We start from the raw sequence: 57671 nt of genomic DNA on the forward strand, positions 1-57671 counted from the left end.
CGCAGCCCGCTCACGCCTCGACCTCGCCGGCGTCGGCGTCGGCGCGGCCGGGACCGGCCGTGGCGGCCTCGACGAGCTGCGCCCGCACGGCGTCGATCGTCGCGACGACGGCGGCCTCGGCCGCCTCGGCGTCGGCCGCCCGGACCGCCGCGACGACCTCCTCGTGACCGGGGACGTCGCGGTGGTGCCGACGCTGCCCGCCGGACGGGAGCGTGCGGACGAGCGCGTGGTCGAGCCCGTCGTAGAGGTCGGCCAGCAGGGGGTTGCCCGCGGCGCGCACGACCTCGCCGTGGAAGGCGACGTCGGCGGCCTGGAAGGTCTGCTCGTCCCCGTCGCGGGCCGCGACCTGGGCCGCGAGCGCCGCGTCGAGTCGGTGGAGCGCGACGGCGTCGGCCCGCCCGGCGGCGGCACGCGCCGCGCCGCGCTCGAGGATCTCGCGCACCTCGAGCACGTGCAGCGCGTCCGTGGTGCGGGCCCGGCGGGTCAGGGCGGCGTCGAGCCCGTCGGCCGCGCGCACGTAGGTCCCGTCGCCGCGCCGCGGCTCGAGGATCCCGGCGTGCTCGAGCGCGCGCACGGCCTCGCGCACGGTGTTGCGCCCGACGCCGAGCTCCGCGACGAGCTCCGGCTCGGCCGGGATGCGCGTGCCGACGGGCCACTCCCCGCGCTCGACGCGCTGCATGAGCCGTTCGACGACGAGCTCCGACACCTTGCGGGGAGGACTGATCGGCTGGTTCACCGAAAGAACCTAACATCCCCTGTTTGCCTCGGGGGGTCGCGACGGCCGTACGGGATCCCGCGTACGGGGGTTGACCAGCGCGCTGGACCGCGAGGACCTTGCGACAGGACCGCTCCTTCGACGACGAAAGCGAGACCACCATGGACCCCACCCCGTCACGACGCCGACGACTGCGCAGCCTCCTCGCCCTGGTCGCCTCCGCCACGCTCGTCGGGACGCTCCTCACCGGCACCACGACCGCCGCGGCCGCGGACACCGAGCTCGCCGTCAACGGCGGGTTCGAGTCCGGGCTGTCCGGGTGGACCTGCTCCGGCTCCACGGGGCAGCAGGTCACGAGCCCGGTCCGCACCGGCAGCGGGGCGCTCCGGGCCACGCCCACCGGGACCGACACCGCGCGCTGCTCGCAGACCGTCGCCGTCCGGCCCTCCTCGACCTACACGCTCAGCGCGTGGGTCCAGGGCTCCTACGCGTACCTCGGGGCGAGCGGCGCGACGGCGCAGGACGTCACCACCTGGACGCCCTCGGCCGCGACCTGGCAGCGGCTCAGCGTGACCTTCACGACGACCGCGACGGCGACGTCCGCGACCGTCTTCGTGCACGGCTGGTACGGCCAGCCCGCCTACCTCGTCGACGACGTCAGCCTCGTGGGCCCGGGCGGCGGCGCGGCGCAGCCGCCCGCGACTCCCACCGGCCTCACGGCCGGGACGCCCACCGCCACCAGCGTGCCCCTCACCTGGGGCGCCGTCGCCGGCGCCACCGGCTACGCCGTCTACCGCGACGGCACCCGCGTCGCCACGACCACGGCCCCGTCCACCACCGTCTCCGGGCTCACCGCCGCCACCGCCTACTCCTTCCAGGTCACCGCGACCAACGGCGCGGGCGAGTCGCCCCGCTCCGCCGCCGTCGCCGTCACCACGGCGACCGGCGGCACCGGCGGCGGACCCGGCGCCGGGCTGCCGGCGCACGCGCTCGTCGGCTACCTGCACACGTCGTTCGCCAACGGCTCGGGCTACGTCCGGATGGCGGACGTCCCGGACTCGTGGGACGTCATCAACCTCGCGTTCGGCGAGCCGACGAGCGTCACGTCCGGCGACATCCGGTTCAGCCTCTGCCCGCGGACCGAGTGCCCGAACGTGGAGACGGTCGCGGAGTTCAGGGCCGCCGTCGCCGCCAAGCGCGCGGCCGGGAAGAAGGTGCTCCTGTCGATCGGCGGGCAGAACGGACAGGTCCAGCTCACGACGACCGCCGCGCGGGACGCGTTCGTCGCCTCCGTGAGCTCGATCATCGACACCTACGGGCTGGACGGGGTCGACATCGACTTCGAGGGGCACTCGCTGTACCTGAACCCGGGAGACACGGACTTCCGCTCCCCGACCACCCCCGTGATCGTCCACCTCATCTCCGCGCTCAAGACGCTCACGGCGCGGTACGGCGACGACTTCGTGCTGACGATGGCGCCGGAGACCTTCTTCGTCCAGAACGGCTACCAGTTCTACGGCTCGGGCCCGTGGGGCGGCCAGGACCCGCGCTGCGGCGCCTACCTGCCGGTGATCCACGCGCTGCGCGACGACCTGACGCTGCTCCACGTCCAGCACTACAACTCGGGACCGATCATGGGGCTCGACGACCAGTACCACTCGATGGGCGGCGCGGACTTCCACGTCGCGCTGACGGACATGCTGCTCACCGGCTTCCCGGTCGCGCGCGACACGACGAAGATGTTCCCCCCGCTGCGCCCCGAGCAGGTCGCGATCGGCCTGCCGGCCAGCACGCAGGCGGGGAACGGCCACACCCCGCCCGCGCAGGTCGCCCAGGCCCTGGACTGCCTCACGAAGGGCACGGGCTGCGGGTCGTACCGGACCCACGGGCGCTGGCCGGGGCTGCGCGGCCTCATGACGTGGTCGATCAACTGGGACCGCTTCAACGGCGGCGAGTTCTCCCGGAGCTTCGACGCGTACTGGCCCTGACGAGCGGGTCACCACCGCGCACGCGACCGGCGTCCGGGGGCCTCGCCCCTGGACGCCGGTCGCCTCCGACGGCGGGACGCGGGTCAGGCGGTCTGGACGAACTCGATCACGGCGTCGGCGACGAGCTGGACGGCGATGGCCGCGAGCAGCAGACCGGCGATCCGGGTCACGAGGATCGTGCCCGAGTCGCCGAGGACGCGGTTGATGACGTTCGCGAAGCGCATCGAGAGCCACAGGCACACGTGCACCGCGACGACGCCCGCCGCGATGGCGACCCACTCGGCGACGCCCCCGCCGCGCTCCCCCGCGCGCTGCACGAAGACCATCGTCGCGACGATCGCGCCCGGGCCGGCGAGCAGCGGCGTCCCGAGCGGCACGAGCGCGACGTTGACGCCCTTGTTGCCCGACGGCTGAGGCTCCTCCATCTTCCCGGTGAGCAGCTCCATCGCCACGAGGAGCAGCAGCAGGCCGCCCGCCGTCTGGAGCGCGGGCAGCGAGATGTGCATGTAGCTGAGGATCTGCTGGCCGAACACCGCGAACACGACGATCACGCCGAACGCCACGAGGATCGCGGTGCGCGCCGCCTGGTTGCGCTGCTTGGCGCCCATCGCGCTCGTCAGGCCCAGGAACACCGGCACCGTGCCGGGCGGGTCCATGATGACGAACAGGGTGACGAAGACCTCCGTGAAGAGCCGGACGTCGAAGAACTCGCTCATCGTCCGATCATCGGATCACGTCCAACTGTCCCAGCTCCTCGATCTGCTCCAGCACGGTCGGTGCTGTCGTGTTCTCCCCGAGCCGGTTCGGTTTGCCGGCCCCGTGGTAGTCGCTCGACCCGGTGACGAACAGGCCCAGGGTCCGGGCCAGGTCCTCGAGCCGTGCACGCTGACGCTCGTCGTGGTCGCGGTGGAACACCTCGAGCCCGGCGAGCCCCGCCTCGGCCATCTCCTCGATCACGGCGTCGGCCACGACGCGGCCGCGACCGTCCGCGCCGGGGTGGGCGAAGACGGGCACGCCGCCCGCGGCGCGGATCCCGCGCACGGCCACGACGGCGTCGGGCGCGTAGTGGGGCACGTAGTACGGGGTGTCCGTGGCGAGGATGGTCGCGAACGCGGCGGAGCGGTCGGGCGCGAGCCCGGCCGCGACGAGCGCGTCGGCGATGTGCGGTCGCCCGATCGTCGTCCCCGCGACGGTCTGGGCGAGCACATCCTCCCACGTGATCGGGTAGTCCTCGGCGATGAGGTCGACCATCCGCCGGGCCCGGCTCGTGCGCGCGTCGCGCGTGCGGTCCAGCTCGGCGAGGAGGGCGGCGTGCGCCGGGTCGTGCAGGTAGGACAGCACGTGCACGCTGATGCCGCCGGAGCGGGCCGAGATCTCCGCGCCGCGCACGAGCGCGACCCCGTGCGCGAGCGCCGCGTCCGTCGCCTGCGCCCAGCCCGCCGTCGTGTCGTGGTCGGTGAGCGCCACGACGTCGAGCCCGGCCGCGGCGGCCGCCTCGACGACCTCCCCCGGGGCGTCCGTGCCGTCGGACGCGGTCGAGTGGGTGTGGAGGTCGATGCGCACGGGGACCAGGATAGTGACGACCCACCGAGGCGGCGGCACGGGACCCCCACACGATGTCCACACGGGGCGCGGCCGCTCCCCACGGTCGTCCCAGGCTGGGGTGCCAGAGTCGGGAGCGATGACCCTCACGACGCCCCCCACGGCAGCCCTCGCGACGACCTCCCCCTCGACCCCCTCGACCCCCTCGATGCCGGCGTCGCCCGACCCCGCGCAGGCCCCGCCCGCGGTGGTCTTCGTCCACGGCATGCGCACCTCGGGCGCGATCTGGGACCACCAGGTCGAGCACGTGCGCGCCCTCGGCCACGACGCCGTCGCGGTCGACCTGCCCGCGCACGGCGCCCGCGCGCACGAGCGCTTCACGCTCGACCGCTCCTTCGAGGTGCTCGACGAGGCGGCCGCGTCGTTCGGCCCCGACCGCCGGGTCGCGCTCGTCGGCCTCTCGCTCGGCGGCTACACGTCGCTCGCCTGGGCGGCCCGACGTCCCGCGAACCTCGCGGGCGTGGTGGCCGCGGCCTGCACGTCCGACCCCAAGGGCAAGCCCGTCGCGCTGTACCGCGACGTCGCGCGCCTCGTCGTCGCCGGGGGCGGCGCCGTCGGTCGCGGCGCGCGCTGGGCCGCGCGCACGACCGCGACCGCGTGGGGCACGATCGCCCGCGGCGGGCGCGGCCTGCCGGGCGGTGCCGCGTCGTCGTACGCGCTGGCCGGGCCGGCCGACGCCGGGCCGCCGACGCCGGTCGCGCCCGGCTGGCACGTCGTCACCGACGCGCTCACCCAGCTCGCGGGCCGCTCGTGGCTCGCCCACGTGCGGGACGTCGACGTCCCCGTGTGGCTCGTCAACGGCGCGCGCGACCACATGCGCCTCGACGAGCAGCGCTACCTCGCCGCGGCCGCGGACGCGGCGCTCGTCGTCGTGCCGCGCGCCGGCCACGACGTCAACAGCGAGGCCCCCGAGGCCTTCAACCGCGTGCTCGGGCGCGCGCTCGCCGACTTCGGCCGCGTGCGCGGTGCGAGACTGGGGGCATGACCGACGCCACCCCCGTCACGCCCGCGCCCCTGTCCGAGACGCCCGACCAGGCCGCCGAGCACGCCGGCCCCGGCGAGGCCCAGGACCTGGCCGCGCGCGGGAGCAACCGCTCCCAGCGCCCGGACTCCGACGCGTTCAAGGCCTTCATCACGAGCGGCTGGGCGCCGCGCGCCGCGCTCGACGTCGAGCCGCTGCCGGCCGCGCCGTTCACCGTCGCGCGCCGCGCCGCGCTGTCGGCCCGGTTCCCGGGCGCGCGCCTCGTCGTGCCCGCCGGCCCGCTGAAGACGCGCTCGAACGACACGGACTACCGCTTCCGCCCGCACTCGGCGTTCGCGCACCTCACCGGCTACGGCACGGACCAGGAGCCCGACGCGGTGCTCGTGCTGCACCCCGTGGAGCCAGGCACCGGGGATGCCGGGTCCGACCACCACGCCGTGCTGTACGTCCGCCCGCTCGCCGCGCGCGACACGGAGGAGTTCTACGCGGACGCGCGGTACGGCGAGTTCTGGGTCGGCGCCCGCCCGTCGCTCGACGACGTCACGACCGCGACCGGCGTGGAGGCGCGGCACGTCGACGAGCTGCGCGACGCGCTCGCGAAGGACGTCGGCGCCGGCGGGGTCACGCTCCTCGTCGTCGCGGGCGCGGACGAGGCCGTGGAGGCGCTCGTCGAGGCGATCCGCGCGGAGGCGGGCGTCGACGACGTCGAGACGGCCGCGTCCGCCGAGGACCAGCAGCTCTCCGAGGCCGAGTGGCTCGCGCGCGCCGAGGCCGCGTACCGCCGCACGGACGCCGCGCTCGTCGAGGCCGTCTCCGAGCTGCGCCTGGTCAAGGACGCGCACGAGGTCGAGCAGATGCGCGAGGCCGTCGCGGCGACGATCGCGGGCTTCGAGGAGGTCGTCCGGAGCCTGCCGCGCGCCGTCGGGCACCGTCGCGGCGAGCGCGTCATCGAGACGACGTTCGACGCCCACGCGCGCCTCGAGGGGAACACCGTCGGGTACGAGACGATCGCCGCGGCCGGCGAGCACGCGACGACGCTGCACTGGATCCGCAACGACGGCGTCGTGCGGACCGGGGAGCTCGTGCTGCTCGACGCGGGCGTCGAGGTCGACTCGCTCTACACGGCCGACGTGACGCGCACGCTGCCCGTCGACGGCGAGTTCACCGAGGTCCAGCGCCGCGTGTACCAGGCCGTGCTCGACGCCGCGGACGCCGCGTTCGCGGTCGCGGTGCCGGGGGCGCGCTTCCGCGACGTGCACGCCGCCGCGATGGAGGTCATCGCCGCGCGCCTGGAGGAGTGGGGCCTGCTCCCGGTGAGCGCCGCCGAGTCGCTCTCGTCCGAGGGCCAGCAGCACCGCCGCTGGATGGTGCATGGCACGAGCCACCACCTCGGCCTCGACGTGCACGACTGCGCGCAGGCACGCCGCGAGCTCTACCTCGACGGGGTGCTCGAGCCGGGCATGGTCTTCACGATCGAGCCGGGCCTGTACTTCAAGGCGGACGACCTGGCCGTCCCGGCGGAGTACCGCGGCATCGGCGTCCGCATCGAGGACGACGTCCTCGTCACCGCCGACGGCAACGAGAACCTGTCGGCCGCGCTCCCCCGTCGGCCCGAGGACGTCGAGGCCTGGATGGCGCGGCTGCGCGGCTGAGCGGGCCCGGCTCACCGGCGGAGGAACTGGGCTATGGTGGCCCGTTCATCCACCGGTGAGGGGAGGTGAACTCACGTGGCGAAGAGCATCAAGAAGGAAGCGTCGATGTCCATCAAGGAGAAGCGCGCCCAGAAGCGCGAGAGGGCTGCCGAGACCGCAGTGAAGTCGCGGAAGCGCTAGCGGCGCTTCCGCGAGGGCCGGCCGACGGACGACGACGTCCGACGGCCGGCCCTCGTCGTCTCCTCCGAGAGACGTCCCGGTCGACCCGCGAGCGGTGCGTCAGGCGGGGCGCTCGGGCTGGTCGGGGTGCGCGCCGGGGGCGGGCGCCTGCCCGGGTGCGGCGTCGGGTGCCGGCGCGTCGGTCGGCTGGTCCGACGTCGGGCGCATCGCGCCGTAGCGCGGCTCGCCCGTCGGCGTCGTCCAGCGCGGGTCGGGCGTGCGGGTCGGGGGCGCCGCCGGAGGGGCCGGCGCGGGGACGCCCGCCGAGGGCTCCGGGGTCGGCGCGGGCGGCGCCGCGGGGGGCGTGGTGCCGGGCGTGCCCCAGCCGGGGTTGGCCGGCGCGGCGGGCCCGCGGACGCCGCCCGCCCCCTCGGGCATCCGGCCCAGGAGCTGGCGCGCCTCGCCCGCGCGCTCGGGCGCGCAGAGGATGCCGTAGGACGAGGCGACGATCTGGCTCTGCGACGTGAAGTCGCGCTTGCCCTGCGTCAGCGCGTACGACAGCACCGAGAAGAGCAGGCCGAACCCGGCACCGATCCCCACGGCGGTGAGCACGAACCCGCCCTGGCCGGAGAACATGAAGAGCAGCAGGCCGACGAAGAGGCCGAACCACGCGCCGGACGCGGCACCCGCGATCGCCACGCGGCCGTAGGTGAGGCGGCCCGTCACGCGCTCGACCATCTTGAGGTCGGTGCCGACGATCGTCACGAGCTCGACCGCGAACTTGTTGTCCGAGAGGAAGTCGACCGCCTTCTGCGCCTCGAGGTAGGTCGCGTACGACGCCACCTCCTCGCCGCGCGGCGGGGTGGGGACACGGGGGACGGCGCCCGGGCGTGACATGCTCATTCGCCCAGTCTGTCCTACCCGGGCGGAGCGCGCGAGGGCCGTCCCGGCGCCCGGCCCGCGACCGACGGCCGGGAGGCGACCGGTGACGCCCGCCACCTGCCGGGACGGAGCGCGGCGACGGGGGCGCGTGCGTAGGCTGGCGGCGTGAGTGCAGCCACCACCGTCTTCGTCGCGCGCCTGGCCGGGACCAGCGTGTTCGACCCCATCGGCGACCAGGTCGGGCGGGTGCGGGACGTCGTCGTGCTCATCCGGCCCAAGGGAGCCCCGCGCGCGGTGGGCCTGGTCGTCGAGGTGCCCGGCCGGCGTCGGGTCTTCCTGCCCCTGACGCGCGTGACGAGCATCGACGCGGGCCAGGTCATCTCCACCGGGCTCGTCAACATGCGCCGGTTCGAGCAGCGCGCGATGGAGACGCTCGCCGTGAGCGAGCTCCTGGAGCGCACGGTCCAGTTCGTCGACGGGTCGGGCTCGGCGACGGTCGAGGACCTCGCGATCGAGCGCCAGCGCACCGGCGACTGGCTCGTCACCAAGCTGTACGTGCGCCGGCAGGCGCAGCACAAGGGGACGCTCGGGCTGCGCCGACGGGGCGACGCGCTCGTCGTCGACGTCGACGCCGTGACCGGGCTCGCCGGGAGCACCGAGGCGCAGGGCGCCGCGATGCTCCTCGCCGCCTACGACGACCTCAAGCCCGCCGACCTCGCCGACGTCATCCACGACCTCGGCGACACGCGCCGGCTCGAGGTCGCGGGCGCGCTCGACAACGAGCGGCTCGCCGACGTCCTGGAGGAGCTGCCCGAGGACGACCAGGTCGCGATCCTCTCCGGGCTCGACACGGACCGCGCCGCCGACGTCCTCGAGGCGATGCAGCCCGACGACGCGGCCGACCTGCTGCACGAGCTCCCGGAGGCCCAGGCCGCCCAGCTCCTCGAGCTCATGGAGCCCGACGAGGCGCGCGACGTGCGCCGTCTCCTGTCATACGCCGAGGACACCGCGGGCGGGCTCATGACGTCCGACCCGGTCGTGCTCGGCCCGGAGACCACCATCGCGACCGCGCTCGCGCAGATCCGCCGCAAGGACCTCGCGCCCGCGCTCGCGTCGATGGTGTTCGTCGCGCGCCCGCCGCTCGAGACGCCCACGGGCCGGTTCCTCGGCGTCGCGCACTTCCAGCGCCTGCTGCGCGAGCCCCCGCACGCGGCCGTCGGCTCGGTGCTCGACTCCGACGTCGAGGGCGTCACGCCCGACGCGCCGCTCGGACGCGTGACCCGCATCCTCGCGACCTACGACCTGCTGTGCGTGCCGGTGCTCGACGCCGAGAAACGCCTGCTCGGCGCGATCAGCGTGGACGACGTGCTCGACCACATGCTGCCCGACGACTGGCGCGAGACCGACGACGAGGACACCGAGGCCGCGCGCCGGGCCGTCGCAGGCGGGCGCACGCCCACCGCGGGCACGCCCGGCCGTCCGGGCACCGCGGGGGTGGCCCGTGGCTGACCGTCTCGACACCCCGAAGACCGCGCGCCGCACGTTCTTCCCGCGCGTCAAGGTCGACCAGGACGCCGTCGGCCGCTCGACCGAGGGCATCGCGCGCTTCCTCGGCACCCCGCGGTTCCTCGTCTACCTCACCGTCTTCTGCGCGCTGTGGATCGCGTGGAACTCGTGGGGCCCGGAGGGGCTGCGGTTCGACTCCGCCGAGTTCGGGTTCACCGCGCTCACGCTCATGCTCTCGCTCCAGGCGTCGTACGCCGCGCCGCTCATCCTCCTCGCGCAGAACCGGCAGGACGACCGCGACCGCGTCACCGCCGAGCAGGACCGCCAGCGCGCGGAGCGCAACCTCGCGGACACCGAGTACCTCGCGCGCGAGATGGCCGCGCTGCGCATCGCGCTGAGCGAGGTCGCCACGCGCGACTTCGTGCGGTCCGAGATTCGCAACCTGCTCGAGGAGCTGGAGGAGAAGGCGGCGCGTCAGCCCGACGACGAGGTCGCCGACCGCTGACCCCGAGGCCCTACTGCGTGCCCTCCGCCGCGACCCGGCGCAGGCGCGCGGCGAGGGCGGGGTCGCCCGTGACGACGAGCCCGTCCGCCGGGCCGCGGCCCCAGAGCCACAGGTCGAGCGCCCAGGCCGGGCCGGACACCTGCGTGGTCGTCGAGCCGGGCAGGTCGACGAGCTGGGCGACGTCGAGGTCGTACGCCGTCCCCGACTCCGGACCGGTCCCCGTGAAGCGGCCGAACGCGAGCTCCCAGCTCCGCGGCCGCTCCCCCGGCCCGTCGACGACGACGGATACCGTCGCGCCGTCGGGCGTGAAGACGCCCCACCCGGGCACCCCGTCCACCATGACGGACAGCACCTCGTCGACGCCGTCCGCCGCGACGCCCGGGTCGGCGGGCGTGACGTCACGCCCGGCCGTGAGCTCCGCGTCGGCGCGGTGGACGAGCGCCTCGTGCGCCTGGCGTCGCAGCACCCAGCCGACGTGCCGGCCGTCGTCGTGCCACGACCAGCACGGCTCGTCGGGGTCGCGACCGGTGAGCGCCGCGACGAGCCGGCTCGTCGAGCGCTGGAGCAGCGCGGGCAGCTCGGCGTCGGACGCCGGCCGCGCGAGCGGCTCGACCTCGTCGCCGTCCATCCCCTCCCCGGGAGCCGGGCCGACGACGCGCGCCCAGAAGTCCTGCACCTCGGCGAGGTGGTAGAGCAGGTCGGCGCCCGTCCACTCGGGGCACGCGGGCACGCGCGCGTCGGGTGGGGCGCTGCGCACGGCGTCGCCGAACAGCTCGCTGTCCCGCGCGAGGGAGGCCAGGGCGTCCATCCGTGCACGGTAGCGCCGATCCGCGGCGCTCGTCGTGCGACGGGGCTCACGTCCGGTCCGGGACCTCCGACCCGGCCGACCGGGCTCCGGCCGCGCCTACGATGGGGGCATGCCCGACCCCGCCGCAGACCCGCTCGAGCACGCCGTCCGGCAGGCCCTCACCACGGTCCTGGACCCCGAGATCCGCCGCCCCGTCACGGACCTCGGCATGATCCGCTCGGTCGCCGTCGAGCCCGGCGCGCCGGGCGCCGTCGTGACGGTGGGCGTCGACCTCACGGTCGCCACGTGCCCGATGCGCGACACGCTCGCGCGCGACGTCGACGCCGCGGTGCGCGCGGTCGACGGCGTGGCGGACGTCCGGGTCGACCTCGGCGTCATGACCGCGGAGCAGCGCGCCGAGCTGCGCACGATGCTGCGCGGCGGCGTGGGCGAGCCCGAGATCCCCTTCGCCAAGCCCGGGTCGCTGACGAAGGTGTACGCGATCGCGTCGGGCAAGGGCGGGGTGGGCAAGTCGTCGGTCACGGCGAACCTCGCGGTCGCGCTCGCCGCACAGGGTCTCGAGGTCGGGGTCGTCGACGCCGACATCTACGGGTTCTCCATCCCGCGCATGCTCGGCGTCGACCGGCAGCCGACGCGCGTGGACAACATGCTCCTGCCGCCGATCGCGCACGGCGTGAAGGTCGTCTCGATCGGCATGTTCGTGCCCCCGGGCCAGCCCGTCGTGTGGCGCGGACCGATGCTGCACCGCGCGCTCCAGCAGTTCCTCGCGGACGTGTTCTGGGGCGACCTCGACGTGCTGCTCCTCGACCTCCCGCCCGGCACGGGCGACATCGCGATCTCGGTCGCGCAGCTCCTGCCCGGCAGCGAGATCGTCGTCGTCACGACGCCGCAGGTCGCCGCGGCGGAGGTCGCCGAGCGGGCCGGGTCGGTCGCGACGCAGACCCAGCAGGGCGTCGTCGGCGTGGTCGAGAACATGTCGTGGCTCGAGCAGCCCGACGGGTCGCGCCTCGAGGTGTTCGGCGCGGGCGGCGGCGAGCGCGTCGCGGCGAACCTGTCGCGCGCCACGGGGACCGCCGTCCCCCTCCTCGGCCAGGTGCCGCTCGACGTGTCGCTGCGCGAGGCGGGCGACGGCGGCACCCCGGTCGTGCTCTCCGACCCGGGCTCCCCCGCCGCGGCCGCGCTGCGCGACGTCGCCGCGGGTCTCGCGCGCCGGCCCCGCGGGCTCGCGGGGCGGTCGCTCGGGGTCACGGTCGTCTGACGCGACGACCTCCGGACGTCGGCCGGTCTTTCACCGTCCTTTTCCTGTCTTTTCCGCGCGCCACGGTATAGTCTCGCCCGCATCTCGTCCGGGGGGACGGCCGTCGGGCCGGTGAGGGGGATCGTGTCGTGGCATCGCCGCCGCTCCGCCCTGCCCTCGTCTCGCTCGCGATCCCCCTGACCTGGGACGCCGCTCCGGCTGCCCAGGGAGAGTGCTGCTGTCCCCCGGGCGCGCACGCCCACCTCACGTGGTCACGTCGACCTGACCGGTCGGTGACCCGTCAGTGACGAAGCCGCGACAGAACTCCTCCCCAGGGATGACGACGCCGTCCGCGTCTCCGCCCTAGCCTCGGGCCGGGCCGTCGTCGGCCCCGCCAGCAGCGCCCGTTCGCCGTCCCGCCACCGTCGTCCCAGGAGCCCGCACGTGGGTATCACCCGCCGGATCGTCTTCCCCGCCCTCCGCATCGTCATCTGGGCGGCGATCGCCGCCCTTCTCGCCGTGATCGCGTTCCGCTCGGCACCCGAGCCCGCGACCGACCCCGCGTTCCCCACGGCCGAGCTCGTGGAACCCCGCGTGGCCGTCTCCACGGGAGACGTCACCAACACCGTGAAGCTGACCGGGCAGGTCGTCGCCGACCCGGCCGCTCCGCAGAAGGTGACGCAGCGCGGGGTGGTCACGGCGGTGCTCGCCAAGCCCGGCGACGTGGTCGAGGCAGGCGCGCCCCTCCTCGAGGTGACCCTCGAGGAGCCCCGCGAGCCCCTCACCGAGACCGACCCGGAGACGGGCGAGGTCACGGTCACCGAGCGCCGACCGAAGGTCACGCGGGAGACCGTCGAGGCCACCATCGACGGGACGGTCGCCACGTTCACCGCGCTCAAGGACCAGGAGGTGGCGGTCGGCGAGGACTTCGCGACCGTCTCGCCCGGCACGCTCTCGGTCACGGCCAGCATGGTCGCCGAGCAGCAGTTCCGACTCCTCCAGATCCCCGGCGAGGCGACCGTCACGGTCACCGGCGGCCCCGCGCCGTTCGTGTGCACGAACCTCCGCATGGGCGCCGCCGCCGCCCCCGAGAACGCGCCCGAGGAGGGCGCACCCGACCCGGCGGGCGGTGCGTCGTCCGCGAGCGTGACGTGCGCCGTCCCGGGCGACGTCACCGTCTTCGCCGGGCTCGCCGCCGAGCTCGAGATCACCGCCGGCTCCGTCGAGGGCGCCCTCGTGGTGCCCGTGACGGCGGTCCTCGGACGCGTCGAGCAGGGCAAGGTGTGGGTCGTCGACGCAGAGGGCGAGCCCGAGGAGCGCGCCGTGACGCTCGGTCTCACCGACGGCTCGGTCGTCCAGGTGACCGAGGGCCTCGCCGAGGGCGACGAGGTCCTCGAGTTCGTGCCGGGCCAGGACGTCATGCCGGTCTTGGACGACACGATGGTGACGGACGACAGCGAGGCCTCGTACTGATGAGCCTCCTGGAGCTCAGCGGGGTCACCCGCTCGGTGCTGCTCCCCGACGACCGCGAGCTCGAGATCCTGCGCGGCATCGACCTCACGGTCGGCGCGGGCGAGCACGTCTCGATCGTGGGGCGCTCGGGGACGGGCAAGTCGACCCTGCTCAACATCCTCGGCCTCCTCGACAGCCCGACGAGCGGGGACTACCTGCTCGACGGCGTCCCGATCGGCCGGCTCTCGGGCCGCGCCCGGGCGAGGCGCCGCGGCACGGACTTCGGGTTCGTGTTCCAGCAGTTCAACCTGCTGCAGGGCCGCACCGCCCTCGAGAACGTCGTCGCCCCGCTGCTCTACGCGCGCGGGCGGCAGTTCTGGCAGCGGCGCACGCTGGCCGCCCAGATGCTCGAGCGGGTCGGCCTCGGCGACCGGCTCGACACGACCCCGGAGAAGCTCTCCGGCGGCGAGCAGCAGCGCGTCGCCATCGCGCGCGCGCTCGTGCGGGTCCCGCGCGTCATCCTCGCGGACGAGCCCACGGGCGCGCTCGACGTCGACACGGGCAGCGAGGTCATGGACCTGCTCGACACCATCGCCGGCGAGAACGGGTCCGCGCTCATCGCGATCACGCACGACCTCGCCGTCGCCTCGCGCGCCGCCCGCCAGTTCCGGCTCGCGGACGGCGTGCTCACCCCGATCTCCATCAGCGCGCGCAGCGCCGGGTCCCTCGGGGCGCTCGGCACCGCGCCGGGCACCGACCACGATCCCGGGACCGACCCCGGGACGAGCCACGACCACCAGGCCGAGCACGTGGCCCGCCCGCTCGTCGGGACCGGGCCGGTGCTCGCCGCCCGCACACCGGTCGGCGCGCCGGCCGGCAGCTCGTCCAGCGACTCCGCCCGCACCGCGCGCGGCACGGGAGAGACGGCATGACCGGCGTCGTCGGCGCCCTCATCGAGGCGTGGGACGAGCTGCGCGTCCACAAGGTCCGGGTGCTGCTCGCGCTCGTCGGCGTCGCGGTCGCGGTCTGCGCGATCACCACGATCTCGGCGGCCGGGGAGATGCTGCGCCAGGTGTCGTCCGAGCAGAGCGACCGGTGGAACGGGCGCGCCGCGACCCTCCAGGTGTCGGCGTGGCCCACGGGCGAGGGAGGGAGCGTCATGCCCGCGGCGGAGGAGTACGAGCAGGTCTTCGACGAGATCGTCGACCGCTACGGGATCGGCTACTCCTCGATGCTGCGCGACGCTCCCGCACCGGTGCGCTTCCCCGACGGCACGCAGGAGATCACCACGACGGGCGTGGAGCCCGACTGGGCCACGATGCACCGCTTCGAGGTGACGTCGGGCCGCTGGTTCACCGAGGCGGACGCGGACCGCCTCGCGCCCGCGCTCGTCGTCAACCAGGCGTTCCTCGACGCGCTCGGCGGCGTGACCGTGGCCGAGCACCCGACGGTGACGATCGGCGGGGACAACCCGGTCGTCGCGACCGTGGTCGGAGCCTTCCCCGACGACTGGCCGGACATGGCCCCGGTCGCGTACGCGCTGGTCGACGCGCAGTCGACGTGGGTCACGCCCGAGTCGATGGAGATGATGGGGCCGCCCCGGCTCGAGCTGTGGGTGCCCGACGACATGTCCGACGCGCTCGTCGAGACGGTGCGCCGCGACGTCGCGGGCGCGCTCGAGGGCGTCCAGGCCGACGTCTACCGGTCCGACTCGCCGTCGGCGTCGGTCGTCGACGGCGCCATCCGGTGGGTCGTGCTCGGCGTGAGCGCGATCGCGCTGCTGCTCGGCGGGCTCGGCCTCGTGAACATCGCGCTCGTCACGGTGCGGTACCGGATCCGCGAGATCGGGATCCGCCGCAGCTTCGGCGCGAGCTCCGGGCGCGTGTTCTTCTCCGTGATGATGGAGAGCGTCGTGGCGACCACCGTCGCGGGGCTGCTGGGCGTGACCGTCGCGATCGTCGTCCTGCACAACGTCCCGCTCGACGTGCTCATGGGGTCGGCCGTCCAGGACGCACCCGGGTTCCCGTTCTCCGCCGCGGTGACCGGCATGCTCGCCGCCGTCGGGATCGGCGCGCTCGCCGGGCTCCTCCCGGCGCTCGTCGCCGTGCGCGTCAAGGTGATCGACGCGATCCGCTACTGACCCGCTCGGCCCGGCCTCGTCGCCGGGCCGAGCGATGTTCGGTCATGTTTGATCGTGTTGGATTTCTCGACGATGTGGACAATACTGTCCGCATGCTCGCCTCACAGCGCCAGGAGCGCATCCTCGCGGAGATCCGGGACCACGGCGCGGTCCGCATCGGTGACCTGACCCGGGAGCTCGGGGTGTCGGACATGACGATCCGGCGCGACCTCGTGGAGCTCGCCGACCAGGGCCTGGTCCGCAAGGTGCACGGCGGCGCCGTCGCGCCCCACACGACCGCGCACGAGCCGGGGTTCGCCGCGAAGAGCTCGCGCGAGGCCGCGGAGAAGGAGGCCATCGCGACGGCCGCCGCCCGCCTCATCACCGCGAACGCGTCGGTCGCGCTGAGCGCCGGCACGACGACCCACCTGCTCGCCGCCCGCATCGCCGCGGACCCCGCGCTGCGCCCCCTGACGGTCGTGACGAACTCCCTCCCGGTCGCCGAGATCCTGCACCGGGCCAACGACCCGCGCCTGGAGACGATCCTCACCGGTGGCAGCCGCACGCCGTCGGACGCGCTCGTCGGCCCGCTCGCCGAGGCCGCGCTGTCGGGGCTGCGCGTCGACCTCGCGTTCGTCGGGGCGCACGGCGTCGACCCGGAGATCGGGCTCACGACGCCGAACCTCGACGAGGCCGCGACGAACCGCGCGCTCATCGAGTCCGCCGGGCGCACCGTCGTCCTCGCGGACCACACGAAGTGGCACACCACGGGCCTGCGCGTCTTCGCGACGTTCGCCGACGTGGACGTCCTCGTCACCGACGCCGGGCTCGCCGAGGACGAGCGCGCGCGCGTCCAGGACCTCGTCGAGCAGCTCGTCGTCGCCTGACCGGCGACCCCAGCGCCGACCCCCCGCACTCCCCCACCGCACCGCGATCGGAACACCGCACGCATGAACCCGCACCTGCGCCGCACCTCGACCCGGCTCGCCGACGGCCGCGAGCTCGTCTACTTCGACGACTCCCCCGCGTACGTCTCGGGCGAGCGCACGCGACGGCTCGACGACCCGCGCCCGCTGCCGGACCGCTTCGCCCCGGTCCCGGGCCCGGACGGGACCCCGCACCCGTACGTCGGCCCGGAGATGCGCCGGGACCCGCTCACCGGCGACTGGGTCCCGCTCGCCGCGCACCGGATGAACCGCACGTTCCTACCCGCCGCGGACTCGTGCCCGCTGTGCCCCGCGCGGCCCGGCAGCGCGTACTCGGACGGCGAGGTGCCCGACACGGACTACGACGTCGTCGTCTTCGAGAACCGCTTCCCGTCGCTCCAGCGCGTGCCGGGCGTCCCGGACGCCGTGGTCGAGGACGCGCCGCTCCAGCACCACGCCCCGGCGGCGGGCCGGTGCGAGGTCGTGTGCTTCTCGAGCGACCACCGCACGTCCTTCGGCGCGCTCCCGCCGCAGCGGGTGCGCACGATCATCGACGCGTGGGCGGACCGCACCGCCGCGCTCGGCGCCGAGCCCGGGGTCGAGCAGGTCTTCTGCTTCGAGAACCGCGGCCAGGAGATCGGCGTCACCCTGCACCACCCGCACGGCCAGATCTACGGCTACCCGTACGTGACGCCGCGCACGCGCACGCTGCTCGACCAGGCGCGCGAGCACCACCGCCGCACCGGCCGCAGCCTGCTGCGCGACGTGCTCGAGTCCGAGCTCGCGGACGGCCGCCGCGTGGTCCTCGAGACGGAGCACTGGGTCGCGTACGTGCCCTACGCGGCGCGCTGGCCCGTCGAGGTCCACCTCGCGCCGCGGCGCGACGTGCCCGACCTGCCCGCGCTCACGGACGCCGAGCGCGACGACCTGGCCACCGCCTACCTCGAGCTGCTGCGCCGCCTGGACCGGTTCTTCGAGACGGCCGACGGCGAGCCCATCCCCCTGCCGTACATCGCCGCGTGGCACCAGGCCCCGGCCCGCGAGGGCCGCTCGGTCGCCGACGGCGGCACCGACGACGTCACCCTCGCGCGGCTGCACCTGCAGGTGTTCTCCGTGCTCCGCGCGCCCGGCAAGCTCAAGTACCTCGCGGGCTCGGAGTCCGGCATGGGCGCGTGGATCAGCGACACGACGCCCGAGCGCATCGCCGCACGCCTCCAGGAGCTCGCCCCGACGAGCGCCGCCCGGGGCTGGGTGCCCGCGCTGGCGGACGACGACGGCGCCGCGCGCGCCCGTGCCGTGCTCGCCGAGGCGTTCGGCGCGGACGAGCCCGGCGAGGAGGTCCGCGTGTGGGCCGCGCCCGGGCGCGTCAACCTCATCGGGGAGCACACCGACTACAACGCGGGCCTGTGCCTGCCGGTCGCGCTGCCCCACCGCACCTACGTGGCGCTGCGGCCGCGCACCGACTCGCTCGTCCGCCTCGCGTCCGCGCAGGCGCCCGGCGAGACGTGGACGGCGCGCCTCGAGGACGTCGGCCCGGGCGAGGTCGCCGGCTGGGGCTCGTACGTCGCGGGCGTGGCGTGGGCGCTGCGCGAGCACCTCGTCGCCCAGGGCGCGGACCCCGCCGCCGTCCCCGGGTTCGACGCGGCCGTCGACTCGAGCGTCCCGTTCGGCGCCGGGCTCTCGTCGTCCGCGGCCCTCGAGTGCGCGGTCGCCGTCGCGCTCGACGACGTCGCCGGGCTCGGCCTCACGGCGACCGACGCGGGCCGCGCCGTCCTCGCCACCGCGAGCGTCCGCGCCGAGAACGAGATCGCGGGCGCGCCCACGGGCGGCATGGACCAGTCGGCGGCGCTGCGCGCGCAGGCCGGTCACGCGCTCCTCCTCGACTGCCGCCCCGGGCTCGACCCGGTCGAGTCCGCCACGCAGGTGCCGTTCGACCTCGACGCCGCGGGTCTCGCCCTGCTCGTCGTGGACACCCGTGCGGAGCACCGGCTCGTCGACGGCCAGTACGCGCAGCGCCGCGCCACGTGCGAGGACGCCGCCCGCACGCTCGGGATCGGCTCGCTGCGCGAGCTCGCCGACGCGGTGGACGCGAGCGACGACCCGGCGGCCGCGCTCGCCCGGGCGCTCGACGCGCTGCCCGACGACGTCGCGCGCCGCCGCGTGCGCCACGTCGTCACCGAGATCGGCCGCGTCCGCGCGTTCGTGGCGCTCCTGCGCGAGGGCCGGCCGGACGCCGTCGGGCCGCTGATGAACGCGTCGCACGCGTCGCTGCGCGACGACTACGAGGTGTCGAGCGTCGAGCTCGACGTCGCGGTCGACGCGGCGCGCGTCGCGGGCGCGCTCGGTGCGCGGATGACCGGCGGCGGGTTCGGCGGCTCCGCGATCGCGCTCGTGCGCGCCGACCAGGTCGAGACCGTCGCCGACGCCGTGCGCGCCGCGTTCGAGCGCGAAGGGCTCGGCGCCCCGGGCTTCCTGCTCGCGACGCCGTCCGCGCCCGCCGAGCGGGTCGCCTGACCGGTCCCGCTCAGACGTCGTAGGTGACGACGAGGGGCGCGTGGTCGCTCCAGCGCTCCTCGTGCGACGGCGCGCGGTCGACCTCGACCTTGACCGCGCGCTCCGCGAGGGAGGGCGTCGCGAGCTGGTAGTCGATGCGCCAGCCCGAGTCGTTGTCGAACGCGCGCCCGCGCCAGGACCACCAGGTGAACGGGCCCGGGCCCTCGCCGCCGTGGACGCGGCCCAGGTCCACGAGCCCGACCTGGTCCAGCCACACGTCGACGTAGGCGCGCTCCTCGGGGAGGAACCCCGCGCTCTTGAGGTTGCCCTTCCAGTTCTTGATGTCGACGTTGCGGTGGGCGATGTTGAGGTCGCCCGCGAGCACGACCTTCTCCCCCGTGGCCGCGAGCTCGCGCAGCCGCGCCGTGACCTTCTCGAGGTAGGCGTACTTCGCGACCATCGTCTCCGGCTGGCTCACGGTGCCCGAGTGGATGTACGCCGAGACCACGGTGAGACGGCCGCCGTCGGGCAGCTCCAGGTCGGCCTCGACCCAGCGACCGGTGTCGACCGGCGGCTCGGGCTCGCCGGCCCCGAGGCCGACGCGGACCGCAGACACCGGCAGGCGTGACGCGACCGCGACCCCGGCGCGTCCCTTGATGTCGCACGCCTGGTGGGCGACGTGCCAGCCCTCCAGCAGGTCGTTGACGACCGAGTCGGGCGCGCGCACCTCCTGGAGCAGCAGGACGTCGGGCGTCCGGGACGCGATCCAGGCGTCCATCCCCCGGCGGTAGGCGGCGCGGATTCCGTTGACGTTGGCGGTGGCGAGGGTCAGCACGCGGGCCATCCCATCACACGCCACCGACAACGACGGGCCCCGGCGTCAGGCGGGCGGCGTGGCCTCGCTCACGGGCGCCGCGACGACGCGGGCGGGCCGGAACGCGCTCGCGAGGACCGCCGAGACGGCGGCGAGCACGGCCAGCACCACGAAGCCGACCCGGAGGTGGTGGGCGGTCGCGAAGACGCCGGTGAGGACGCCGCCGAGCACGGCGCCCGCGTAGGTGAAGACGTTGAGCCGCGCGACCGCCCGGTCGGTGACCGTCGCCACGACCCCGGCGGCGGGATCCCCCGCCGCTCCCGCCCGGCCCGACGCGACCGCCTCCCGGGCGCGGTCCCCGACCGCCGAGAACGCGAGCGGCGCGACGACGCCGAGCCCGAGGCCGGTCACCGCGAGGCCGAGCACGGCGACGGGCCAGGCCGGGGCGGCCGCCACCGCGACGAACCCCAGGGCGCCGAGCGTGCCGCCCAGCCGCACGACCCGGACCCGGCCGAGGCGCTCGACGAGGCCGTCCCCGACGAGCCGCGACACGATGAGCGCCGCCTGGTACGCCGCGTACCCCAGCGGGGCGGCGGCCGCGCTCGCCGCGAGGACGTCGCGCAGGAACGTCGCGCTCCAGCTCGACACCGCGGAGTCGGCGACGGGGAACGCGAGCATCCCCGCGCCGAGCAGCGCGATCGTGCCCGCCGCGACCCACGTCACCGGTCCGGGCGCCGCCACGGCACCCGGGCCGGCCGGGGCGTCCTGCACGGCGTCCCGGACCACGGCATCGCTGACCACGGCATCCCGGACCACGGCGTCCGGGGCGACGGCCTCCGGGGCCGGGCGACCGCCGTCGGGCAGGCGCAGGGCGAGCCAGGCCGCCCCCACGGCGACGAGCAGCGCCGCGAGCGGGAGCGCGAGCGGCTGGCCGAGACCGGCCAGCGCGCCGCCCGACACCGCGAGCGCGCCGAGCACACCCCCGGCCGCGTTCGCGGCGTAGAACGACGCGAGCAGGCTGCGGCCGTGCGCGCGCTCGACGTCGATCCCGAGCATGTTCATCGCGGCGTCCACGGCGCCGAGCGCGAGCCCGTAGAGGCCGATCGCCCCGAAGAAGAGGGGCCACGACGGCGCGAGACCGATCCCCGCCACCGCCGCCGCGGCGAGCAGCAAGCCCCCGACGACCACCGTGCGCGCACCGCGGACGGCCGCCACGACGCCCGACAGCGCGCTGCCCAGGCCGGCGAGGACGCAGACGCCCAGCACGACGAGCGTGACGACGTCGTCGCCCATGCCGAGCCGGTCCTTGTATCCGGGGATGCTCGTGAGCACCACCGCGAACCCGAAGCCCTGCACGGCGTACGCCGCCGTCGTCGCGATGCGCTCCGTCACCCGCGCAGAGTAGCGTCTCGACGGCGCGCTGGAGCGTGCACCGCTCGCGCCGTACCGTCGGCGGTATGAGGGCGATGATCGTCAAGGAGCTCCGGGAGCTCGTCCGTGACCGGCGCACCCTGGGTCTGCTGATCGCGCTGCCCCTGCTCCTGCTCGTGATCTTCGGGTACGCCGCGAACTTCTACGTCTCGACGGTCGAGACCGCGGTGGTCGGCCCGCAGGCCGAGCAGGTGGCCGGCACCCTCCCGGACTTCTTCGACGTCACGACGACCGCGCCGACCGACGACGAGGCCGACGCGCGCGACATGCTCCGGGACAACGCCGTGGACGTCGCGATCGTCACCGGCGCCGGCACGCCGAAGGCGCTGGTGGACGGCTCCAACCTGTTCGCCGCGCAGTCCGCGCTCGCGGAGCTCGCGCGCGTGGGCGCCGGCTCCGGGACGCCCGTCACGACCGAGGTCCTCTACAACCCCGACCTGGAGACGTCGTGGGTCATGGTGCCCGCGATCATCGGGCTGATCCTCACGTTCATCGGCACGATCATCACGAGCATCGGCCTGGTGCGCGAGCGCGAGGCGGGCACCTTGGAACAGCTCGCCGTGATGCCCATCGCGCCGAGCACCGTGATCCTCGGCAAGATCGCGCCGTACTTCCTCCTCGCCGCCGCGGACATGATCGTCGTGACCGTGCTCGGGGTGCTGCTGTTCGACGTGCCGTTCACCGGCAACGTCCTCACGTTCGCCCTCGGGGCCGCGATCTTCCTCTTCGTCGTCCTGGGCATCGGCGTGTTCATCTCCACGATCTCGCAGACCGCCGGGCAGGCGATCCAGAGCGCGTTCTTCGTCCTCATGCCCCAGATCCTGCTGTCGGGCATGATCTTCCCCCTGGACGCCATGGCCGCCGGCGTGCGGTGGATCGGCTATCTCCTGCCCCTCACCTACTTCACGATCATCTCCCAGGGGGTCATGCTGCGCGGCGCCACGTTCGGGTCCCTGTGGTGGGCGTTCGCCGTGCTCGCCGTCATGGCCGTCGTCATCTTCTCGGCCGCGACCCTGCGGTTCCGTCGGGACCTCGCCCCCGAGCGGCGCGTCCGGGACGCCCCCGGCAGGGCAGCCGAGTCCGGGCGGGGCGCGGCATGAGCTACGGCGTCACGTCCGTCAGCGTGTCCTTCGGCGAGCGGCGCGCGCTCCAGCACGTCACGGTGGAGGTGCCCGCCGGCCAGGTCGTCGCGGTCGTCGGCGGCGACGGCGCCGGCAAGACGACGCTGCTGCGGACCCTCGTGCGGCAGGTCGTCCCCGACTCCGGGCACGTCAGCTCCCCGGAGAAGGCGCAGCTGGGGTTCCTCCCTGCCTCGTCCGGGAGCTGGGCAGCCCTCACCGTGGCGCAGAACATCGACTTCGTGGGCGGGGTCTACGGGCTCACCGGGGCGGCGCTGGAGACCCGGCGCACCACCCTGCTGGCCGGCGCCGGCCTGACCGGGGCGTCCGACCGGCTCGCCTCCCGGCTCTCGGGAGGGATGCGCCGCAAGCTCGGGTTCTGCCTGGCCGTCGTGCACGAGCCGAGGCTCGTCGTCCTCGACGAGCCGAGCACGGGCGTCGACCCCGTCAGCCGCGTCGACCTGTGGCGGCTCGTCTCGCAGGCCGCGGCCTCAGGGGCGGCCGTCGTCCTGTCCACGACGTACCTCGACGAGGCGGAGCGGGCGGGGCACCTCGTCGTCCTCGACGAGGGCCGGGTGCTCGTCCAGGGCTCGTACGACGACGTCCGTGCCGGCTTCCGTGGCACCGTCACCCGGGGCCGCGTCGCGCGGCGCCCGGCCTGGTCGTGGCGTCGCGGCAGGGAGCGGCACGAGTACTGGCCCGGCGCGGCCGCCCCGCCGGACCTGCCGGTCGTGGAGCCCGACCTGGAGGACATCGTCATCGCGCTCTCCCTCGTGCGGCGCTCACCCCAGGAGGTCCTCGGATGACCGACCCCGTCCTCGTGGCCCGGCGCGTGACGCGCCGATTCGGGTCGTTCCCCGCCGTCGACGACGTCTCGATCCGCGTCGGGGCGGGCGAGGTCGTGGGACTGCTCGGGGCGAACGGTGCCGGCAAGACGACCCTCATGCGGATGCTGCTCGGGCTCCTGCCGGTGACGGCGGGGAGCGTGCAGATGCTCGGCGGTCCGCCGAACCGCGGCCGCCGTCGTCGCATCGGCTACCTGCCGCAGAACCTCGGCCTGTACACGGACATGACGCTGCGGGAGAACCTCGACTTCGTCGGCGCCACGTACGGCACCGGTGCCGCGCGGCTCCCGGACGATCTCGCGGGCGACTCCGACGTCCTCGTCGGCGCTCTGCCCCTCGGCACGCAACGCCGGGCGGCGTTCGTGGCTGCCCTGTCCCACCGCCCGGCGGCCGTCCTGCTCGACGAGCCGACGTCCGGCGTCGACGCGCTCGCCCGCGCCCGGCTCTGGGACACGATCCGAGAGCAGTCCGACCACGGCGTAGGTGTGCTCGTCACCACGCACTACATGCAGGAGGCGCAGCAGTGCGACCGGCTCCTGCTGATGTCGCAGGGACGGCTCGTCGCACAGGGCAACGAGCGCGACATCATCGGTGACACGCGCGCGCTCGCCGTGCGGACCGACGACTGGGCGACCGCGTTCTCCGCGCTCGACCGCGCGGGGCTCCCGGTGACCCTCGACGGCCGGTCGGTGCGTGTCGCGGACTCGAGCGTCGAGAGCGTCCGTACCGCCCTCGCGGGCACGGGGACCGAAGCGCGCGTCGAGCCCGTGCCCGCGACGATCGAGGAGCGCATGCTCGTCCTGGCCCGTGGGGGGACCTGAGGCCGGACGGTCACCGCCACGTCCGGCCGACGGTCGTCGCCGCACCGCGTCCGGAGCCCGGCCCGGCGCACGGGGCGCCGGGCCGGACCGCTCGGGACGTCAGGCGGAGGCGCGCTCCGCCGCGTCGACGACGTTCGCGAGGAGCATCGCGCGCGTCATCGGGCCGACCCCGCCGGGGTTCGGCGAGATCCAGCCGGCGACCTCGGCGACGTCGGGCGCGGCGTCCCCGACGACGCGGCTCTTGCCGGTCTCCGGGTCGACCTCGCGCGAGACGCCGACGTCGATCACGACGGCGCCGGGCTTCACCATGTCGCGCGTGACGATCCCGCGGACGCCCGCGGCCGCGACGACGACGTCGGCGCGGCGCACGAGCGCGGGGAGGTCCGTCGTGCCGGTGTGCGTCAGCGTCACGGTCGCGTTGACCGCGCGCCGCGTGAGCAGCAGGCCGATCGAGCGGCCGACAGTGACGCCGCGCCCCACGACCACGACCTCCTTGCCCGCGAGGGAGATGCCGTGCCGCTCGACGAGCTCGATGATCCCGCGCGGCGTGCACGGGAGCGGCGACGTGACCTCCTCGTTGACGCGCAGCACGAGCCGGCCGAGGTTGGTCGGGTGCAGCCCGTCCGCGTCCTTGGCCGGGTCGATGAGCTCGAGCACGCGGTTCGTGTCGATGCCCCGCGGGAGCGGGAGCTGCACGATGTACCCCGTGCAGGCCGGGTCCTCGTTGAGGCGTCGGACGGCGGCCTCGATCTCCTCCTGCGTCGCGTCGCCCGGGAGGTCCTCCCGGATCGACGCGAGCCCGACCTCCGCGCAGTCGCGGTGCTTGCCCGCGACGTACCACTGCGACCCCGGGTCGTCGCCGACGAGGAGCGTGCCCAGACCGGGCACGACGCCCTTCTCCGCGAGGACCGCGAGGCGGTCCTTGAGCTCCGCCTTGATCGCGGCGGCGGTGGCCTTGCCGTCGAGGATCCGGGCGGTCACTGCTGGAGGCCCGGGTACAGCGGGAAGTCGGCCGTGAGCTTCTGCACGCGGGCGCGCAGCGCGTCGGCGTCGGTCGCGGCGCCCTCGCGCAACGCGGTCGCGATGATCTCGGCGACCTCGGTGAACTCGGCGTCGCCGAAGCCGCGGGTCGCGAGCGCCGGCGTGCCGATGCGCAGGCCGGACGTCACGCGCGGCGGGCGCGGGTCGAACGGCACGGCGTTGCGGTTCACGGTGATGCCGACCTCGTGCAGGAGGTCCTCGGCCTGCTGGCCGTCGAGCGCCGAGTGGCGCAGGTCGACGAGGACGAGGTGCACGTCGGTGCCGCCCGTGAGGACCGAGACGCCGGCCTCGGCGACGTCGGCCTGGGTCAGGCGGTCCGCGATGATGCTCGCGCCGCGCAGGGTGCGCTCCTGGCGGTCGCGGAAGCCGTCCGTGGCCGCGACCTTGAACGACACGGCCTTGGCCGCGACGACGTGCATGAGCGGGCCGCCCTGCTGGCCCGGGAACACGGCCGAGTCGATCTTCTTGGCGTACTCCTCCTTGCTGAGGATGAAGCCGGAGCGGGGGCCGCCGATCGTCTTGTGGACCGTGGAGGAGACGACGTCCGCGTACGGCACCGGGGACGGGTGCAGGCCCGCGGCCACGAGGCCCGCGAAGTGCGCCATGTCCACCCACAGCTTCGCGCCGGCCTCGTCCGCGATCTCGCGGAACGCCGCGAAGTCGAGGTGGCGCGGGTACGCGGACCAGCCGGCGATGATGACGTCGGGGCGGGTCTCGAGGGCCTGCTTGCGGACCTCGTCCATCTCGACGCGGTACGACTGCGGGTCCACGCCGTAGGCGGAGACGTCGTAGAGCTTGCCGGAGAAGTTGATCTTCATGCCGTGCGTGAGGTGGCCGCCGTGGGCCAGCTCGAGGCCGAGGATCCGGTCGCCCTTGTTGATGAGCGCGTGCAGGACGGCTGCGTTCGCCTGGGCGCCCGAGTGCGGCTGGACGTTGACGTGCTCCGCGCCGAACAGCGACTTGGCGCGGGCGATCGCGAGGTTCTCCGCGATGTCGACCTGCTCGCAGCCGCCGTAGTAGCGGCGGCCCGGGTAGCCCTCGGCGTACTTGTTGGTGAGCACGGAGCCCTGCGCCTGCAGGACGGCGCGCGGGACGAAGTTCTCGGACGCGATCATCTCGAGGGTGTCGCGCTGGCGCGCGAGCTCCCCGTCGAGGACGGCCGCGATCTCGGGGTCGAGCTCGGCAAGCGGGGTGTCGAGGACGTTGTCGGCTGGCTGGGCGCTCATGGCGTCTCCTCCGCGGGTGTCTGGCAGTCGTCGTCGGTGGTCACGTTCCCGGCTCGCCGGGTACGCCCCACCAGGGGGTGACCCGGGGCCCAGGCGAACGACCCGTCGTCTGCACAGCGTGCCGCTCCCCGGTGGTGATCCACCATCCCCCGGCCCACGGCTCGTGCGGGGCACGAGGCGTCGGGGCGGGTTGCGCCAGTCGCGACGCGATCGATCCTAACCCACGCCCCCGGGCGGCGGGAGCCCTCCGGGACGCACGCCGTCGGGCACCCCCGTGCGGAGGTGCCCGACGGCGCGACGCCCGCGCGGGCGGTCAGCGCAGGGCCGCGCGGCGCTTGCTGACGATGTCGAACGCGACGGCGGCGAGCAGGACCAGGCCCTTGATCGCCTGCTGCCACGCGGCGTCGACGGCCATGATCGACAGGCCCATGTTGAGCACGCCCATGATGAGCGCACCGATCATGGCGCCCGAGATGCGACCGACGCCGCCCGTGACCGCGGTCCCGCCGATGAAGCACGCGGCGATCGCGTCGAGCTCGTAGTTGACGCCCGCGCCCGCGACGCCGGCCCCGGCGCGCGACGTCGTGATGACCGCGGCGACCGCGGCGAGCACGCCCATGTTGACGAAGATGCCGAAGTCGACGCGCTTGGCGCTGACCCCCGAGAGGACGGCGGCGTGGCGGTTGCCGCCGATCGCGTAGACGTGGCGGCCGAACACGCTGCGGTTGAGGACGAACGAGTACGCGATGATCAGCGCGCCGACGATGAGGAGCACGATCGGCGTGCCGCCCGCGCTCAGCGCGAGCCAGTACGTGACGACCCCGATGAGCAGGGCCGCGACGACGACCTTGACGACGTAGGCCGACATCGGCTCGACCGAGAGCCCGTGCTTGCGCAGCGCGGTCCGCGAGCGCCACTGCGCGACGGCGAACGCGACGATGCCGATCGCCCCGACGCACAGCGTGACGACGTCGAGGTCGCCGACGAACCCGAACCAGTTGGGCAGGGAACCGTTGCTGATCGCCTTGAAGCCGCCGGGCAGCCCCGCGACGGTCGTGCCGACGAGGACGATCGCGAGCCCGCGGAAGACGAGCATCCCGGCGAGCGTCACGATGAACGCGGGGATGCCGACGTAGGCGACCCAGAAGCCCTGCCAGACGCCGACGAGCGCCCCCACGACGAGCGAGAGCAGCACGGCGACGAGCCAGGGCAGCTCCCACTGCGTCATCATGATGGCGCACAGCCCGCCGACGAAGGCCACGACGGACCCGACGGACAGGTCGATGTGCCCGGCCACGATCACCATGACCATGCCGATCGCGAGCACCATGACGTAGGCGTTCTGCTGCACGAGGCTCGCGACGTTGTTGGGGTAGAGCAGGCGCCCGTCGGTGAGCACCTGGAAGAGCAGGACGATGACTAGCAGAGCCGCGACGATGCCGTACTGGCGGACGTTGCGGCCGAGGTACTCCCTTACGGCGTTCATCGGACGGTGACTCCCTTGTCCATGGTCATGTAGTGCATGAGGGTCTCCTGCGTCGCCTCGGCGCGGGCGACCTCGCCCGTGATCCGCCCCTGGCTCATCGCGTAGATGCGGTCGCAGATCCCGAGGAGCTCGGGCAGCTCGGACGAGATCACGAGGACGGCCTTGCCCGCGTCGGCGAGCGCGTTGACGATCGAGTAGATCTCGTACTTGGCGCCGACGTCGATCCCGCGCGTGGGCTCGTCGAGGATGAGGACGTCGGGGTCGGAGAAGACCCACTTGCCGAGCACGACCTTCTGCTGGTTCCCGCCGGAGAGCTTGCCCACGAGGGACTCCACCGTGGGCGACTTGATCCCGAAGTCGCGGCGGTAGCGCTCCGCGACCGTGACCTCCTCCTCGCGCTGCACGACGCCCCAGCGCGCGACCTTGCCGAGCGCGGACGCGGAGATGTTCTCGCGGATGGTCTGGATGAGGTTGAGCCCGTAGCGCTTGCGGTCCTCGGTCGCGTACGCGAGCCCGTGCGAGATCGCCTCGGCGACCGTGCGGGTGCGCACGGGGACGCCGTCCTTGTAGACGGTCCCGGAGATGCGCGTGCCGTACGCGTGCCCGAACACGCTCATGGCGAGCTCGGTGCGGCCCGCGCCCATGAGGCCGGCGAGCCCGACGATCTCGCCCGCGTGCACCGTGAGGTTCGCGTGGTCGACGACGACGCGCTCGGTGTCGACGGGGTGGTGCGCCGTCCAGTCCTCGATCCGCAGGACCTCGGCCCCGACCGACGGCTCGCGCGCCGGGAACCGGCTCTCGAGCGCGCGCCCGACCATCCCGCGGATGATCCGGTCCTCGCTCACGGGCTCGTCGCCGTGCAGGTCGAGCGTCTCGATCGTGCGCCCGTCGCGCAGGATCGTCACGCGGTCCGCGATCGCGGCGATCTCGTTGAGCTTGTGGGAGATGATGATCGAGGTGATGCCGGCCTCGCGGAACTGGTCGATGAGGCCGAGCAGGTGCGCGCTGTCCTCGTCGTTGAGCGCCGCCGTCGGCTCGTCGAGGATGAGCAGGTCGACGCGCTTGGACAGCGCCTTGGCGATCTCGACGAGCTGCTGTTTGCCGACCCCGATGTCCGCCGCGAGCGTCGCGGGGCTCTCGGCGAGCCCCACCCGCTCCAGCAGGAGGGCCGCCTCCGCGGCCGTCCGGTTCCAGTCGACGACGCCGCCGCTCGCCTTCTCGTTGCCGAGGAAGATGTTCTCGGCGATCGAGAGGAACGGGACGAGCGCGAGCTCCTGGTGGATGATGACGACGCCGCGCGCCTCGCTGTCCCGGATCCCCCGGAACTCGCAGGGCCGGCCGTCCAGGAGGACGTCGCCCGTGTACGAGCCGTGCGGGTACACCCCGGACAGGATCTTCATGAGGGTCGACTTGCCGGCCCCGTTCTCCCCGCAGATCGCGTGCACCTCGCCGCGACGCACCTCGAGCGTCACGTCCTGCAGCGCCTTGACCCCGGGGAACTCCTTGCTGATGGCGTGCATCTCGAGGATGTTCCCCGTCTCGAGCACGTTCTCGAGAACCATCCCAGCTCCTGTCTGGTCCGCGGGCGGGTCGACGACGCCGCCCGGCGTTCGGGTGGTCCCGCCCGGCCCCACGGGTGGTCGTGGGGCCGGGCGGGCGGGCGGGGCGGCGCGCGGCAGCCCCGCCCCGGTCACAGACCGAGCTGCTCGGCGGTGTAGAAGCCCGACCCGACGAGCCGGTCCTCGACCATGTCGGCCGTGACGACCTCCGGCGGGAGCAGGTACGAGGGCACGACCTTGGCGCCGTTGTCGTACGTCTCGGTGTCGTTGACCTCGACCTCGCCGCCCTCGACGATCTGCTGGACCATCGTGGCGACCTGGTCGCCGAGCGTGCGCGTGTCCTTCCACACCGTCATGGACTGCTTGCCCGCGAGCATGTTCTTCACGTTCGCCTCGTCGGCGTCCTGCCCCGTGACGATCGGCCAGTCCTCCGGCGTGTAGGCCGCGCCCTCGAGCGCCTGCTCGACGCCCAGCGCGAGCGAGTCGTTCGGGGACAGGACGACGTCGACCTTCTTGTCCGTGTAGAACGAGTTGAGCCGGTTCTCCATCTCCGACTGCGCCTTCGCGGACTCCCAGCCCTGGATGCCGATCGACGCCCAGTCGTCGGCCGTCGCGGGCGCCTTGCCGGACGGGACGACGAGCTGGCCCGACTCGACGTAGGGGCTCAGCACGTCCCACGCGCCCTTGAAGAAGAACTTCGCGTTGTTGTCGTCGGGCGAGCCGGAGAACGGCTCGAGGTTGAACGGCCCGGCGCCGCCCTCGAGGCCCAGCTGGTCGACGATGAACTGGCCCTGGAGCGTGCCGACGAGCTCGTTGTCGAACGTCGCGTAGTAGTCGACGTGCTCGGAGCCGTTGATGAGGCGGTCGTACGCGATGACCGGGACGTCGTTCTCGGCCGCCTGGTCGAGCACCGGGCCGAGCGCGGTGCCGTCGATCGAGGCGATGACGAGCACGTCGGCGCCCTGGTTGATCATGTTCTGGAGCTGCGTGATCTGCTGGTCGACCTTGTTGTCGGCGTACTGCAGCGTCGTCTCGAACCCGGCCTCCTGGAGCAGGCCCTCGAGGTGCTCGCCGTCGTTGTTCCAGCGCTCGAGGCTGCGGGTCGGCATCGCGATGCCGACGAGGGTCTCCCCCGCGTCGGCGGTCGTCTCGCCGTCACCCGACTCGCTCGCCCGCTCCGCGCTGCACGCGGCGAGCGAACCGGCCAGGAGTGCGGTCCCCGCGAGCGCGGCGACCCTTCTGCGCAAGGACGTCATCGTCGTTCCCTCTCGTCGTCGAAGGCCGTGCCCCCGTTCCCGGGCGGCACGACGGGCCGTGGCTCTCGTGCGGGCGTCCGACGTCGGACGGGACCGCTTCCACGGGCACGGCAGGGAACGTAGCCAGGGTTGAGTTCGACAGTCAAGCGCTAGGTGGCCACCTTTACCGAATTGTGTTCGAGGCTCTAACTCATCGGGTGAGCCGCGCTCCGAGCCGTCCGGGAACGGGTCGAGCGTGTAATCTGCGGCCTGTGAACAGCGACCGGTCCACCCCCGGATCGCAGACCTCCCTCCGAGAAGCGAACCGACTCCGGATCGTCGACGCGATCCGTCGCTACGGAGGGCTGACCCAGGTCGAGCTCGCGGAGGCGACGGGGCTCTCGACGGCGACCGTGTCGACGATCGTCAAGGAGCTCACGGGCGCCGGGGTCGTCGACACGCGCCCCGCGTCCCGCTCCGGGCGCCGCGCGCAGATGGTCACGCTGGCCCGGCGGCTCGGCGTGGTGGCCGCTGTCCAGTTCGGTCGCCGTCGCCTCACCGTGGCACTCGGGGACCCGAACCGCGAGATCCTCGCCGAGCAGCACATGCCCCTGCCCGTCGACCACCGCCTCGACACGGGCCTGGACCGTGCCGCGCTGCTCGTCGTCGAGCTGCTCGAGCGCGTCGGGGCCTCCATGGACGAGCTGCTGACCGTCGGCGTCGCCCTGCCCGCCCCCGTCGACGAGGACACCGGCATGATCTCGGTGCGCGGCGTCCTGCGCGGGTGGGACGACGTCCACGTGGGCCAGGTGCTCGCCAAGCGCCTGGCCCGGCCCGTGCTGGTCGACAACGACGCCAACCTCGCGGCGCTCGCCGAGCACCAGCTCGGCGCGACCCGGGGGTACCGCGACTCGATCTTCGTGCGCGCGTCGTACGGCACGGGCGCCGGCATCGTCCTCGGGGGCCGGCTCCACCGCGGCTACGCCGGCACCGCGGGCGAGATCGGCCACGTCCAGGTGGACCCCTCCGGACCCATCTGCCGGTGCGGCAACCGGGGGTGCCTGGAGACCGTCGTCGGCTCCGACGCCCTGCTCGCGCTCGTCCGCACGAGCCACGGGGAGCTCACCCTGAACGACCTGGTCCAGGAGGCGCTCGACGGCGATCCCGGCTGCCGGCGCGTCGTCGCCGACGCGGGGGACCGCATCGGCGCCGTGGTCGCCGCCCTCGCGACCGCGCTCAACCCCCGGGCCGTCGTCGTGGGCGGCGAGCTCGCCGCGACCGGTGACGTGCTCCTCGACCCGCTGCGCGAGTCGATGCGCCGCCACCTCGTGCCCAACACCATCGCCCCGGTCGAGGTCCTCGCCTCCGACCTCGGCGCCCGCGCCGAGATCCTCGGCGCGCTCGCCCTCGCGCTCGCCGCGACCGACCTGGCCAACGACGGCCTCGCGGTCGCGCCCTCCCCCTCCACCGAAGGTGACCCGTCGTGACCTCCACCCCCGCCCCGCCGGCGCTCGCGCTGCACGGCATCGACAAGTCCTTCGGCGCCGTCCAGGCGCTCAGCGGCGTCGAGCTCGAGATCCACCGCCACGAGGTCGTGGCGCTCGTCGGCGACAACGGCGCCGGGAAGTCGACGCTCGCGAAGATCGTCGCGGGCGTGCTGACCCCGGACGCCGGCATGATCGAGTCCGACGGCGTGCCCGTCACCATCCCGAGCCCCGTGGCCGCGCACGCCCTCGGGATCGCGACCGTCTTCCAGGACCTCGCGCTGTGCGACAACCTCGACGTCGTGTCGAACCTCTACCTGGGGCGCGAGCTGCGCCGCGGTCGCGGGCTCGACGAGGTCACCATGGAGGAGACCGCGCGCCGCGTGCTCGGTGACCTCAACGCGCGCGTGCCGTCGGTGCGGGTGCCGGTCTCGACGCTCTCCGGCGGGCAGCGTCAGAGCGTCGCGATCGCGCGCACGCTGCTCGGCGAGCCGCGGATCGTCGTGCTCGACGAGCCGACCGCGGCGCTCTCGGTCGCGCAGTCCGCGGAGGTCCTCACGCACATCCAGCGGCTGCGCGACATGGGGCACGCGGTCATCCTCATCAGCCACAACATGACCGACGTGCGCGCCGTCGCCGACCGCGTCGAGGTGCTGCGCCACGGACGCAACAACGGCAGCTTCTCCGGTCCCGGCGCGAGCTACGAGGAGATCATCGCCGCGATCACCGGGGCGACGACCGGCGCCGGCGGCTCGCGCGACCGGGTGAGCGCCGGACCCTTCGGCCCGCGGGCCTGAGGGCCCCGCGCGGCCCGTCAGGCGCGGGGCTCGTCGCCCACCTCGGCGGCGCCGAGGATGCGGCGCAGGTAGGTGTAGGTGAGGTCGCCCGCCGCCTTGTCGTACTGCTCCTCGTAGCCGTGCTTGGTGTACATGGCGAGGTTCTGCTTGGAGTCCTTGCCCGTGAAGACCCAGATCTCGGTGGTCTGCTCCGGCAGGTACGGCAGCACCTCGAAGAGCATCTGCGTGCCGATGCCGCGTCCCTGCATGTCGGGTGCCACGGCGAGCCGTCCGAGGGTCGCCTTGGTCTCCTCGATCTCGACGCGGACGGAGCCGACGAGGCGCGGGCCGAGCCAGGCGCCGATCGTCACGACGTCCTCGCGCGCGAGGTCCTCGCGCAGCTCGTGGAGGGTCTGGGTCAGCGGGGGGATGTTCGGGTCCTGGTACAGCTGCGCCTCGGTGACGAACGCCGCCCGGCGCAGGGTCAGGAGCTCACCTGCCTCGGCGTCGGTGACGAGGCGGGTCGTGATCTGCGCGTCGCTCATGGGCTCATGGTGTCAGACATCCGCGCGCGGTACCGCGGCGTCCCGGGTGATGTCGGGCGCCCCCGTCCGCGGGCGGGACGACGGCCGCACCCGTCGGGGTGCGCGACTACCCTCTGTGGGGTGTCCACGACTGACCCCGGCGTCGCGCCCCGCGCGACCGACGCCCCCGCTGCGCAGCCCCCGACCGACGACCCCACGCACTGGGTCCTCACGCTCTCGTGCCCCGACGGTCCGGGGATCGTGCACGCGGTCGCGGGGGCCCTCGCGCGCCTCGGCGGCAACATCACCGAGTCGCAGCAGTTCGGCGACCCGCTCTCGGGGCTGTTCTTCATGCGCGTCCAGGTCACGGCGGCCGCGTCGCGCGACGCGATCGAGCACGCCGTCGGCGAGGTCGCGGCGCGCTTCGCGATGACGTGGCAGCTCGACGTCGTGGGGCGCCGGGTGCGCACCCTGCTCATGGTCTCGAAGGCGCCGCACTGCCTCGTCGACCTGCTCTACCGCGAGCGCTCGCAGGGCATGCCGATCGACGTCGTCGGCGTCGTCGGCAACCACCGGGACCTCGAGGACATCGCGACCTTCTACGGCAAGCCGTTCCACCACGTGCCCGTGACCCGCGACACCAAGGCCGAGGCGGAGTCCCGGCTGCGCGCGCTCGTCGACGAGCTCGACGTCGAGCTCGTCGTCCTCGCGCGCTACATGCAGATCCTCTCCGACGACCTGTGCCGCGAGATGCCCGGCCGCATCATCAACATCCACCACTCGTTCCTGCCGAGCTTCAAGGGCGCGCGGCCCTACGCCCAGGCGCACGACCGCGGCGTCAAGCTCATCGGCGCGACCTCGCACTACGTGACCGGCGACCTCGACGAGGGCCCGATCATCGAGCAGGACGTCGAGCGCGTGGACCACTCCCGCCGCGTCGAGGACCTGGTCGCGATCGGCGAGGACGTCGAGCGCCAGACGCTCGCGCGCGCGGTGCGGTGGCACGCCGAGCACCGGGTGCTGCTCGACGGGCACCGCACGGTCGTCTTCCGCTGAGGCCCGGACGGCGGCCGCGCGCGGCCGCCGTCAGAGCGGGAGCTTGAACCCCTCGTGGGACTGCTCGTAGCCGAGCGACCGGTAGAAGCGGTGGGCGTCGTCGCGCCGCTTGTCGGACGTGAGCTGCGCGAGGGTGCAGCCGCGGTCCCGCCCCCACGCGTGGGCCCACGCCATCATGGCCCGGCCGACGCCCTGGCCCCGCAGCCGGCGGTCCACGCGCACCGCCTCGACCAGCAGCCGGGAGGCTCCGCGGCGGGAGATGCCCGGGACCACGGTGAGCTGCATGGTGCCCACGACCTCGCCGTCACGCTCCACGACGACCAGGGCATTGTTCGGGTCCGCGTCGATCGCGCTGAACGCCGCCTCGTGCTCCGGGCCGACGTCGCCGGTGCGGTCGCGGGCGATCGCGTCGTCGGCGATGAGCTCGACCACGCGAGGCAGGTCGGCGGCGACGGCCGCGCGGAAGGCGAGACCCGCCGTCGGGCGGACGGCGGGCCGGGGCGAGGTGGTCACGGCTCGCGACCGTAGCACCCGCCCCGCGAACAGAGCACAGGGAGCTCCCGAGGGAGAGCCGAGGTCTCCCGAGGCAGAGCCACGGTCCGCCGAGGTAGAGCCCCGGTGAGGACCAGGGCTCTACCTCGGCGTTCGGCTCAGGAGCAGGTGACCGCCTCGTGCTCGACGGTGAAGGTCGAGGTGACCTCCTCGCCGTCGACCACCGCGGTGGCGGTCACCGTGGCCTCGCCGGCCGCGACCGCCTTCTGGCGCGTCGCGAACGACTGGTAGGCGTTCTTGCCGGGCGCGACGTCCGCGACCTGCTTCTCGCCGAACGGCGTGGCGAGCCGGACGTCCACCGGCACGGCGCCGTCGTTCGTCGCCCGGACCGCGACGTACGCCTTGCCCGCGAGGCAGCGCGTCTGCACGTCGACGGACACGGGCAGCTCCGCCCCGGCCTGCGGCTGCACCAGGACGGCGACGGACCGCCCGGGGACGGTCACCGTGCCGGTGGCCGCGTCCCACGTGGTGCCGCGCACGACGTCGTCGCTCCCCTCCTGCTGCACGGGCGAGAGCACGTACTCGCGGCCCGCGAGCGCGGACAGCGGGACGGTGACCTCGTCCGGGGAGGCGTTGAAGACGGCGAGGAGCCCGTCGAGCGCGGGGTCGACGTCGGTGCCGACGGTGTCGTCCACCGCCATCGCGACGACGCCCGGGACCTGGTCCGGCCCGGCACCCGGGAAGGTGACCTTCTCCTGGATGAGCTCCGGGTCGCCGAGCCGGAACAGCTCAGTCGAGTGCCGCAGGCGCAGGAGGTCCTGCGCCTGCGCCGACGCGGTGGCGATGTCGTCGGGCGACGGCTTGAGCGCCGGGTCCGCGAGGAGCGGGGCCATGAGCGGCCACTTGTCCTCGTTGTCGGCCGCCATCGGCAGGCCCTTGCCGAACCCGTTGTCCTGACCGGTCCAGTCGATGGCGTTGAACCAGTCGCCCGAGTCGTAGCTGTTGCGGTCGAGCGACTTCGACCGCAGCAGGTCCGTGCCCGCGTGCCAGAACGACGGCGTCTGGGAGAGCGCCGCGGTCGCGAGCGAGACCGTGTTCATGCGCACGCGCTCGTCCATCGGCGTGTCGGCCGGGAGCTTGAGCGCGAGCAGGTCGAACAGCGTCTCGTTGTCGTGCGCGTCGACGTAGGTCACGACCTCCTCGGGCGAGTCGGCGTAGCCGGCCGGCGCCCCGCGGTAGTCGATCTCGTCGCCGCGCTTCTCCTCGCCCGTCGACGTGACGAGCGTGTAGTCGCGCAGGTTGCCCGCGAGGCCGAGACGCACGAGGTCGGTCTGGTGACCGAGGTCGGCGAGCTCGTCCGCGGACCCGTCGTTCACGGTCCCCGGCTCCCCCGCCCGGGCGGGCTGCCCGTTCGGGTCGGTCGCGAGGCCCGTACCGAAGCCCTGCGTGAACGTCGTGGCGCCGTCGACGGGCGAGCCGCCGTGCACGGCGTCGCGCAGCCGGTCGGAGAAGGTCCCGATGCCCGTGCCGCCGAGCTGGCCCTGCGTGGCCTGCTCGAACAGCGCGTTGCCCGCGACCTCGCCGAAGTCCCAGCCCTCGCCGTACAGGTAGACGGACTTCCCGTCGACGCCGTCCTCGGCGAGCGTGAGCTCGTCGAGCGCGGCCCGCACGTCGAGCATGTTCTGCTTCGAGTGGTGGCCCATGAGGTCGAAGCGGAACCCGTCGACGCGGTAGTCCTTCGCCCACGTCACGACCGAGTCGACCATGAGCTTGCCCGCCATCGCGTGCTCGGTCGCGACGTTCTGGCAGCACGTGCTCGTCTCGACGGACCCGGTGGTCGGGTTCTGCCGGTGGTAGTAGCCCGGCACGACCTTGTCGAGGACGGACTTCGCGTCCTGCCCGCTCGCGGCGGTGTGGTTGAACACCTGGTCGAGCACGACCTGCAGCCCGGCACCGTGGAGCGAGCCGACCATGGTGCGGAACTCGGCCACGCGCGCGCCGCCGTCCGCGTCGAGGGCGTACGACCCCTCCGGCGTGCTGAAGTGCCACGGGTCGTAGCCCCAGTTGAAGCCGTCCTGCGCCTGCACCGCCGCGACGGCGGCCTGCTGCTCGGGCGAGTCGGGCGCGAACCCGGTGAGGTCGCCGGTCGTGGCCTGGGCCGCGCGGTCCTCGGGGATCGACGCGATGTCGAACGTCGGGAGCAGGTGCACCGTGGTGACGCCCGCGTCCGCGAGCTCGCGCAGGTGCGTCATGCCGGCCGAGTCCTTCTCCGCGAACGCGAGGTACGTGCCGCGCCGCTCCGCCGGGACCGTCTCGTCGGAGATCGAGAAGTCCCGGACGTGGAGCTCGTAGATCGTCTGGTCGACCGACCGCTCGACGACCGGGGCGGGCGTGCCCTCCCAGGCGCTCGGGCGGAACGCGGGGTCGTCGAGGTCGACGGCCACCGAGTGCGTGGAGTCGAGCGTGAGACCCACCGAGTACGGGTCGGTGACGACGTTCGTCTCGACCTTCCCCGTGCTCGGGACGTAGACCTGCACCTCGTAGAGGTAGCGCGCGCCCTTCCAGCCGACGGCCGCGCCGCCGAGCTTCTTGTCGGCCGCCTTGCCGTCGAGGGTCCACGTGCCGTCGGCCTGGCGGGCTGCCTCGAACCGGCGCGGGTCGTCGTCGAGCGACGCCCCCGCGGGCCACGCGAGCACCGAGACGGCCTTCGCCGTCGGCGCCCACAGCGCGAACGACGCCCACTTGCCGTTGGCGTGCCACGAGACGCCGAGCTCGCGCTCGGCGGCGTCCTCGGCGAACAGGTCGTCGACGACGCCCGGCACCTGGACCCCGGTCGCGGCCGTGAGCGCGCCGCCGTCGGCCCGGGTGACGAGGAGCTGGCCCGTGAGCGCCGCCTCGACCTCGGCGCGGTCGAGCGGCTCGCCGTCGTCGAGCACGCGCAGCGCGGTGTGCCCGGCGAGCGCGGGGAACTCGGCGGCGACGTCGTCGGGCAGGCCCGACGGGTCGACCTGGAGCGTGTACGACGCCGTGCCCTCCGGCGCCTGCACCTCGCCGTCGGCGCCGCCCGGGGTGACCGAGAGCCCGCCCTCGGGGGCGGACCACAGGGTCCACTCGTCGCCCGTGCCGAGGTCGCCCGGCCAGGCGACGACGCCCTCGCGCACCCAGTGCGCGGCCTGCTGGCCGGTGCCGGGGAGCGGCGGGTTCGCGACGTCGATCGTCAGGACGTGGGACGCGAGGTCGTAGGAGAACGTGACCAGCTCGCCGTCGCCGACGGAGAACTGGTAGTTCGCCCCGTCGCGCGCGCCGCCGACGCCGTAGTTCTCGGCCCAGCTCAGGCCGTGCGCGACCTTGCCCTCGTACGCGCCGGCCGCGAGGCGGTCGGTCGACCAGGTGTAGACGCCGTCGCCGTCCGGGTCCTTGAGCCAGGACGCCAGGCAGTCGGGCGCCCACGAGCCGGGGCAGCCGACCTGGTCCTGGAACGAGCCCGCGAGCGTGACGATCGGCCCCTGCGCGGTGCTCGAGAAGTCCTTGCTCACCGGGTCCCAGTAGAACGTCACCGGGCCGCCGGCCGTCGTGTACGTCGCGTTGGTGCCGTCCTGCACACCGCCGACGCCGTAGTTCACGGTCCACGACCCGTTGATCGCGACCTTGTACTCGTACGTCCCGGCGGGGACGTCGAACGTGCCCGCGTAGACGCCGTCCGCGCGCTTCGTGAGCTTCGCGGCCTCGCAGCCCGGGGCCCAGTCGCCCGCGCAGCCCATGGCCGCGTTGTGGCTGCCGGGCACGGTGACGAGGTCGATCTCGGGCTCGGGCTCCTCGCCCACGACCCCGCTGACGTCGACCCCGACGCTCGCGAACGTGGACGCGGCGGCGCGGTCGCCGTCGGCGTCGGTCGTCACGGCGCGGTACTCGACGAGCGTGCCGTCGGCGAGGCCAGCGACGTCGTGGAAGACGCGCGGCGCCGTGTCCTCCGCGGTGCCGAGGGGGTGCCACTCGGCGCTCCCGACCTCGCGCCACGCGAACGACGTCTCGGCCCACGCGTCCGCGTCGACCGTGGCCGCCACGGGCGCGACGCCCGTGACCGCGCCCCCGGCCTGCGGCACGGTGAGGGCGATGTCGCCCGACGAGTCCGCGCCGACCTCGCGGTCGGCCCGGAGCACGACGGTGCCCGTCGCCGGGACGGTCAGCGTGACGACGCCGTCGGCGTCGGCGGTGACGGGGGCGGCCTGCTCGCCGTAGAGCACCTCGTACGAGGCGCTGGGCGTGAGGGTCGTGAACGTCGCCGTCCGCTCCTGCGCCGCGTTGTTCAGCGCGACCAGGTGCTCGACCTTCTCCGTGCGGTCGACGCGGCTGAACGCGTACACGCCCGCGCCGTTCTCGACGTAGCGCTCCACCTGGGCGCCGTCGGCCAGCGCCGGGTGCGCCTCGCGCAGCGCGGCGAGCCCGGCGATGTGCGCGTACAGCGGCGCGTCGGTGCCGAAGCGGTCGACGCTGCCCGCCTGCTCGCCGGTGACGAGCGGCTGGTCGGCGTACTCGTCGACCTGGGTCGCGAACAGGGTCTGGCGCGCGTCCTTGTCGCCGCCCTTCCCCGCGAAGCCCTGCTCGTCGCCGTAGTACACGACCGGCTGCCCGCGGGTCAGGTACATGAGGTCGTGCGCGAGCTCGTCGCGCGCGAGCGGGTCGTCGGTGCTCGCGAGCATGTACCCGACGCGGCCCATGTCGTGGTTGCCGAGGAACGTCGGCAGCGCCTGCGCGTTCGTCGTCGGCGTCGTGTACATGTCGTCGCTCGCGAAGAGCGACGCCAGGCCCTTGGCGCTGTTCCCGCTCGCGAAGCTCGTCGCGGCGGACTGGAACGTGAAGTCCAGCGTCGAGCTCATGTCCGTCTTGCGCACGTAGGGCGAGAGCTTCGCCGCGTCGGCGTCGTACACCTCGCCGAACATGAAGAAGTCGTCCTTGCCCTGCGCGTGCGCGTAGTCGAGGACCTCGGTGGTCCACGTCTCCCAGAACTCGAAGTTCACGTGCTTGACGGTGTCGATGCGGAAGCCGTCGATGCCGAGGTCGATCCAGTCCTGGTAGACGTCGACGAACCCGTCGACGACCGTCGGGTGCTCGGTCATGAGGTCGTCGAGGCCGTCGAAGTCCCCGTACGTCACGGACTCCCCGGTCCACGTCGAGTTGCCGCGGTTGTGGTAGAGCGTCGGGTCGTTGAGCCAGGCCGGGACCTTGAGGTCCTCCTTGCCCGCCGGGACGACCGGCGTGTACGGGAACGACGTCGCGGCGTCCAGCGCCGGGAAGTCGCCGGTGCCCGCGTGGTCCGCCGGGTCGAACACGGTGCCCTCGGCGTCGCGGTACGGCGACGTGGCCTGGTCGACGTACGAGTACTGCTTCTCCTCGTAGTCGATCACGTCGGCCGTGTGGTTCGTGATGATGTCGAAGTAGACCTTGATCCCGCGGTCGTGCGCCTCGTCGATGAGCGCCTCGAGCTCGGCGTTGGTGCCGAGGTGCGGGTCGATCTGCGTGAAGTCGGTGATCCAGTAGCCGTGGTAGCCCGCGGACGCGTCGGCGCCCGTGCCCTGGACCGGCTGGTTCTTGAACGACGGCGTGAGCCAGATCGCCGTCGTGCCGAGGCCCTCGACGTAGTCGAGGTTCTGCCGCAGGCCCGCGATGTCGCCGCCCTGGTAGAAGCCCTTGTTCGTCGGGTCGAACCCGGAGACGAGCGGGTCGTCGCCGAGCCCCGCCGTGTCGTTCGACGGGTCGCCGTTCGCGAACCGGTCGGTCATGACGAAGTAGAAGCGTTCGTCCGACCCGGGCTGGCGCACGGGGGGCACCACGAGGTCGGCGTCCTGCGCCTCGTCGTAGCCGCCCGCGAGCCCGAGCGGCGTGAGCGCGATGCGGTGGGTCGACTCGTCGAACGTGACGCGCACGGTCGCGTCGCCGCCGAGCACGAGGGGCGCGTTGTCCTGGCTGCCCTCGCGCCCGTACGCCTCGTCCCAGGCGTCGTCGTAGGCGACCTTGTACTCGTAGGTGCCCGCGGGCACCTCGAAGTCGGCGGACCAGACGCCGGCGGCGTCGGTGGGCGCGAGCTCGGTCGCCGCGCACGCGGGATCCCAGTCGGCGGCGCAGCCGAGCTCGGACTGGAGGTCGCCCACGAGGGCGAGCGTGCGCTCGTCGGCCCCCGCGGCGGGGGCGGCGAACGCGGCGAGCGTGACGCCCGCCAGGCCCGAGGTGGCGAGCGCGACGGCGGTGACCGACGCCGTCGTGCGGGCCCCGCGCGCGCGGCGGGGCGTGGTGTCGGATGGGTGGGGCGACGGTGTGCGCGGGACGCGGCGACGTCGCGGCGTGGAGGTCATGAGGACTCCCTCGTCCGGTGGCTGGTGCGGGACCGCAAGCGTGAGCAGGCAGGTGCCGGCAAGGACGCGGACGACGGGACCAGCAGCGGGCGACGTCGACCGCGGCTTTCTCAGCGTACGGCTGAGCCGAACTGTACTGGTTGCAGAAACTTGCAGCAAGAGTGTGCAGACCCGTGCGGGAGGGCAGGGCGACGCCTCGTCGCGGGCGGTGGGTGACGAGGGGCGGGCGACGGCGCCGGGCGCTCCGGCAGCGCCCGGGGCGTTCGGGCGGGCGTGGTCGCCCGGCGCCGACCCGAGGCAGCGGCGGTCGGACGCGCGGAGCGCTCAGCCGGCCAGCAGCGCGCCGCGCGCGGCGCTCGCGAGGACGTCCGCGAGCTCGCGGACCCGCTCGGGGTCGGCGGGCAGCTGCGGCGTCGCGACCCGCAACCACGCGGGCTGCGGCGGTGTCACGAACGTGCGCGACGACGGGGCGAGCACGATCCCGCGCGCGCCGAGCTCGGCGAGCGCCTCGTCCTCGTTCTCCGCACGGACCCACACGACGAGCCCCCCGGGCGGTGTCGACGTGCGCACGTCGTGCTCGGCGAGCGCCTCGGCGAGGTCCCGTGCGCGCGCGGCGTACCAGCGGCCGGAGTCGGCGACGAGCGCACCGACGCTCGGCGTGACCAGCAGGTGCGCGAGCGCGTTCTGCAGGATGCGGCTCTGCGCGAGGATGCCGTGGCTGCGCAGGCGGCGCACCCCGAGCACGACGTCGCGCGCGCCGCCCACCACCGTCGTCCGCAGGTCGAGGCCGAAGGCGCGGCAGAACGACGTCACGCGCACGACGCGGCCAGGCAGCAGCCGGCCGAGACTGGACGGCCGCGCCGGGGCGAGGGGCCCGAGCACGTCCTCCTCGAGCACCCAGGCGTCCGGGGCGTGGGTGCGCAGGACGTCGGCGAGCTCCGCGAGGCGCTGGGGCGTGACCCCGCCCTCCAGCGTGAACTCGCCTCCGGGCTGGTAGACGAACGTCCGCGCCCCGGCGGCGAGCGCCCGCGCCAGGTCGTCGGGCACGGGCCCGGACGCGTCGGACGCGACGCCGACGACGGCGAAGCCGACCGAGCGCAGGTTGCCGATCGTCCCGGAGACAGCCGGCTCCTGCACCGCGATGAGCCCGCCGGACGGCGTCGCGGCCTCCGCGGTCAGCAGCGTCGCCTCCCCCGCGCCGCTCACGGTGACCCACTCCGCCGCGTCGAACGGCCAGTCCTCGCGCACCGCGTCGAGGAGCGCGGGGGTGATGGGCTCGCGGCGCAGGGAGTTGGTCTGGGGCTCGCGCAGGCTGTGGGAGAACGCCTCGAGGAGGTCGGGCAGGCGGTCGGTCGTCGGGTGCGCGGACACGAGGTCGACGGACGGCCAGCCGTCGAACGCCGTGGCCTCGCCGGCGCGCGGCCAGACCGGGGCGCTCGCCGGGCCCCGGACGATGGTGCCGCCGCGCCGACGGGTCTGCACGAGGCCGCGGTCCACGAGCAGCGACCACGTGCCGGCGACGGTCGAGCGGCCGAGCCCGGACGCCGTCGCGACCTCCTCGATGGTCGGCAGGCGGGTCCCCGGGGCGAGCACGCCCTCCTCGATCCACGCGGTGAGGCGCTCCGCGAGCACGGGGCCGGACACGCCGCGGACCGAGGCGATGAGCTCCGAGGGCGTGCGACCCTCGCGCTCGTCACCGACGTCGGAACCTGTCGTGGTCATCGCCCCTCGATCGCCGGTCGCCGCCCGCGGCCTGCTCCACGACGGCTTTTCATCCAGATATATATCAGGTGGGCGCGCTCCGGAGCGAGCCCGCAGCGCCACCCCGTCACGCGGTCTCACTGATTGGACGGTCCCGCCGTCGGCTTGGATCGAGCGCCTCGCCGTGGTTAACGTCTACCCGTGACCCCGAATCTTCCATCACATATGTCTGTGATGGGCATCGCGCACCGGCTCCGCTCCGGCCGGACGAGCGCGCGCGCCGTCGCCGAGGACGCGCTGGCCCGCGCGGACGCGGTCGACCCCGTCGTGCGCTCGCTCGTCTGGCGCGACGACGCGGCGACGCTCGCCGCGGCCGACGCCGTCGACCGCTCCCGCGCGGCGGGTGCGGGCCTGCCCCCGTTCGCCGGGGTCCCGCTCACGGTCAAGGACACGTTCTCCGTCGTCGGGCAGCCGTGGACGCGCGGCTCGCTCGCGATCGACGAGACCCCGGCGACGTCGACGGACCTGCTCCCGGCGGCCGCCCTCGCGGCGGGCTTCGTCCAGCTCGGGCGTGCCGCGACCCCCGAGCTCGCGATGACGACCTCGTGCGAGAGCCCGCGCTCCGGCACCACCCACAACCCCTGGGACCTCGGCCGCTCCCCCGGCGGGTCGAGCGGCGGGTCCGCGGCCGCAGTCGCGGCGGGCATCGTCCCGGTCGCCCTCGCGAGCGACGGCGGCGGGTCGCTCCGGGTGCCCGCCGCGTTCTGCGGCCTCGTCGGCCTCAAGCCCGGACGCGGCCTGCTCCCCCAGCGCGTCCAGGGGTGGGAGGGCGGCGCCACGGAGGGCGTGGTCACCCGGACGGTGCGCGACACGGCCGCCGTCGTCACGCGGCTCGCGGCGCCCGACCCGCTCGCGTGGCAGGTCTCGCCGGGCGCGCCCGACCTGCTGGCGGGTCTCGACCACGCACCCGCCGCCCTGCGAGTCGGCCTGCTCACGCGCTCGTTCGACCCGCGCATCGCCGTCGACGCCGCGTGCGTCGCCGCCGTGGAGGACGTCGCGGACGTGCTGCGCGCGCACGGGCACACCGTCGTGACGCTCGACCCGCCCGAGGAGGGCGCCGAGCTCATGGACCTCTACCCCGGGGTGATCATCCCCGCGTGGCTGCGCCAGACCCCGCTCGACCACCCCGAGCTCCTGCAGCCGTACATCCACCGCGTCATGGCCCAGGCGGACGACCTCACGGCGACCGACTACGTGCGCGCCGCCGTCCGGGTGCGGGCGCTCGCCCGGACCACGACGGCGGCGCTGTTCCGCGAGGTGGACGTGCTCCTCACGCCGACCACCGCGACGTGCGTCCCCGCGGTCGGCGTGGTCCTCGACGAGCTCGCGCGACAGGCCCCCTCGCGCGAGTCCGTGGTCTACGAGCGCACGCTCGCCTTCACGACCGTCCCCAGCATGATCGGTGCCCCCGCGCTCACGCTCCCCACGCACCTGGACGACGACGGCCTGCCGCTCGGCACGCAGCTCGTCGCGCCGCAGGGCCACGAGGACTGTCTCCTGCGGCTCGGCCAGGTCCTCGAGCAGCACTACGCCTGGGACCTGCGCCGGCCGCCGTACCACGCCGACGTCGCCTGACCCCTCCGCACACCCCGCTCCGCCGCCCGTCCGTGCGACAGCGGCGCTCGACCCCAGGAACGAGACACCGATGACCCGCACCTCGCGCCGGTCCCCCCGGCCCCTGCCCCGCACGCTCGCCGCGGCCTCCGCGCTCGCGCTCACCGCCGGCCTCGCGGCCTGCTCGACCGGCGAGCCCGCACCGGGTGACGACGACGCGTCGGGCGACCTGTCCGGCCGGACGCTCAAGGTCGCCGTGTACGCCGGCTCGTGGGGCGAGTCGTTCACGAAGGCGTTCGTCGACCCGTTCGAGGCCGACACCGGCGCCACTGTCGAGCTCGTCCCGGGCGGCCCCGCCGACTGGCTGACGGCGCTGCGCTCGACGCAGGGCGGCACGCCCGCCTACGACGTCGTCGCGTTCACCCCGAACGTCATCCCGAGCGCGGTGTCGGCCGGCGTCGTCGCCGAGCTCGACACCGAGCGCGTCGAGCAGTTCGACCAGCTCAACCCCGTGCTCGCGGAGCAGAGCAACGTCGACGGGACCCAGTACGGCGTCCCGCTCACCGTTGGCTCGACCGGCATCGCCTACCGCACCGACAAGGTCGCCGAGCCGCCGACGGACTGGTCCGACCTGCTCGACCCGGCGTACTGCGGCCACGTCGCCGTCTCGCCCCTGACCTTCAACACGGGCGTCGAGTTCCTGGCGGGGCTCATCAACGAGGCCGGCGGGACCATCACCGACCCGGACGACGTCGACGCGGCCTTCGACCAGCTCCAGGCGCTCGCCGACTGCGCGTCCGCCTTCCCGGCCGACGGCACGAGCGTCGAGACCGCGCTCGCGAACGGCGACGCGTGGATCGCCGCGCACTGGGACGGTCGCGCCTTCGTCCAGCAGAACGCGGGCGAGCCCATCGGGTTCGCCTACCCCGCGTCAGGCTCCGTCGGCGCCCTCACCTCGCTGTTCGTCACCGAGGGCACCGAGCAGGAGGACCTCGCGTACGCGTTCCTCGACTACGTCGCGTCGAGCGAGCACCAGCCCGTGTTCTCCGAGGGCACGTGGTACGCGGCGTCGAACGACGAGAACGTCTACCCCGAGCAGTTCGACGAGCAGATCGCGAGCGGGCCGGGCGCGTACGACGACTTCGTCTGGGTCGACTACGAGACCATCACGCCGCAGCTGCCCGACCTGCAGGCGCGCTGGCAGCAGATCTTCGGCTGATGGCGGCACCGACGACGGCCCGAGGCACGGGCACGACGACGCAGGGGCGCGTGGAGGTCCACGGGCTGAGCGTGGGGTACGGCGGACCTCCCGTGCTGGAGCTCGACGAGCTGACGATCGAGGCGGGCGAGTTCGTGTCCGTGCTCGGGCCGTCCGGGTGCGGCAAGTCGACCCTGCTCGGCGTGCTCGCCGGGTTCGTCGCCCCCACGACCGGCACCGTCGTCATCGACGGCGAGGACGTCACGCACGTGGCGCCCAACCGCCGCGAGACCGGCCTGGTGTTCCAGAGCTACGCGCTCTTCCCGCACATGACGGTGCGGCGCAACCTCGAGTACGGCCTGCGCACGCGCCGCGTCCCGCGGGCCGAGCGGACGGAGCGCGTCGCCGACGCGCTGCGGCTCGTCGACCTCGTGGACCACGCCGACCGCTACCCGCAGCAGCTCTCGGGCGGTCAGCAGCAGCGCGTCGCGATCGCGCGCGCCCTCGTCACGCGACCGCGCGTGCTCCTGCTCGACGAGCCGCTGTCCAACCTCGACGCGAAGCTGCGCCGCCAGATGCGGCACGAGCTGCGCGAGCTCCAGCGCGAGGTCGGCACGACGACGGTGTTCGTCACGCACGACCAGGCCGAGGCGCTCGCGCTCTCGGACCGCGTCGCCCTGCTCGCGCACGGCGGGCTCGAACAGCTCGGCACGCCGGAGGAGCTCTACCGCGCCCCCCGCACCCGCTTCACGGCGGACTTCGTCGGCGCCGCGAACCTCCTGCCCGTGCGCGGCGAGGACGGTGCGCGCACGGTCCTCGGCCGTCGCCTCGCGCAGGGCGACGACGTCGACACCGTCGCGCTGCGCCCCGAGCACGTCCTGCTCGCGGACCCGCGCGACGGCGCGGTGCCGGCGACCGTCCTGTCGGTCGGGTTCACGGGCGAGCGCTACGAGTACCGGGTGCGCACCGCCGACGGCACCGACCTGCTCGCGAGCCCGCCGGGGAGCCGACGCTTCGCCGAGGGCGCCGCCGTCGGCCTCACGTGGCCCGACGACGCGCCCCTGCACCTCGGGGCGGCCTGACGTGACCACCACCCTGCCCTCGACGGCGACGCCCGGGCGCACCACGCGCGCCCCGCGCCGCGAGACGCGCGGCCTCGTCGCGGCCGTCGTGCCGACGGCCTTCGTCGTCGTCGCGTTCCTCGTCCCCCTCGCGGGGCTGCTCGTGCTCAGCCTGCGGCCCACCGACGCGATGAACAACCCGCTGCCGGGCCTCACGCTCGCGCAGTACCGCGAGGTCTTCACCACGCCCTACCTGTGGGGCTCCGTCGTCGAGAGCCTGTGGCTCGCGGTCCGGGTGACAGGCACGTGCCTCGTCCTCGCGTTCCCCGTCGCGTGGTACCTCGCGCGCTCGACGTCGGCGGTGGGCAAGAGCCTCGTGTTCGTCGTCACGCTGTCGCCGCTGCTCACGAGCGAGGTCGTGCGCTCGTTCGGCTGGCGCGTGGTCATGGCGGGCGAGGGCCCCGTCAACGTCGCGCTCCAGGCCCTCGGCCTGACCGACGAGTCGCTCCCGCTGCTGCGCTCGCCCTGGACCGTCTTCCTCGCCGTGGTCCACGTGCTCCTGCCCTTCGCGGTGCTCGCGCTGTCCGCGTCGCTCGGCGCGATCGACACGAGCCTGCTGCGCGCCTCCGCCGACCTCGGGGCGTCGCCGCTGCGGACGTTCCGGTCCGTCGTCCTGCCGCTCGCGACGCCCGGCGTGGTCGCGGCGCTCGTCATCGTCTTCTCGCTGAGCATGGGCGTGTACGTCACGCCGCTCCTCGTGGGCGGCGCGAACCAGTCCCTCGCCGGGTTGCGGATCCAGACCGAGGCGATGGTCGCGTTCGACCAGCCCCGCGCCGCGGCGCTGAGCTTCGTCCTGCTCACCGTGACCCTCGTGGTGTGCGGGCTCGTCGGTCTCCTGGGCCGCGCCGCGGAGCGGGGGCGTCGTGGCTGAGCCCTTGTCGTCCGGCCGGGCCACGCGGGACCCGCGCCGCCGCACCCCGCGCCCCGTTGGCCGGGGCGCCCGGGCGCGCCGCGCGCTCGCCCTGGTCCCCGTGCTGCTCGTGTGCGCGTTCCTCCTGCTCCCGCTCGTCGTCGTCGCCGTGAGCTCCCTCAACGCGGACAACAACTTCCGCTTCCCGCCCTCGGGGCTCTCGCTGCGCTGGTACGCGGAGGTCTTCGGCTCGACCCAGTGGCTCGACGCGCTCGGGTACTCGTTGCGCGTGGCGCTCCTCGTCGTGCCGGTCGTCGTCGTGCTGGGCACGCTCGGCGGGTACGCCGTCGGGGCCGGGACGTTCCCCGGGCATCGCGCCCTCGGGCTGCTCTTCCTCTCCCCCATGGCGGTACCCGGCGTCATGGTCGGGCTCGCGCTGCTCTACCAGCTCCAGCGCACGGGCATGGTCGGGTCCGCCGAGGGGCTGTGGCTCGCGCACCTCGTCGTGACGTTCCCGTTCTGCGTGCGCGTCGTCGCGGTGAGCGCGGCCGCGCTCGACCCGCGCCTCCCGCGTGCCGCGCGCTCGCTGGGGGCCTCCCCGCTGCGCACGTTCCTCACGATCACCGTGCCGCTGCTGCGGCCCGGGATCGTCGCGGGCGCGTTCCTCGCGGCGGTCATCTCGCTCGGCGAGGTCGCCGTGTCGGTCCTCGTCGCGGGCGCGGGCGAGGCGACCGTGCCCGTCCGCATCTACTCCGCGGTGCAGGTCCAGCTCGAGCCGACCGTCGCCGCCGTCTCGACGCTCCTCCTCCTCGTCAGCGTCGTCACCATCGCCGTGCTCGACCGCACCGTCCACGTCTCGAGGTTCCTGTAGACCATGACGCCCCCCGCAACCCGCCGTCGCTGGCGCATCGGCATCGACGTCGGTGGCACGTTCACCGACCTCGTCGCCGTCCCCGGCGACGGCACGTCGTGGTCGCTCGCCGAGGCGGTCACCCACAAGGTCCCGAGCACGCCGCACGACCCGTCGGAGGGCGTCGAGACGGGGCTCGCCCAGCTCCTCGCGCGCGGCATCGACGCGGCGGACGTGGCCGCCGTCGCGCACGGCACGACCATCGGCCTCAACGCGATCCTCCAGGGCCGCGTCGCGCGCGCGGCGCTCGTCACGAGCCGCGGCCACCGCGACGTCCTGCAGATCGCCCGCGCCCGGATGCCGCGCTCGTTCGACCTGCACGCCGTGCCCGCGCGGCCGGTCGTGCCGCGCGAGCACGTGCTCGAGGTGGACCACCGGTTCACCTCCGACGGCGACGCCGTCGGGACGGCGGTCGACGACGCCGAGCTCGGCCGGCTCGTCGCGCGCCTGCGCGCGGTCGCGCCCGAGGTCGTCGCCGTGAGCCTGGTCGGCGGCTACGCCGCGCGGGAGGCCGAGCAGCGCCTCGCGGACCGCGTCTCCGCGGAGCTGGACGTCCCCGTGACGTCGGCGGCCGCGGTGTGGCCCGAGGCCGGCGAGTACGAGCGCACGACGCTCGCCCTGCTCGACGCCCAGATCACACCGCTCATGACCGCCTACTTCAGCGCGCTGCGCGAGCGGCTCCGGCGCCTGCACGTCGACGCGCGCGTGTACATCACGACGTCGAACGGCGGGTCGGTCTCGATCGGCTCCGCGATGCGGCGGCCCGTGCAGACGGTGCTCTCGGGTCCCGCCGGCGGCGTCTCGGCGGCCGCCACCGCGTGGCCCGGGACGGACATGGTGACGATCGACATGGGCGGGACGAGCAGCGACATCGGCGTGCTGCGCGGCGGGCGGCCCGTGCTGACCACGACCGCGACCGTCGGTCCGCACCCCCTCATGACGCCCGTCGTCGAGGTCTCCGCGATCGGCGCGGGCGGCGGCTCGGTCGTGAGCGCCGACCGCTCGGGGGCGCGCGCCGTGCTGCGCGTCGGTCCGGCGAGCGTCGGCGCGGTCCCCGGCCCGGCCGCCTACGACGCGGGCGGCACCGAGCCGGCGCTCACGGACGCGTACGTGCACGCGGGCGTCATCGACCCACGGACCTTCCTCGGCGGGACCTTCCCGCTGCGCGCGGACCTCGCGACGGCGGCGCTCACGCGCGTCGCCGCGGACCTGGACGAGGACGACAGGCCCGCCCAGCCCGCCGGGGGCGCGGACCGCGCCGACACGGTCGCCGACGCCGCGTTCCGCGTCGCCTCCGCCGGCATGGCCGCGCGCCTGCGGACCGTCCTCGCCGCGCACGGCGAGGTGCCGGAGCGGTACACCTTCGTCGCGTTCGGCGGGGCCGGGGCGACGCACGCCGCGCTCCTCGCCGAGGAGGTCGGCGTCCGTCGTGTCCTCGTCCCTGCCGCGGCGGGGACGTTCTGCGCGCTCGGCGCGGCGATCGCCCCCGTCCGGCGCGACGTCGCCCGCACCGTGCGGACGGTCGTCGACGACGCGTCGCTCGACGCGCTCGCCGCCGCGGGCGCCGAGCTCGAGCACGAGCTGCTGGACTGGCTGCGCACGCAGGACGTGACGGCGAGCGGCACCGTGACCGTCAGCGCCGACCTGCGCTACGCGGGCCAGCCGACGACGATCGAGGTCGTGCTCGGCGAGCGGTCGACCGCCGACGCCGGGGCCCCGCCCCCGCGACCGTCGGCCGACGTCCTCCTGCGCCGGTTCGCCACGCAGCACGAGCGCGTGCACGGGTTCGCCGACCCGGTGGCGGTCGTGCGGGCCGAGACCGTGCGCGCGAGCGTCACCGTCCACCTGGGCGAGGTCCGGTCCGGCAGCGGCGGGGCGACGTTCGTCGCGACCGGCACGCGTGCCGTCCGCTACGACGGCACCGCGCGGCCCGCAGGCGTCCACACGCTCGCGCCGACCGGCGGCGAGGCGTCGGTCGCGGGCCCCGCGGTGGTCGAGAAGCCGGACACGACCGTGCTCGTGCCGGCCGGGTGGACGGCGACGAGCGACGACGGCGGGAACCTGCACCTCGTGCGGGACCGCGCCGAGAAGGAGGGCTGACGTGCTGACGACGGTCGAGAAGGACGTCGCGCACACGCGGCTGCAGGCCGCGGTCGAGGAGATGTGCCTGACGCTGCGGCGCGCGAGCCGGAGCCTGTACGTGCGCGACGCGGCCGACTTCGCGTGCGCCGTCGCCGACCTCTCGGGCCGGTTCGTCGCCTACCCGCAGGACGTCGGCGTCTCCGGCTTCGTCGGGCTCGACCTCGCTCCCGCGATCGAGGCGGCGACGGCCGACGGCCCGCTCGCCCCCGGCGACGTCGTCCTGACCAACGACCCCTACCTGTCCGGCGGCCTCTCCACGCACCTGCCGGACGTCCATGCGCTGGCTCCGCTGTTCGAGGGCGACGCGCTCGTCGGTTACGCCTGGGCGTTTGTGCACGTGTCCGACGTCGGCGGGCGCGTGCCGTCCTCCGTGAGCGTCCTCAACGACTCCGTGCACGCCGAGGGCCTGCGCGTGCCGCCCGTGCGGTACGTGCGCGGCGGCACGGTGGTGCGGGAGGTCGAGGCGATCCTCGCGGCGAACTCCCGCACGCCCGACGCGAACCGCGGCGACCTGCACGCCATGCTCGCGGCGCTCGGCACGGGGCGGCGGCGGGTCGCGGAGCTCACCGCGGAGCTCGGCGCGGACGGCTTCGCCGAGGTCGGCCGGTTCGCGCGCAGGCAGAGCGCGACGCGGGCCCGCGCCGCGCTGCGCACGCTCGCCGACGGGACCTACCGGTTCGAGGACTTCCTCGACAACGACGGCGTGAGCGACGTGCCCCTGCGCGTCGTCGTCACCGCGACCGTCGACGACGGCGCCGTGCACCTCGACCTCACGGGCACCGACCCGCAGGTCGAGGCCGCGCTCAACATGGTGACGTTCGGTCGCGCGCACTCCTGGGTCGTGACCCGGATCTTCGCGATCGTCGGGACGCTCGACCCGGCCGTGCCGCTCAACGGCGGGCTCATGGACGTCATCGGGTTCACGGCGCCCGAGGGGACGCTCCTCAACGCCACCGGCACGGCCGCGACCGGCGTGCGCCACGCCACCACGTCGCGCGTCAACGACGTCGTGTCGGGCGCCCTCGTCCAGGCGGCGCCCGAGGTGCTCCCCGCGGCGTCGAGCGGTCTCGTCGTGCCCGTGGTGTTCGCCGCGTCCGACGGGTCGCGCGTGGACGTGGTCGAGCCGATGGTCGGCGGGACGGGCGCGCGGCACGGTGCCGACGGCGCCGACGGCCGCGACTCCGGCATCTCGAACCTCTCGAACAACCCCGTGGAGACGGTCGAGGCGAACGTCGCCGTCCGCGTGCTGCGCTACGCGCTGCGCCCGGACTCCGGCGGTGCCGGCCGGTGGCGCGGCGGCAGCGGGCTCGAGCTCGAGATCGAGGCGCTGACCGACGGCGCGCTGCTCGCCCGGGGCCTCGAGCGGCTGCGCTTCCGGCCGTGGGGGTTCGCGGGAGGGCACCCGGGCGCGCTCACCGAGCTCGTCGTCAACGAGGGCCGACCGGACGAGCGCCGGCTGTCGGTCGTCGACGTCGAGCCCCTGCGCGCGGGCGACCGGGTCGTGCTGCGCACCTCGGGCGCCGGCGGGTACGGCGACCCGCTGCTGCGGGACACGGCCGCCGTCGCCGCCGACGTCGCCGCCGGGCTCGTGACGCCGACGCACGCGCGCGAGGCGTACGGCGTGGTCGTGCGCGACGGCGCGGTCGACGCCGCGGCGACCGCCGCCGAACGGTCCCGGCGCGCGACGACGTCCGCCCCCGTCCATGCGCTGGGGCCGGAACGGGAGCGCTGGGAGCGGGTCTTCCCGCCCGACCTCGCCGACCGCCTGGACGCCTACCTCCGCACGCTCCCGACGACCACGCGCGCGGCGCGGCGGCGTGCGGTGCTCGGCAGCGTCCTCGACGCGCTGCCCCACCGGTTCCCAGGCGCCCCCGCGGACGAGGCGGCGCTCGACGCCGCGGCGCGCACGTTCGCGGCCGCCGTCGCCGACCTCGCGGGGACGCCGGGCGCGTGACGGACCGGCAGGAGGACGCACCGCGCCTCGACGCGGTCGTCGTGGGCGGAGGTCCGCGCGCCGTCGCCGTCGTCGCGCGGCTCGCCGCCCGGCGTCGTCCGGACGCGGTCTGGGGCGCGGCGCCGGACCCGGGGCTCGCCCCGCTGCGCGTCGCGGTCGTCGACCGGGTGGAGGTCGGCGCGGGCGCGACGTGGCGCACCGACCAGTCCCCGCTCCTGCTCAACAACACGACGGCGGCACGCACGACGGTGCACGCGGACGACTCGACACCGCAGCCCGGCCCGGTGGTGACGGGCCCGGACCTCGTGGCCTGGGCCCGCGCCACGGCGGCCGGCGACCCGGGCGCCGCCGAGGACGCGGGACCGCCCCGGGAGCCGGCGTGGGTCGGGGCGGAGGCGCGCGCGATCGGTCCCGCGTCCTACCCGTCCCGCCGGCTCCAGGGCGCCTACTACCGCGCGCAGCTCGCCGAGGCGGCGCGGCGCGGCGGCGTGGAGCTGGTGCCCGTGCAGGGCACCGTCGTCGACGTGCGCCGGGCCGGTCCGGGCGAGCGGGAGGTCGTGCTGGCGCCGGATCCTGCGCGCCCGGGCCCGCGGACCCTGCGCGCGCCGGTCGTCGTGCTCGCCCAGGGGATGGTCCAGGCGCGCCCGTCGGCACGCACTACGGCGTTCGCGGAGGCGGCGCGCGCCCACGGGCTGGTGTACGTGGCGCCCGGCATGCCCGCGGAACGGGGCTGGGACGCGGTGCCCGCGGGCGAGGACGTGCTCGTCGTCGGGCTCGGGGCGAACTTCTTCGACGTCCTCGCGCTGCTCACGCTCGGCCGGGGCGGCCGGTTCGTCGACGCCCGCACCGGCTCCTCGTCCGACGCCGCGGGCCGCTCCTGCGACGACGGGGGTGCCGACGGCCCGCACGCGGGCGACGCCCTGCGCTACCTCCCGGCCGGGACCGAGCCGCACCTGCTCGCCGGCTCGCGGCGCGGGATGCCCTACCGCGGCAAGGGCGCGCCGGACGACGGCCCGCCCGCCGCGTACGCGGCTCGGGTCGCGACGCGCGCGCGGTTCGACGCGCTCCTCGCGCAGGCAGGCGGGCGTCCCGTGGTCGACCTCGCGCGCGACGTGCGGCCGCTCGTCGCGGCCGAGCTCGTCGTCGCCCACCTCTCGGCGCTCGCCGAGCACCGGCCCGCGGCCCTCCGCGAGCCGCTCTCCCCCGACGAGGTCGTCCGTCGCGTCGCCTCCTCGCCGGACCCGGCCGCGACCGCCGCGGCGCTCGTGCGGGACCCCGCCGACGCGTTCGACCCGGCCCGGGCGGACCGGCCGCCCCTCGTCGCGCCCGCCTGCTGGCCCGCCTCGGTCGAGCGCTGGGTCCGCGACGAGCAGGACTCCGTGGCGTCCCCGCGCACGTCGCCGCGCGCCCGGGTCAACCGCGCCATGGAGACGCTGCGCGGCGAGGTCGCCCGGCTCGTCGGGGCCGGGGTGGTCGACGGCACGTCGCTCGAGACCACGGGCGAGGGCGAGCTGACGCCCCTCGGCCTCGCGCTGGCCTCCGGGCCGCCACCGCGTCGCACGGCGCAGCTCCTCGCGCTCGTCCATGCCGGCGTCGTCGAGCTGCTCGGGGAGGACACCCGCGTCGAGGTCGAGGACGGGGCGTACGTCGCCCGCAGCCGCGTGCGCGGACCGGTCCGCGCTCGGGCTCTCGTCGAGACGCGGATGTCCCGCGGCGCGGTCGGCCCGACCGACGACCCGCTGCTGCGCGCCCTGCTCGACTCGGGTCGCGCACGGCGGCACCCGCTCCCCACCGCGCAGGGCGGGACCGTGGCGTCCGACAGCCTCGACGTCACGCGCGACGGGTTCGCGCTGGTCGACGCCTCCGGGACGCCGGACGACCGCGTCGTGGTGCTTGGCATCCCCGCCGAGGCGGTGCAGCGCGGCTCCGCGATCGGCGCGAGCCCCGGCGTGCCCTCCCCGCTGCTCGCCGGGGCCGACGTCGCCGCGCGCCGGGTCCTGGAGGCTCAGCCCGCGAGGTGACCCCAGCGCGGGGCGAGCTCGGACCACGGCCCGACGGCGGCGACCCGGCCCTCGGCGAGCACGACCACGCGGTCCGCCCGGGCGAGCGCGGCGCGCTTGGACGTCGCGCCGACGACCGTGGTCCCCCGCTCGCGCAGCGACTCCCACAGCTCGATCTCCGTCGCCGCGTCGAGCGCGCTGGAGACGTCGTCGGCCAGCAGGAGCTCGGCGTCGGTCGCGAGCGCCCGCGCCAGGGCGAGCCGCTGGACCTGGCCGCCCGAGAGCCGGACGCCGCGGTGCCCGACGAGGGCCTCGTGCCCGCCCGCCTCGACGACGTCCCGCTCGAGCCGCGCGGCCGCGACGGGCCCGTGGACGTCACGCTCGTGGCCGAGCCGCACGTTGTCCGCGAACGTCCCGGAGAGCACGCGCGGCACCTGCGCGACGTGCGCGACCTGGCCCGGCCGCAGGAACGTCTGGGCGTCGACGACGTCCGTGCCGTTCCAGCGGATGCGGCCGGTGTGCTCCATGAGGCCCGCGAGCGCCGAGAGCAGGCTCGACTTGCCCGCGCCGACCTGCCCGAGCAGCAGGACGAGCTCACCGCGGCCGACGGACAGGTCGACGTCCTGGACGCCGATCGTGCCGTCGTCGTGCAGCGCGGTCACGCCGTCCAGGTCGATCCGCTCGAGCGGCCGCCGGGGGCCCGGGTCGGGCGTGGGGGCGGCGCCGGTGAGGAGGTCGACGCCGGGCGGCAGGTCCATGAGGTCCGTCCCGGCGGCGAACCGGCTCGTCGCGCGCTGCCACGAGCGGGTGCCCGGCGCCTCGGTCACGACGGCGCCCGCGACGACCCCGAACCAGCCGAAGCCGGTCACGGCGTTGGCGACGAGGAGCGCCGTCGCGAGGTCCCACGTCCCGGTGAGCAGCCCGGCCCACGCCGCGACGACGCCGAGCTGGATCATCACGAGCGGGACGCCGTCGAGCGCGGCCTGCACGCGGTGCTCGAAGACGGCGGCGCGCACGCGCCCGGCGTCCACCTCGCGCAGGTGCGCGTGCACCTGCGGCGTGCGGGCGGCGAGCTTCACCGTCCGCGCGGAGTCGAGCGCCGAGACGAGCGCTCGGCCGAACCGGGCGCGCGCGGCCGACGAGCGGGTCGCCGACCGCCCGGCGATCGGCCGCCCGAGCGCCGACGCCGCCGCGGACACGACCATGACGGCGAGGAGCACCGCGCCGGCGAGCCACGACCGGCTGAGCAGCGCGGTGACGCCCGCGATGACGAGGCCGTTGACGAAGTCGACCCAGCGGTCGGCGTACCGGACGAACCGATCGGCGTCCATGGCACGGGCGACGACCTCGCCGGGCGGCGTGGCCGTGAGCCGGTGCTGACGCGTCTGGCCCGCCATGACCGCCATGCGCACGCGCAGCAGCACCTCGACCCACCAGCGCGGGTAGACGTACAGCGCCCACGCGAGGCACAGGGGCGCGACCACGAGCAGCACGGCGAGCGGCACGAGCTGACGCGCCGGGAAGCCGGAGCCGAGGTCCTGGACCGCCTGGCCCCAGAGGAAGCCGGTGACGGCGCCCTGGGCCGAGACGAGGCTCGTGACGAGGAACAGGACCGCGCCCACCACGCCCCACGCCGGGCGGACGAACAGGGCGTGCGCGACGCCGCGCGCGAGGCTCGGCCCGTCGCCCGGGTCGTCGAGGACCGGCGGCTCGCCGCGCCGTCGGCGTCCGCCGACCGCGTCGGAGGCGCGGGCCGCGGGCGTGTCGCCCTCGGCGCCCGCGTCGTCCTGCGCGACCGCGTCGTCCTGCACGGCCGCGGACGCCGCGGGCGCGGCGGCGGGCGCCGGGTCGCCGGGCGCGAGGTCGTCGACGTCGTCGGCGCGCGGGCCGCCGTCCTGCGCGACGCTCGCGACGAGCAGGTCGCGGTAGGGACCGGGGGCGTGGGCGAGCGCGGCGCGCTCGCCCTGCTGCACGACCCGGCCGTGGTCGAGGACGGCCAGCAGCCCGGCCCGCTCGATCGTCGTGAGCCGGTGCGCCACGAGCACGCCCGTGCGCCCCGCGAGCAGCCGCTCCGACGCGGCGACGACGCGCGCCTCCGTGAGCGGGTCCATGCGCGCCGTCGCCTCGTCGAGCACGACGACCTGCACGTCGCGCACCAGCAGGCGCGCGAACGCGACGAGCTGCTCCTCCCCCGCCGAGAGCGACGTCCCGCCGGGACCGAGCAGGGTGTCCAGGCCGTCGGGCAGGCCCGCGACCCAGTCGTCGAGCCGCAGCTCGCGCACCGCCGCCTCGACGTCGGACCGCGGGACGTCCGCGAACAGCGCGACGTTCTCCGCGAGCGTGCCCGCGAGGATCTCGGTGCGCTGCGTGACGACGCCCACCGCCGCGCGCAGCGCCTGGAGGTCGAGGTCGCGCACGTCCACGCCGCCGACGAGCACGGCGCCGCGCGGCGGCTCGACCGCGCGCGAGAGCAGCGACGCGAGGGTCGACTTGCCCGAGCCGGTGCGCCCGACGAGCGCGACCGTCTCCCCCGCGGGCACGTGCAGGTCCACCCCGTCGAGCGCGAACGTGCCCTCGGCGTAGGAGAAGTGCAGGTCGCGCACCTCGATCCCGACCGGCCCGGCGGGCAGCGTGCGCCCGCCCGTCGGCTCGGGCTCGACGGCGAGCATCTGCCGGATGCGCGTGAGCGCGCCCAGCCCCTCCTGGATGTCCGGGAGGTGGTGGACCAGGTTGTCCACCTGCCCGACGAAGAGCGCGGTCACGAGGAACAGGGTGACGAGCCGGTCGACGCCCAGGTCGCCGTCCGCGGCGAGCGCGGCGCCCGCCACGGCCACGCCCGCGAGCAGCGAGGCGAGCACGAGACCGGCGCGGCGGAGCATGCGCGCCTCGACGACGAG

General features: G+C 74.9%; 43 protein-coding genes, 1 pseudogene and 1 riboswitch (2 of these 45 running past the window's edge). Of the genes and pseudogenes, 26 read left to right on the forward strand and 18 right to left on the reverse strand.

What is annotated here, in order from left to right; all coding sequences use genetic code 11:
• Positions 1-14 carry the 5' end (the start) of an MFS transporter gene (locus tag B9L22_RS00505; RefSeq protein WP_086148873.1) on the reverse strand. The gene continues 1177 nt to the left of window position 1, outside the view, so only the first 14 of its 1191 coding nucleotides appear in the window; it begins with the start codon at positions 12-14; its stop codon lies off the left edge, out of view.
• Entirely contained in the window at positions 11-736 is a 726-nt protein-coding gene (locus B9L22_RS00510; RefSeq protein ID WP_086148874.1) for a FadR/GntR family transcriptional regulator, read from the reverse strand. The genes B9L22_RS00505 and B9L22_RS00510 overlap by 4 nt, the downstream gene beginning before the upstream one ends.
• Positions 737-876: 140 nt before the next feature.
• Here B9L22_RS00510 and B9L22_RS00515 point away from each other — a divergent pair, with 140 nt between their 5' ends.
• Positions 877-2703 (forward strand): chitinase, encoded by a 1827-nt coding sequence (locus tag B9L22_RS00515; protein WP_086148875.1) that lies wholly within the window; start codon positions 877-879, stop codon positions 2701-2703.
• An 83-nt stretch (positions 2704-2786) separates the two neighbouring features.
• Here B9L22_RS00515 and B9L22_RS00520 read toward each other — a convergent pair whose 3' ends face one another.
• Entirely contained in the window at positions 2787-3419 is a 633-nt protein-coding gene (locus tag B9L22_RS00520) for a MarC family protein (protein WP_086148876.1), read from the reverse strand.
• A gap of 7 nt (positions 3420-3426) precedes the next feature.
• Positions 3427-4266 carry a PHP domain-containing protein gene (locus B9L22_RS00525; protein WP_085388342.1) on the reverse strand — a complete coding sequence of 280 codons (840 nt, stop codon included), beginning with the start codon at positions 4264-4266 and terminating at the stop codon, positions 3427-3429.
• A 118-nt stretch (positions 4267-4384) separates the two neighbouring features.
• Between B9L22_RS00525 and B9L22_RS00530 the strand changes: the two genes are divergently transcribed.
• Positions 4385-5290: an alpha/beta fold hydrolase gene (locus B9L22_RS00530; RefSeq protein ID WP_233139543.1), complete on the forward strand. Its 906-nt coding sequence runs from the start codon at positions 4385-4387 to the stop codon at positions 5288-5290.
• Positions 5287-6939, forward strand: coding sequence for an aminopeptidase P family protein (locus B9L22_RS00535; protein ID WP_086148877.1), 1653 nt, complete (start codon positions 5287-5289; stop codon positions 6937-6939). The genes B9L22_RS00530 and B9L22_RS00535 overlap by 4 nt, the downstream gene beginning before the upstream one ends.
• A gap of 279 nt (positions 6940-7218) precedes the next feature.
• Here B9L22_RS00535 and B9L22_RS00540 read toward each other — a convergent pair whose 3' ends face one another.
• Entirely contained in the window at positions 7219-8001 is a 783-nt protein-coding gene (locus B9L22_RS00540) for a general stress protein (protein WP_086148878.1), read from the reverse strand.
• 144 nt (positions 8002-8145) lie between these two features.
• Here B9L22_RS00540 and B9L22_RS00545 point away from each other — a divergent pair, with 144 nt between their 5' ends.
• The gene (locus tag B9L22_RS00545; protein WP_086148879.1) at positions 8146-9489 is read left to right on the forward strand and encodes a magnesium transporter MgtE N-terminal domain-containing protein; all 1344 of its coding nucleotides are present in this window, start codon (positions 8146-8148) and stop codon (positions 9487-9489) included.
• Entirely contained in the window at positions 9482-9991 is a 510-nt protein-coding gene (locus tag B9L22_RS00550) for a DUF1003 domain-containing protein (RefSeq protein ID WP_086148880.1), read from the forward strand. The genes B9L22_RS00545 and B9L22_RS00550 overlap by 8 nt, the downstream gene beginning before the upstream one ends.
• Before the next feature lie 10 nt (positions 9992-10001).
• On the opposite strand, the gene B9L22_RS00555 is transcribed toward B9L22_RS00550, so the two are convergent.
• A complete protein-coding gene (locus B9L22_RS00555) occupies positions 10002-10799 on the reverse strand; it encodes a maleylpyruvate isomerase N-terminal domain-containing protein (protein WP_086148881.1) in 798 nt (265 codons plus the stop codon).
• Positions 10800-10908: 109 nt separating this feature from the next.
• Between B9L22_RS00555 and B9L22_RS00560 the strand changes: the two genes are divergently transcribed.
• The 7 genes and pseudogenes from B9L22_RS00560 to galK all read left to right on the forward strand — a co-directional run bounded on the left by B9L22_RS00560 (position 10909) and on the right by galK (position 19047).
• Positions 10909-12057, forward strand: coding sequence for an Mrp/NBP35 family ATP-binding protein (locus tag B9L22_RS00560; RefSeq protein WP_086148882.1), 1149 nt, complete (start codon positions 10909-10911; stop codon positions 12055-12057).
• A gap of 423 nt (positions 12058-12480) precedes the next feature.
• Entirely contained in the window at positions 12481-13509 is a 1029-nt protein-coding gene (locus tag B9L22_RS00565) for an efflux RND transporter periplasmic adaptor subunit (protein WP_086148883.1), read from the forward strand.
• Positions 13509-14420, forward strand: coding sequence for an ABC transporter ATP-binding protein (locus B9L22_RS00570; protein ID WP_086148884.1), 912 nt, complete (start codon positions 13509-13511; stop codon positions 14418-14420). The genes B9L22_RS00565 and B9L22_RS00570 overlap by 1 nt, the downstream gene beginning before the upstream one ends.
• A complete protein-coding gene (locus B9L22_RS00575) occupies positions 14417-15628 on the forward strand; it encodes an ABC transporter permease (RefSeq protein WP_086148885.1) in 1212 nt (403 codons plus the stop codon). The genes B9L22_RS00570 and B9L22_RS00575 overlap by 4 nt, the downstream gene beginning before the upstream one ends.
• Before the next feature lie 92 nt (positions 15629-15720).
• A complete protein-coding gene (locus tag B9L22_RS00580) occupies positions 15721-16494 on the forward strand; it encodes a DeoR/GlpR family DNA-binding transcription regulator (RefSeq protein WP_031315539.1) in 774 nt (257 codons plus the stop codon).
• Positions 16495-16557: 63 nt separating this feature from the next.
• A pseudogene (gene galT / locus B9L22_RS20340) lies at positions 16558-17760 on the forward strand (galactose-1-phosphate uridylyltransferase); the annotation flags it as partial.
• A 24-nt stretch (positions 17761-17784) separates the two neighbouring features.
• The gene (gene galK, locus B9L22_RS20105) at positions 17785-19047 is read left to right on the forward strand and encodes a galactokinase (RefSeq protein ID WP_369824803.1); all 1263 of its coding nucleotides are present in this window, start codon (positions 17785-17787) and stop codon (positions 19045-19047) included.
• Positions 19048-19057: 10 nt separating this feature from the next.
• Here the strand turns inward: galK and B9L22_RS00590 are convergent, their stop codons facing one another.
• Positions 19058-19861 (reverse strand): exodeoxyribonuclease III, encoded by an 804-nt coding sequence (locus B9L22_RS00590; RefSeq protein ID WP_083385320.1) that lies wholly within the window; start codon positions 19859-19861, stop codon positions 19058-19060.
• Positions 19862-19906: 45 nt separating this feature from the next.
• Positions 19907-21232 (reverse strand): MFS transporter, encoded by a 1326-nt coding sequence (locus tag B9L22_RS00595; RefSeq protein WP_086148887.1) that lies wholly within the window; start codon positions 21230-21232, stop codon positions 19907-19909.
• Between the two features lie 65 nt (positions 21233-21297).
• Here B9L22_RS00595 and B9L22_RS00600 point away from each other — a divergent pair, with 65 nt between their 5' ends.
• From B9L22_RS00600 to B9L22_RS00610, 3 genes are read left to right on the forward strand one after another with little or no spacing between them, the layout of a single operon-like run.
• Positions 21298-22371: an ABC transporter permease gene (locus B9L22_RS00600; RefSeq protein ID WP_086148888.1), complete on the forward strand. Its 1074-nt coding sequence runs from the start codon at positions 21298-21300 to the stop codon at positions 22369-22371.
• The gene (locus tag B9L22_RS00605) at positions 22368-23195 is read left to right on the forward strand and encodes an ABC transporter ATP-binding protein (RefSeq protein WP_086148889.1); all 828 of its coding nucleotides are present in this window, start codon (positions 22368-22370) and stop codon (positions 23193-23195) included. Before B9L22_RS00600 ends, B9L22_RS00605 begins: the two co-directional genes overlap by 4 nt.
• Positions 23192-24055 (forward strand): ABC transporter ATP-binding protein, encoded by an 864-nt coding sequence (locus B9L22_RS00610; RefSeq protein ID WP_086148890.1) that lies wholly within the window; start codon positions 23192-23194, stop codon positions 24053-24055. Before B9L22_RS00605 ends, B9L22_RS00610 begins: the two co-directional genes overlap by 4 nt.
• A 99-nt stretch (positions 24056-24154) precedes the next feature.
• Here B9L22_RS00610 and B9L22_RS00615 read toward each other — a convergent pair whose 3' ends face one another.
• The 5 genes from B9L22_RS00615 to chvE form a co-directional block, all read right to left on the reverse strand.
• Positions 24155-25036, reverse strand: coding sequence for a bifunctional methylenetetrahydrofolate dehydrogenase/methenyltetrahydrofolate cyclohydrolase (locus B9L22_RS00615; RefSeq protein WP_086148891.1), 882 nt, complete (start codon positions 25034-25036; stop codon positions 24155-24157).
• A complete protein-coding gene (gene glyA / locus B9L22_RS00620) occupies positions 25033-26322 on the reverse strand; it encodes a serine hydroxymethyltransferase (protein WP_021482754.1) in 1290 nt (429 codons plus the stop codon). The genes B9L22_RS00615 and glyA overlap by 4 nt, the downstream gene beginning before the upstream one ends.
• Positions 26323-26402: 80 nt before the next feature.
• Positions 26403-26535: riboswitch (ZMP/ZTP riboswitch) on the reverse strand.
• Between the two features lie 100 nt (positions 26536-26635).
• Complete coding sequence (gene mmsB, locus B9L22_RS00625; protein ID WP_021482570.1) at positions 26636-27808, reverse strand: multiple monosaccharide ABC transporter permease; 1173 nt, start codon at positions 27806-27808, stop codon at positions 26636-26638.
• Positions 27805-29370: a multiple monosaccharide ABC transporter ATP-binding protein gene (gene mmsA / locus B9L22_RS00630; RefSeq protein WP_021482571.1), complete on the reverse strand. Its 1566-nt coding sequence runs from the start codon at positions 29368-29370 to the stop codon at positions 27805-27807. The genes mmsB and mmsA overlap by 4 nt, the downstream gene beginning before the upstream one ends.
• Positions 29371-29498: 128 nt before the next feature.
• Complete coding sequence (gene chvE, locus B9L22_RS00635) at positions 29499-30623, reverse strand: multiple monosaccharide ABC transporter substrate-binding protein (RefSeq protein WP_086148892.1); 1125 nt, start codon at positions 30621-30623, stop codon at positions 29499-29501.
• A gap of 251 nt (positions 30624-30874) precedes the next feature.
• Between chvE and B9L22_RS00640 the strand changes: the two genes are divergently transcribed.
• Together B9L22_RS00640 and B9L22_RS00645 are read left to right on the forward strand one after the other, a co-directional pair.
• Complete coding sequence (locus B9L22_RS00640) at positions 30875-32089, forward strand: ROK family transcriptional regulator (RefSeq protein WP_086148893.1); 1215 nt, start codon at positions 30875-30877, stop codon at positions 32087-32089.
• Positions 32086-32883 (forward strand): ATP-binding cassette domain-containing protein, encoded by a 798-nt coding sequence (locus tag B9L22_RS00645; RefSeq protein ID WP_086148894.1) that lies wholly within the window; start codon positions 32086-32088, stop codon positions 32881-32883. Before B9L22_RS00640 ends, B9L22_RS00645 begins: the two co-directional genes overlap by 4 nt.
• Positions 32884-32900: 17 nt before the next feature.
• On the opposite strand, the gene B9L22_RS00650 is transcribed toward B9L22_RS00645, so the two are convergent.
• Positions 32901-33407 carry a GNAT family N-acetyltransferase gene (locus B9L22_RS00650; RefSeq protein WP_021481782.1) on the reverse strand — a complete coding sequence of 169 codons (507 nt, stop codon included), beginning with the start codon at positions 33405-33407 and terminating at the stop codon, positions 32901-32903.
• 120 nt (positions 33408-33527) lie between these two features.
• Between B9L22_RS00650 and purU the strand changes: the two genes are divergently transcribed.
• Positions 33528-34442 (forward strand): formyltetrahydrofolate deformylase, encoded by a 915-nt coding sequence (purU, locus tag B9L22_RS00655; protein ID WP_086148895.1) that lies wholly within the window; start codon positions 33528-33530, stop codon positions 34440-34442.
• A 30-nt stretch (positions 34443-34472) separates the two neighbouring features.
• Here the strand turns inward: purU and B9L22_RS00660 are convergent, their stop codons facing one another.
• From B9L22_RS00660 to B9L22_RS00670, 3 genes are all read right to left on the reverse strand, one after another.
• Positions 34473-34955 (reverse strand): GNAT family N-acetyltransferase, encoded by a 483-nt coding sequence (locus tag B9L22_RS00660; RefSeq protein ID WP_086148896.1) that lies wholly within the window; start codon positions 34953-34955, stop codon positions 34473-34475.
• Positions 34956-35092: 137 nt separating this feature from the next.
• A complete protein-coding gene (pulA, locus tag B9L22_RS00665; RefSeq protein ID WP_086148897.1) occupies positions 35093-41284 on the reverse strand; it encodes a pullulanase-type alpha-1,6-glucosidase in 6192 nt (2063 codons plus the stop codon).
• Positions 41285-41608: 324 nt separating this feature from the next.
• Positions 41609-43006, reverse strand: a complete 1398-nt coding sequence (locus tag B9L22_RS00670) for an aminotransferase class I/II-fold pyridoxal phosphate-dependent enzyme (RefSeq protein WP_086148898.1) — start codon at positions 43004-43006, stop codon at positions 41609-41611.
• 213 nt (positions 43007-43219) lie between these two features.
• On the opposite strand from B9L22_RS00670, the gene B9L22_RS00675 reads away from it, so the two are divergent.
• The 8 genes from B9L22_RS00675 to B9L22_RS00710 all read left to right on the forward strand — a co-directional run bounded on the left by B9L22_RS00675 (position 43220) and on the right by B9L22_RS00710 (position 54795).
• The gene (locus B9L22_RS00675) at positions 43220-44620 is read left to right on the forward strand and encodes an amidase (protein WP_158097128.1); all 1401 of its coding nucleotides are present in this window, start codon (positions 43220-43222) and stop codon (positions 44618-44620) included.
• 70 nt (positions 44621-44690) lie between these two features.
• Positions 44691-45818, forward strand: a complete 1128-nt coding sequence (locus tag B9L22_RS00680) for a PotD/PotF family extracellular solute-binding protein (RefSeq protein ID WP_086148900.1) — start codon at positions 44691-44693, stop codon at positions 45816-45818.
• Positions 45818-46879: an ABC transporter ATP-binding protein gene (locus tag B9L22_RS00685; protein ID WP_086148901.1), complete on the forward strand. Its 1062-nt coding sequence runs from the start codon at positions 45818-45820 to the stop codon at positions 46877-46879. The genes B9L22_RS00680 and B9L22_RS00685 overlap by 1 nt, the downstream gene beginning before the upstream one ends.
• Position 46880: 1 nt before the next feature.
• On the forward strand, positions 46881-47789 hold the full coding sequence (locus B9L22_RS00690; protein ID WP_198947172.1) for an ABC transporter permease: 909 nt from the start codon (positions 46881-46883) through the stop codon (positions 47787-47789).
• On the forward strand, positions 47782-48639 hold the full coding sequence (locus tag B9L22_RS00695; protein ID WP_233139545.1) for an ABC transporter permease: 858 nt from the start codon (positions 47782-47784) through the stop codon (positions 48637-48639). The genes B9L22_RS00690 and B9L22_RS00695 overlap by 8 nt, the downstream gene beginning before the upstream one ends.
• Positions 48640-48642: 3 nt before the next feature.
• The gene (locus tag B9L22_RS00700) at positions 48643-50778 is read left to right on the forward strand and encodes a hydantoinase/oxoprolinase family protein (protein WP_086148902.1); all 2136 of its coding nucleotides are present in this window, start codon (positions 48643-48645) and stop codon (positions 50776-50778) included.
• Between the two features lies 1 nt (position 50779).
• The gene (locus B9L22_RS00705) at positions 50780-52774 is read left to right on the forward strand and encodes a hydantoinase B/oxoprolinase family protein (RefSeq protein WP_086148903.1); all 1995 of its coding nucleotides are present in this window, start codon (positions 50780-50782) and stop codon (positions 52772-52774) included.
• Complete coding sequence (locus B9L22_RS00710; RefSeq protein WP_086148904.1) at positions 52771-54795, forward strand: FAD/NAD(P)-binding protein; 2025 nt, start codon at positions 52771-52773, stop codon at positions 54793-54795. Before B9L22_RS00705 ends, B9L22_RS00710 begins: the two co-directional genes overlap by 4 nt.
• Here B9L22_RS00710 and B9L22_RS00715 read toward each other — a convergent pair.
• Positions 54780-57671, reverse strand: the 3' portion of a protein-coding gene (locus B9L22_RS00715; protein ID WP_086148905.1) for an ABC transporter ATP-binding protein. Its footprint extends 765 nt past the window's final position; 2892 of the gene's 3657 nt are visible here — the last part of the coding sequence; its start codon lies beyond the right edge, outside the window; the stop codon is at positions 54780-54782. The two genes, B9L22_RS00710 and B9L22_RS00715, sit on opposite strands and share 16 nt — an antisense overlap.

Origin of the sequence: Cellulosimicrobium sp. KWT-B (genome assembly GCF_002127155.1) — a bacterium.
GTDB lineage: Bacteria > Actinomycetota > Actinomycetes > Actinomycetales > Cellulomonadaceae > Cellulosimicrobium > Cellulosimicrobium funkei.

What these genes read in the sequence shown, in the direction of transcription:
- B9L22_RS00515 (WP_086148875.1), top strand. Translation starts at nt 877, where the DNA reads ATGGACCCCACCCCGTCACGACGCCGACGACTGCGCAGCCTCCTCGCC.
- B9L22_RS00520 (WP_086148876.1), bottom strand. Translation starts at nt 3,419, where the DNA reads ATGAGCGAGTTCTTCGACGTCCGGCTCTTCACGGAGGTCTTCGTCACC.
- B9L22_RS00530 (WP_233139543.1), top strand. Translation starts at nt 4,385, where the DNA reads ATGACCCTCACGACGCCCCCCACGGCAGCCCTCGCGACGACCTCCCCC.
- B9L22_RS00535 (WP_086148877.1), top strand. Translation starts at nt 5,287, where the DNA reads ATGACCGACGCCACCCCCGTCACGCCCGCGCCCCTGTCCGAGACGCCC.
- B9L22_RS00540 (WP_086148878.1), bottom strand. Translation starts at nt 8,001, where the DNA reads ATGAGCATGTCACGCCCGGGCGCCGTCCCCCGTGTCCCCACCCCGCCG.
- B9L22_RS00555 (WP_086148881.1), bottom strand. Translation starts at nt 10,799, where the DNA reads ATGGACGCCCTGGCCTCCCTCGCGCGGGACAGCGAGCTGTTCGGCGAC.
- B9L22_RS00560 (WP_086148882.1), top strand. Translation starts at nt 10,909, where the DNA reads ATGCCCGACCCCGCCGCAGACCCGCTCGAGCACGCCGTCCGGCAGGCC.
- B9L22_RS00570 (WP_086148884.1), top strand. Translation starts at nt 13,509, where the DNA reads ATGAGCCTCCTGGAGCTCAGCGGGGTCACCCGCTCGGTGCTGCTCCCC.
- B9L22_RS00575 (WP_086148885.1), top strand. Translation starts at nt 14,417, where the DNA reads ATGACCGGCGTCGTCGGCGCCCTCATCGAGGCGTGGGACGAGCTGCGC.
- B9L22_RS00580 (WP_031315539.1), top strand. Translation starts at nt 15,721, where the DNA reads ATGCTCGCCTCACAGCGCCAGGAGCGCATCCTCGCGGAGATCCGGGAC.
- B9L22_RS00600 (WP_086148888.1), top strand. Translation starts at nt 21,298, where the DNA reads ATGAGGGCGATGATCGTCAAGGAGCTCCGGGAGCTCGTCCGTGACCGG.
- B9L22_RS00605 (WP_086148889.1), top strand. Translation starts at nt 22,368, where the DNA reads ATGAGCTACGGCGTCACGTCCGTCAGCGTGTCCTTCGGCGAGCGGCGC.
- B9L22_RS00610 (WP_086148890.1), top strand. Translation starts at nt 23,192, where the DNA reads ATGACCGACCCCGTCCTCGTGGCCCGGCGCGTGACGCGCCGATTCGGG.
- glyA (WP_021482754.1), bottom strand. Translation starts at nt 26,322, where the DNA reads ATGAGCGCCCAGCCAGCCGACAACGTCCTCGACACCCCGCTTGCCGAG.
- mmsB (WP_021482570.1), bottom strand. Translation starts at nt 27,808, where the DNA reads ATGAACGCCGTAAGGGAGTACCTCGGCCGCAACGTCCGCCAGTACGGC.
- mmsA (WP_021482571.1), bottom strand. Translation starts at nt 29,370, where the DNA reads ATGGTTCTCGAGAACGTGCTCGAGACGGGGAACATCCTCGAGATGCAC.
- chvE (WP_086148892.1), bottom strand. Translation starts at nt 30,623, where the DNA reads ATGACGTCCTTGCGCAGAAGGGTCGCCGCGCTCGCGGGGACCGCACTC.
- B9L22_RS00650 (WP_021481782.1), bottom strand. Translation starts at nt 33,407, where the DNA reads ATGAGCGACGCGCAGATCACGACCCGCCTCGTCACCGACGCCGAGGCA.
- pulA (WP_086148897.1), bottom strand. Translation starts at nt 41,284, where the DNA reads ATGACCTCCACGCCGCGACGTCGCCGCGTCCCGCGCACACCGTCGCCC.
- B9L22_RS00670 (WP_086148898.1), bottom strand. Translation starts at nt 43,006, where the DNA reads ATGACCACGACAGGTTCCGACGTCGGTGACGAGCGCGAGGGTCGCACG.
- B9L22_RS00675 (WP_158097128.1), top strand. Translation starts at nt 43,220, where the DNA reads ATGGGCATCGCGCACCGGCTCCGCTCCGGCCGGACGAGCGCGCGCGCC.
- B9L22_RS00680 (WP_086148900.1), top strand. Translation starts at nt 44,691, where the DNA reads ATGACCCGCACCTCGCGCCGGTCCCCCCGGCCCCTGCCCCGCACGCTC.
- B9L22_RS00685 (WP_086148901.1), top strand. Translation starts at nt 45,818, where the DNA reads ATGGCGGCACCGACGACGGCCCGAGGCACGGGCACGACGACGCAGGGG.
- B9L22_RS00700 (WP_086148902.1), top strand. Translation starts at nt 48,643, where the DNA reads ATGACGCCCCCCGCAACCCGCCGTCGCTGGCGCATCGGCATCGACGTC.